This window comes from Pseudomonas sp. A6 (assembly GCF_052367875.1).
Lineage (GTDB): Bacteria > Pseudomonadota > Gammaproteobacteria > Pseudomonadales > Pseudomonadaceae > Pseudomonas > Pseudomonas citronellolis.
The window spans coordinates 1,396,373-1,451,165 of the sequence record NZ_CP198970.1; the positions used below are offsets into that span (position 1 = coordinate 1,396,373).

Genomic DNA, 54,793 nt, shown 5'->3' on the forward strand with positions numbered 1-54,793 from the left:
TGGCGTTCGCCCTGAGCATGGCGTTCAACCATGAGGTGTCGATCCGCCGCCGCGACATGAATGCGGCCATGTACGAGGCGCAGCTGTACTTCAGCCAGCGCGAGTCGCTGCTCGACTACCTCGGCCGCGGCCAGTTGCCGCTGGCCACGCCGGCCGGCGCGGCCACGCGGCTGCCGGCCTGGCCCGGCGAAGGCCCGGCGCCGCTGTTGCTGCCGCTGCCCGGCGCCGCGCGGGCGCTGCTGCTGTTCCCCGGCGACCTGGCCGAGCTGCGCGACAAGCGCCTGGGGCTGATCCACGTGGCGTCCGGCGCTACGCCGCAGGTCAGCCGGCTCAACGAGGCGGGCCACCCCGACGCCGCGCTGCCGGCCGGCGTGCTCGCCGCCCTGGCGGGCAGCTCCGGGGCGGGGCCGGGCACGCGCTGGCTGGCCGACCCCGGCGACCCGCTGGGTCGGCTGTTCCTGTTCAAGCGCCTGGAGGACGGCTGGCTGGGCCTGGAAATCCGCGGCGACGACCTCGACGCGGCGCTGCAGCGGCCCGAGGCCGGCGACTACCTGCTGCTGGACCGCCGGCACCGGGTGGTTTTCTCCAGCCCCGCCGAAAGCCCCGACGGCGAGGTGTTCCGCAACCTGTGGAATGGCGACTGCTTCGACTTCGTCGGCCTGGGGCCGATTCCCCTGCAGGTGGCCCTGCTCAAGCACCTGGGCGCCTCGAACTGGGCGCTGGTCTACCACCAGGGCGTCGGCCAGCTGCTGGTCGCCCTCTGGCTGCCGATCCTGCTGGCCAGCGGCCTGGCGCTGGCCGCCGGCCTGCTGCTGCAGCGCCTGGGGCAGCGCATCGACCAGCGCCTGATCCGCCCGGCGCAGCAGCGCCTGGAGGCGCTCAAGGAAAGCGAAGCCTTCTCCCGCGCGGTCATCCGCGCAGCCCCCGTGGCGCTGTGCGTGCTGCGCCGCGCCGATGCCGCGGTGGTGCTGGAGAACCCCCAGGCCGAGCAGTGGCTGGACGGCGGCCAGGTGATCCCCCGCGACGGCGCGCGCTGGATCGCCCAGGCCTTCGCCAGGGAGGGCGGCGCGGCCTGCGAGGAACTGGCGGTGGGCGGCGGGCGTCACCTGTACCTGAGCTACACGCCGACGCGCTACAACGGCGAGGACGTGCTGTTCTGCGCCTTCAGCGACATCAGCGCGCGCAAGCAGGCCGAGGCCGAGCTGTCCCGCGCCAAGCAGCTGGCCGACGCCGCCAACCAGGCCAAGACGCTGTTCCTGGCCACCATGAGCCACGAGATCCGCACGCCGCTGTACGGTGTGCTGGGCACCCTGGAACTGCTCGGCCGCACCCGCCTGGACCTGCAGCAGACCGGCTACCTGCAGGCCATCCAGCGTTCCTCCTCGACCCTGCTGCAGCTGATCAGCGACGTGCTCGACGTGTCCAAGATCGAGGCCGGGCAACTGGTGCTGGAGCCGGAGGAATTCTCGCCCCTGGAGCTGACCGAGGAAGTGGTCCAGTCCTTCGCCGGCGCGGCGCGGGCCAAGGGCCTGCAACTGTTCAGCTGCATCGACGCGCAGCTGCCCCTGCGCCTGTCCGGCGACGCCACGCGCATCCGCCAGATCCTGGGCAACCTGCTGAGCAACGCGCTGAAGTTCACCGACAGCGGCCGCGTGCTGGTGCGCGTGCGCCAGCGCGGCGAGGAGGGCGGCAAGGCGATCCTGGACTGGCAGGTGATCGACAGCGGCTGCGGCATCGCCGCCGAAGAGCAGGTGCGGCTGTTCGAGCCCTTCTACCAGGTCGGCGGCAGCGCCCGCCAGGTGGGCGGCACCGGCCTGGGCCTGTCGATCTGCAAGCGCCTCACCCGCCTGATGCACGGCCGCCTGCGGGTGGTCAGCGACCTCGGCCTGGGCAGCAGCTTCACCTTGAGCCTGCCGCTGGAGCCGGTCGAGGCCGCGGCGCCGCAACCGATTCTGGAGGACGGCCCGGTGCTGGTGCTCTCGCCCATGCGCGAGCTGGGCGAGGCGCTGTGCGGCTGGATCGCCCGCTGGGGCGCGCGGGCGCGGATGGCCACGCCGCAGCTGCTGGCCGAGGCCGACGACCAGTCGGTGCTGGTGGAGGTCCGCCTGCACGGCCCGGCGGCGGCGCCGCTGGAGGGCTGGCCGGGCTGCCGCGTGGTGCTCAGCGCCGAGGGGCACCTGCAGCCGGCGCGCCTGGGCTGCGACTGGCTGGTCGGCCTGCACAGCCTGGGCGCCCTGGGCCGGGCCATCGGGCTGGCCCAGGGCTGCCTCGGCGGCGGCGCCCAGCGCGAACGCCCGGCGGGCGCCGCGCGCGACCTGCTGGGGCTGCGCGTGCTGGTGGTGGAAGACAACCAGATCAACCAGCTGATCCTGCGTGACCAGCTGAACGCCCTGGGCTGCCGCGTGGAACTGGCCGGCAACGGCCAGGAAGCCCTGCAGCGCGGGCGCGCCGAAGACATCGACGTGGTCCTCACCGACCTCAACATGCCACGCATGGACGGCTACCAGCTGGCCAGCGAACTGCGCCAGCGCGGCTGGCAGCAGCCGATCATCGGGGCCACCGCCAATGCCATGCGCGAGGAGCGCGAGCGCTGCCTCGCCGCCGGCATGGACGACTGCCTGCTCAAGCCGGTGGACCTGGAGACGTTGTACCGCTGCCTGGCGGCAGCGAAGGAGATTTCATGAACCCCCTGCCTTACCGGGTGCTGGTCGTCGAAGACCAGGCCTTCCAGCGCGAGTACCTGCTGGAGCAACTGCGCACCCAGGGCGTGTGCTACCTCGAGGCGGCCGCCGACGGCGCCGAGGCCATCGAGCGCCTGGAGCGCCAGCGCTTCGACCTGGTGCTCAGCGACCTGCTGATGCCGGGGATGGACGGCGTGCAGCTGATCCAGCACCTGTCCACCCTGGAGTGGCGCCCGCAGCTGGCGCTGATGAGCTCGGCGCCGCAGCGGGTGCTCGGCGGCGCCTGCCAGGCGGCCAGGGCGCTGGGCCTGTCGGTGCTCGACCTGATCGCCAAGCCGGCGCCGCCGGCGGCCATCGCGCGGCTGCTGGAGCGCCTCGGCCAGCGCCAGGGCGCCGCGCGCGAACCGGGCCGGCAGGCGACCTGCTTCAGCCGCTCGCAACTGCTGCTGGCCCTGGCGCGGGGCGAGCTGCAGGCCTGGTTCCAGCCGAAGAAGTCGCTGCGCGACGGGCGCATCGTCGCCGCCGAGGCCCTGGTGCGCTGGCTGCACCCGGAGCACGGCCTGCTGCTGCCCGGCGCCTTCATCGACGACCTGGCCCGCCACGGCCTGGAGCAGGTGCTGCTGTGGACCATGATCGAGCAGTCGCTGCGCGCCCAGGCCGGCTGGCGCCAGCAGGGCTACCGCATACCGGTGTCGGTGAACCTGCCGACGCACCTGCTGGACGACCCCGGCCTGCCCGACCGCCTGGCCGACTTCGTCGTGCTGCAGGGCGGCGAGCCGGCCTCGCTGTGCTTCGAGTTGACCGAAAGCAGCACCACGCGCCGGCCCGGCAACTACCATGCCGGGGCCTGCCGCCTGCGCATGAAGGGCTTCGGCCTGGCCCAGGACGACTTCGGCCAGGGCTACAGCTCGCTGTACAACCTGGTGTCGACGCCCTTCACCGAGCTGAAGATCGACCGCGCCCTGGTGCACGGCAGCGTCGAGGACGAATCCCTCGCCGCGGCCCTGGAGAGCACCGTGGCCCTGGGCCACCGGCTGGGCCTGGAAGTGGTCGCCGAAGGCGTGGAGAGCACCGCCGAGCTGAGCCTGCTGCGGCGCCTGGCCTGCGACCGGGTACAGGGCTTCCTGATCTCCGAGGCGGTGTGCGCCGAGGCCTTCGACCGCCTGCTGCACGAAGACGGGCCGGCGGGGGCTCCCTGAGCCTCGTCCGGCGCCGCGCCGGCGGCGCAGCCTCGCGGGCTCGCCCGGGGCCATCTACAGTCAGCGAATCATGTTCTGCATGTTTCATGCGCGGAGCCCATTGCACCTTGGAACACAACGAAGGCTCGATCGGCAAGCTGGCCCGCAGCTCGCAGCGCCTGAACTTCTGGCTGTTCGGGCTGCTGGCGCTCAGCCTCGGGCTGGTGGGCGTGAGCTTCTGGGCGATCAAGCGCGTGCTGCAGGAGGAGTACGACAAGATCGACTTCCACTTCTCCCGGCTGATGGGCGACATCCGCGAGCACGAGGCGTTCCTGCTGCGCATCGCCCAGCAGAGCGACGAGGCCACGCGCAAGCGCGACCAGGACGTGGTGCCGCTGCAGCTCTCGCTGCAATGGCGCGAGGGGCCGATGGAGGTCTACGAGGGCCGCGAGTTCTCCTTCGCCATGCCCTTCACCCTGGCCGCCCGCGACCACGCGCCGGCGGACGGCGTCTCCACCGGGCCGTTCTCCCTCGGGGTGATGCTGGCGAACTTCTACTCCAGCGTCTGGAGCACTTCCAGCTACCCGGCGCCGCAGGCGCTGCTGTTCGACCTGGACGGCACCACCAGCATCGCGGTGCCGGCCCTGGCCAGCTCCCCGGGGCGCGGCGGGCTGGCCCGCGACACCTTCCTCGAAGTGGCCGCGCGGGTCGCCGCCGGCGTGCGCGAGCGCCCGCCCCCCGCGCACGACTACCAGGTGCACTGGGGCCGCGCCGACACCTACCACGGCGACAGCCGCGCGCTGCTCGGCTACGTCACCGTCGACCTGCCGGACAGCCTGTGGTGGGAAGGCGAGCGCGAGCGCCAGGTGATCGCCGCCAGCCTGCTCGACCTGGACCGCATCAACGACTACGAGCAGACCCTCCTGCGCCCGCTGTTCGGCCAGCTGACCCTGCTGGCGCCGGACGGCCGCCAACTGATGGGCCCGCCGCGCCCGGCGGAGCTGGACGACGGCCTGAGCCTGGGCAGCCGCGGCATGCTGTTCAAGCTGCGCAGCCAGCCCCACGGCGGCTGGGTTGCCGTCTACGGGGTGGACTACACGCTGTTCTTCCGCAACCTGGAGTGGCTGTTGCTGAGCCTGCCGGCGCTGGTGCTGACGGGCGTGGGCATCGGCCTGTACAGCGTGCGCTGGTACGCGCGGCGGGTGGTGGGGCCGGCCAGCGCGGCGCACCTGCGGGTGGTGGAGAGCGATGCCTTCAGCCGCACGGTGATCGACACCGCGCCGGTGGCCCTGTGCGTGCTGGGCCGCCATGGCCAGCAGCTGATCATCCACAACCAGCTGGCCGCGCAGTGGCTGGGCAGCGAGGCCGACATCCTCGCCCTGGCCCGCGACTGGCGGCTGTTCGACGGCGGCTGGCAGCACGGCGAGCTGTGCATCCGCAACGACGGCCTGTACCTGCAGGCGGCCTTCGCCGCCACCCGCTACCACGGCGAGGAAGCGCTGCTCTGTGTGTTCCGCGACATCACCGCCTACCACCAGGCCCAGGGCGCGCTGGCCGAGGCCAAGCGCGCGGCGGACTCGGCCAACGCCGCCAAGACGCTGTTCCTGGCCAACATGAGCCATGAGATCCGCACGCCGCTGTACGGCGTGCTGGGCACCCTGGAACTGCTCGCCCTCACCAGCCTGGACGTGCAGCAGCGCGGTTACCTGCAGGCCATCCAGGGCTCCTCGACGACCTTGCTGCAACTGATCAGCGACATCCTCGACGTGTCCAAGATCGAGGCCGGGCAGATGCTCCTCACCGAAGAGGACTTCAGCCCGCTGGACCTGGCCGAGGAAGTGATGCGCGGCTTCGCCGTCGGCGCCGCGGCCAAGCACCTGCAGTGGTACGCCTGCATCGACGCCGAGGTGCCGGCGCGCCTGCACGGCGACGCGGCGCGCCTGCGCCAGGTGCTGAACAACCTGCTGAGCAACGCGCTGAAGTTCACCGACGTCGGCCGCGTGGTGCTGCGCCTGAAGGTGCTCGGCCGCAGCGGGCAGCGGGTGCGCCTGCAATGGCAGGTCACCGACACCGGCATCGGCATTCCCGAGCACCTGCAGCCGCGCCTGTTCGAACCCTTCTTCCAGGTCGCCGAGGGCCACGGCAGCCTGGGCGGCACCGGCCTGGGCCTGGCCATCTGCTCGCGGCTCACGCAACTGATGGGCGGCGAGCTGCGCCTGGTCAGCGAGCCGGGCCTGGGCAGCAGCTTCTCGCTGTTCCTCGACCTGCCCGAAAGCGGCGAGGGCGGCAGCGCCCTGGCCGAGGTGCAGCTGCAATCCGGGCCGGTCTACCTGCGCGGTGCCGTGCGCGAGCTGGCCGGCTGCCTGGAGGCCTGGCTGCAGCGCTGGGGCTGCCTGGTGCTGCCCGGCGAGCCGCCGCCCGGCAGCGAGGCGACGACGGTGCTGCTGGAGCTGTTTCCCGATGCCCTGGAGCGCTGCGACTGGTCGGGGCCGCGGGTGCGCGTCCTGGCCGAGGCCGCCGGCCAGCCGCAGTTCGAGCGCGGCGCCTGGTGCGTCAGCCCGCTCAGCCTGCGCGGCATCGCCCGGGCCCTGGCGCTGGCGCAGAACGGCGAGGAGCAGCTGCCGGCGGTGGCCGAGCCGCCGCGCTTCGGCAAGCTCGGCCTGCGGGTGCTGGTGGCCGAGGACAACCCGGTCAACCAGGTGCTGCTGCGCGAGCAACTGGAGGAGCTGGGCTGCCAGGTGCGCCTGGCCGGCGACGGCCGCGAGGCATTGCGGCAGTTCGAGGGCGAGACCTTCGACGTGCTGCTCACCGACGTCAACATGCCGCACTGCAACGGCTACCAGCTGACCCGCGAATTGCGCGAGCGCGGCCTGGCGCTGCCGATCATCGGCGTGACCGCCAACGCCATGCGCGAGGAGGGCGAGCGCTGCCGGGCGGTGGGGATGAACGCCTGGCTGGTCAAGCCGCTGAGCCTGCAGGTGCTGCACGACACCCTGCGCGCGCTGGCGGCGCCCGGCGTGGCGGCCGAGGCGACGGCCGGCGCGGCGGCTGGCACTGCGCAGGCGCCGCAGGCCGCGGCGGGGCTGCAGGTGCCGGCGCACATGCTGCGGCTGTTCGTCGACACCATGCGCCAGGACCTGGAAAGCGCCGCCCAGGCCCGCCAGGCGGGCGACGCGGCGGCGCTGTGCCAGGCCCTGCACCGCATGGCCGGAGCCCTGGCGGTGGTGCGCGGGCAGGCCCTGGTGCGCAGCTGCCGGCTGCTGGAGGAGGGCCTCGGGGAAGGCCGCGTGGACTGCGACGATCCGCGGGTGGCGCGCCTGCTGGCGCGGATCGACGAGGCTCTGTGCAGCCTCTGAGGGCTAAGCTGAGAAGGACGGCCCGTCGCTGCGGCGGGCAACAGGCATGACCAAGAGACCGTTATGGAAAAACTCAGAATCGTGGTGGCCGATGATCATTCGATCGTACGGATGGGCGTGCGCGAAGTGGTGCAGGGGGACCCGCGCTTCTCCATCGTCGGCATGGCCGCCAACTCCAGCGAACTGGTGCGCCTGTACGGCGAGCTGGCGCCGGACATCGTCATCGCCGACTACAACATGCCCGGCGACGAGCAGTACGGCGACGGCCTCAAGCTGGTCGGCTACCTGCTGCGGCAGTTCCCGGGCACCCGCGTGCTGATCTACACCATGCTCAGCAACAACCTGATCTTCTCCAGCCTCTACGATCTGGGCGTGGCCGGGGTGGTGCCCAAGAGCAGCGACCCGGAGGAAATCCTCGCGGCGCTCGACGCCATCGCCGGCGGGCGCATCTACCGCGGCGCCTGCATGCAGGACCCGAACAGCGTGCTGCCCGGCGGCGACGACATCGAGGGGCGCATCGCCAGCCTCTCGACCAAGGAGTACGAAGTGCTGCGCCACTTCGTCTCGGGCCTGAGCGTGCGCGACATCGCCCGGGTGCTCAACCGCAGCGTGAAGACCGTCAGCGCGCAGAAGATCGCCGCCATGCGCAAGCTGGAGGTGGACAGCGACCAGGCGCTGCTGACCTTCTGCATCAAGGCCGAGCTCTTCCAGTGAGAGGCTGTAGGAATCTTCTCGTTACATCCATAGGAAGAGTTTGAAATTCCTTTGAGATTTGTCTGATTAAAGCCTTCCTACGCACTCCCTAAAGTATGCGGCGTCGAGGCTGCCGGCCCTCCATCGCCACTGCGCTGGAAGGCGGTGGCGAGGAACCTTCGAGTGGCTCGGGTTCCTCGGGCGGGCCATTGCCGCTCGGCAGGCAGCCAGCGCAACCGCATTCAATTGGAGTTCGATCATGCACAAGAACCTGCTCGCCGCCCTGATCGTGGCCGGCGCCGGCCTGTCGCTAAACGCCCAGGCGGCCCAGACCGGGCAGATCCAGATCACCGGCAAGGTGGTGGACACCACCTGCTCGGTGGACGCCGGCTCGGGCAATGTCCAGGTGACCCTGCCCAACGTCGACAAGTCGCTGCTGCAGAACCCGGGCAGCAACACCGGCATCACCCCGTTCTCGGTCAAGGTCTCCGGCTGCACCGGCAGCTCCGGCACCGGCGCCGATACCGTGTCCATCGCCTTCGTCCCGGACGCCAACGTCGACATGAACGGCAACCTGGTCAACACCGGCGGCGCCAGCGCCGTGGCGGTGCAGCTGCTGGACAAGAACCAGCAGCCGATCAACATCCACAACGACAGCTACAGCGCCCAGGTGGCCCGCGGCGAGTCCACCGACGTGTCCGGCGGCGACATCAACCTGAACTACTACGCCCGCTACTTCTCCGCGGCCGGCGGGGCTGGCGCGGGTGACGTCGCGACCCAGGCGAACTTCCAGCTGATCTATCAGTGATCCACCCGTGATCGACCTGCCCGAGGCTCCGCCCCGGGCATCGAGGTACCCATGAAACAAGTCTTCCCCTCGCTGCGGCCGGCCTGGCTGCTGGCCGGCTTCCTGCTGCTCGCCTTCGGCGCGCCCCTGGCCCGCGCCGGGGTGGTCATCGACGGCACGCGGGTGATCTACCCGGCGAAGGAACGCGAGGTCACCCTGCGCCTGACCAACCAGGGCAAACAGCCGGTGCTGATGCAGGTCTGGGCCGACCGCGGCGACGAACGCTCCACGCCGCAGACCGCCAACGCGCCCTTCCTCATCACGCCGCCGATCTTCCGCCTGGACCCGCAGAAGGGCCAGAGCGTGCGCCTGATGTTCACTGGCGAGAAGCTGCCGCAGGACCGCGAGTCGCTGTTCTGGTTCAACGCCTTGGAAGTGCCGCCCATGCCCCAGGGCGCCGAGGCCAACTACATGCAGATCGCCGTGCGCTCGCGGTTGAAGCTGTTCTACCGGCCGGCCGGGCTGCCCGGCGACGTGGGCAGCGCGGTGGGCCAGGTGCGCTGGCAACTGGTGCGCCAGGGCGCGGGCTATGCCCTGCGCGGCGACAATTCCAGCCCCTACCACCTGTCCTACAGCGGCCTGACCCTGGTCCAGGGCGGCCGCGACTACAAGGCGGCGGGCGGGATGATCGCGCCCTTCGCCAGCCAGACCTTCGCCCTCGACGGCTTCGCCGGCGGCACGGGCGCCGGGCAGGTGCGCTACCGCTGGATGAGCGACTACGGCGCCGCCCCGGAACGAACCGCCAGCCTGCATTGACCCCGGCCGCGCCTGGCGCGCGAGGGCCGATCCGACAAGGTACATCGATGTCTCGTCATTCCCGTCGTATTCCGGCCGCGCGCCGGCGCGCCTGGCCGTGCCCGGGGCCGCTGGCCCTGGCTATCGCCGCGGCCTGGGCCGCCTTCCCGGCGGACGCGCTGCGGGCCGCCGAGGACGCGCTCTACGCCGCCTTCAACCCGGCCTTCCTGCGCGGCCCCGACGGCCGCCCGCTGGACGTCACGCGCTACGAGCACGGCAACCCGGTCACCCCGGGCAGCTACCGGGTGGACGTCTACGTCAACCAGACCTGGACCGGCCGCCAGGAGCTGCGGGTGCGCGGCGGCGAGGGCGACGCCCCGCCCAGCTACTGCTTCAAGCGCAGCCAGTTGCCGGCCCTGGGCCTGGACAGCGCCCGGCTGCCGGACGCCAAGGCCGCTGCGCGCGCCCTGGAGGACGCCGACTGCGTGGACGTGGTGCGCCTGGTGCCCGGCGCCCGCGCGGACTTCGTCCAGGGCGACCTGCGCCTGGACCTGAGCATTCCCCAGGCCTACCTGGGCCGGGTGTCGCGCGGCTACGTCGACCCGCGCGACTGGGACCGCGGCGTCACCGCGGCCTTCGTCGACTACAACGCCAACGCCTACCGCACCGAGGCCGGCGGCACCCAGGACCAGTACTACGCCGGCCTCAACGCCGGGCTCAACCTGGGCGACTGGCGCCTGCGCCACAACGGCAGCTACAGCCAGAGCCAGGGCGACCGGCAGAAGAGCACGCGGCACTACGACGCGATCAGCAGCTACGCCCAGCGCGACGTTACCGCGTTGAAATCGCAGCTGACCCTGGGCGAATACTTCACCCCCGCCGACCTGTTCGACAGCGTGCCCTACAGCGGCGTCCAGCTGGCCTCGGACGACCGCATGCTGCCCGACTCGCAGCGCGGCTTCGCCCCGGCCATCCGCGGCACCGCCGAGACCAACGCCAAGGTCACGGTGCGCCAGGGCGGCAACGTCCTCTACGAAACCAGCGTGGCGCCCGGGCCCTTCGTCATCGACGACCTGTACAACTCCGGCTACGCCGGCGACCTGGAAGTGACGGTGACCGAGGCCGACGGCCGCGTGCGCCAGTTCACCGTGCCCTTCGCCAGCGTCGCGCAGCTGCTGCGCCCGGGCGTGTCGCGCTACAGCGTCACCGCCGGCAAGTACCGCGACGACCGCCTGGACGACACCCCGAACTTCGTCCAGGGCACCTACCAGCGCGGCATCTCCAACCTGTGGACCGGCTACACCGGCAGCATAGTCGCGGAGAACTACCTGGCGCTGCAGGGCGGCCTGGCCCTGAGCACGCCGGTGGGCGCCTTCGCCTTCGACGTCACCCAGTCCCACGCCAGCGGCCTGAAGGCCGGCGACCAGGGCGGCAGCGCCAGTGGCCAGAGCTTCCGCCTGAGCTACAGCAAGCTGCTGGAGTCCACCCGCACCAACTTCGCGGTGGCGGCCTACCGCTTCTCCAGCGACGGCTACCTGAACTTCGCCGACTTCGCCTACGCGCGCTCGCCGGAAGACGCCAACTACATCGCCTGGCGCCAGCGCAACCGCTTCCAGGTCAACCTCAGCCAGCCCCTGGGCGAGCGCCTGGGCAGCCTGTACCTGAGCGGTTCGGCGCAGAACTACTGGAACACCGGCAAGGGCAGCGACATGAGCTACCAGGCCGGCTACTCCAACAGCTTCAGCTGGGGCAGCCTGAGCCTGTCGGCCAACCGCACCCGCGCGCTGTCCGGCGAGACCGACACCCAGTACATGCTCAACCTGTCGCTGCCGCTGGGGCGCTCCAGCCACGCGCCGTACCTGAACAGCACCACCACGCGCAACAGCAACGGCGATATCAACAGCCAGCTGAGCGTGGCCGGCTCGCTGGGCGACTACAACCAGTTCAGCTACGGCGTGTACGGCTCGCGCAGCCGCATCGACGGGCAGAGCAGCAACACCGGTGGCGCCAACGTGCAGTACCGCGCGCCGCAGACCAACCTGTCGGCCAGCTACAGCGAAGGCGAGGGCTACCACCAGTACGGCCTGGGCCTGACCGGCAGCGTGGTGGCGCACCCCGGCGGGATCAACTTCAGCCAGGCCCAGGGCGAGACCCGCGCGGTGATCGAGGCCAGGGGCGCGGCCGGCGCGGCGCTGGTCAACAGCAGCGGCGGCGCGGTCGGCGGCAACGGCTACGGGGTGGTCTCCAGCCTGATGCCCTACCGCGAGAACCAGGTGGCGCTCGACCCCAAGGGCCTGCCCGACGACGTCGAGCTGCAGACCACCGCGCAGAACGTGGCGCCGCGCTACGGCGCGGTGGTGATGCTCAAGTACCCCACCGTCAGCGGCCAGCCGCTGCTGCTGCGCCTGCTGGACGAGCAGGGCAACAACCTGCCGGTGGGCGCCGAGGTGCTCGACGCCCAGGGCAACAGCCTGACCCTGGTGGGCCAGGGCAGCCGGGTGTTCCTGCGCCTGCGCGACACCAGCGGCGAGCTGCAGGTGCGCTGGGGCGAAGGCCCGCAGCGGCAATGCCGGGCGCGCTACCAGGTGCCGGCCGCGACCGGCGACGGCAAACCCTTCCAGCAGGCCGAGGCGGTGTGCGTGCGCCCGTCCGCCGGCGGTGAACTGGCGGCCCGCTAGGCGGCCGCGTTCGACGAGGTATCCATGAAGAAGATTTTCCTGTTCTGCCTGCTGCTGTTGCTCGGCGGCCTGTCGACCACGGCCTGGGCGAGCTGCAGCTTCGACTCCGGCTACATGACCTCGCAGCTGAACATCAGCCTGCCGGCGACCATCAGCGTGCCCGTCGATGCCACGCCGAACACCGAGCTGTGGAGCAGCGGCTGGGTCTCCGCCAGCGGCAACAACATCAGCTGCAACAGCACCGGCGTCGTCTCCGGCGTGCTGGCCGGCGGCATCGGCGCGGCGGTGCCGGGCTTCACCAACAGCAGCGGCTACCCCTCGGTGTTCAAGACCAACATCGACGGCATCGGCATCTCGGTCTACTGGTGCAACAACGCCAACTGCAACCCGAACTACAACAACGTGACGCCCATCGCCAGCCTGGCCTGGCCGGTGAGCGCCACCCAGTACCCGCTGAAGAACTCCTGGTGGGTGCGCCTGGTGAAGACCGGGCCGATCCTCAATGGCGGCCAGCTGCAGGTCAGCGGCACCTCCACGGTGTCGTACCAGAACCTGACGGTGGCGCAGCTGACCTTCACCGGCGCCACCGCGGTCACCTCGCGGGCCTGCGAGATCAACCCCGACAGCCAGGGCATCACCGTGCCGCTGCCGACCGTGCTCAAGAGCGACTTCCCCGCCGGCCTCGGCGTGCTGGCCGACAACGGCAAGGCCCGCGCCTTCCACATCAACCTGCGCTGCGACAGCGGGGTGAAGGTCTGGTACCGCATCGACGGCGCCAGCAGCGGCAACCAGGTCCTCGACAACGCCAGCGGCGCCGGCATGGCCGGCGGCGTCGGCGTCCAGCTGTTCTTGGGCGACGCCAGCAGCATCCTGGTACACCCCCTGGCCACCCGCTCGCTGGCGGCCACCACCACGAACGCTGGCCAGGCGGTGAGCATTCCCCTGGCGGCCAAGTACTACAAGACCGCCAGCACGGTGACGGGCGGGCAGGTGGCGGTCACCGCGACCTTCACCATGACCTACGAATGAGCGACCGCTCGTCCGTTGGCGGGGGATAAAACCGACCTGCTGTCGATCCCCTCCGGCCCGGCGCGACTATAGGTATCTGCGTCCCAACGCCCGGAGGAGCCGAGGATGAAATACCTGTGCCTGATCTACCTGGACGAGAAAGCCGCCGCGCAGCTGCCCGCCCATGACTACCGCGCCGTGGTGGAAGAGTGCCTGGGCTACGAGCAGCAGTTGCGCGAGCGCGGCCAGTTGGTGGCGGTGGAGGCCCTGCAGTCGGTGGAGAACGCCACCACCCTGCGCCACCGCGACGGCCAGCTGTCGGTCACCGACGGGCCCTTCGCCGAGACCCGCGAGCAGCTCGGCGGCTTCTACCTGATCGAGGCGCGCGACCTCAACGAGGCCATCCAGATCGCCGCGAAGATCCCGCCGGGGCGCCTGGGCTGCATCGAGGTGCGGCCGATCCGCGACTGGGAGCAGCACTTCGCCGCCCAGGGCTGAGCCCCGCCACCCGCCGCGGCGGCGAGCCGCGCGAAGAGGAGAGCCAAGCATGAGCATCGACAACTTCACCCTGCCGCCCGTGGTGCCCCGCGAAGACTGGCTGGCCGCGCGCAAGCGCCTGTGGCAGCTGGAGCGCGAGGCCACCCACGCCCGCGACGCCCTCAACGCCGAGCGGCGCAAGCTGCCGCTGGTGCGCATCGACAAGGACTACCGCTTCGAAGGCCCCAGCGGCCCGCTGCGCCTGCTCGACCTGTTCGAGGGGCGGCCGCAACTGATCGTCTACCACTTCATGTTCCACCGCGACCGTGGCGAGGGCTGCGAGGGCTGCTCCTTCCTGGTCGACAACCTCGGCCGCCTGGAGCACCTGCACGCCCGCGGCACCACTCTGGCCCTGGTGTCCCGCGCGCCGCTGGCGGAGATCGCGCCGTTCCGCGCGCGCATGGGCTGGCGGCTGCCCTGGTATTCGTCCTTCGGCAGCGACTTCAACTACGACTTCCACGTCACCCTCGACGAGAAGGTGGCGCCGATCGAATACAACTACCGCGACCTGGACGAACTGCGGCGCCTGGGCCAGGACTACCACATCCAGGGCGAGCAGCCGGGGATGAGCGTGTTCCTGCGCGACGGCGACAGCGTCTACCACAGCTACTCCGCCTACGGCCGCGGGCTGGAGGCGCCGCTGTTCACCTACCACCTGCTCGACCTCTCGCCCCTGGGCCGCGGCGAGGGCTGGGGCGGCATGGCCGACCTCGACGGCAAGGGCATGAACTGGCTGCGCTACCATGACCGCTACGACGACGAGCAACCGCCGCACGGCTGCTGCGCATCCTGAAGAGGAGGAATTGCCATGGGAAGTCCCATCGACCCGGCCATCCAGCGCCTGCTGGACGGCTGGCTGGAAGCGGTACAGGCCGGCGACGTGGCGGCCATCGTCCGCCACTACAGCGACGACGTGCTGGCCTTCGACGCCGTGGCCCAATTGCAGTTCGTCGGCCGCGAGGCCTACGCGCAGCACTGGCGCACCTGCCTGCAGGCCTGCCAGCAGACGCGCTTCGAGCGCCACCACCTGGCGGTGGAGCAGGGCGGCGACGTCGCCTTCGGCCACTACCTGTCGTACTGCGGCGGCAAGGACGAGAAGGGCGAGGAGAAGGCCTCCTGGGCGCGGGCGAGCTTCGGCCTGCGGCGGGTGGACGGGGAATGGAAGATCGTCCACGAGCATTTCTCCATCCCCTTCGACATGCACACCGGGCAGCTGCTGTTCGACGCCCAGCCATGAGCCGGCCGCATGCATGACTACGCGCCGCCTTCGCTGCGGGATACGGTGGATGACATCTACCGCCGCGAATCGCGGCGCGTGCTGGCCACGCTGATTCGCCTGCTGGGCGACTTCGACCGCGCCGAGGAAGCGTTGCACGACGCCTTCGCCGCCGCCGTGGAGCAGTGGGGGCGCGATGGCCTGCCGCACAACCCGCGGGCCTGGCTGGTCTCCGCCGGGCGCTTCAAGGCCATCGACCACCTGCGCCGGCGGGTGCGCTTCGACGCCTCGCTGGAGCAGATCGCCCGCCAGCTGGAGATCGACGCCCAGGGCGAGGACGAGGCCGAGCACGAAGGCCTGGAGGACGACCGCCTGCGCCTGGTGTTCACCTGCTGCCACCCGGCGCTGGCCGCCGACGCCCAGGTGGCGCTGACCCTGCGCGAAGTCTGCGACCTGCGCACCGAGGAGATCGCCCGGGCCTTCCTGGCAGCGCCCGCGACCATCGCCCAGCGCATCGTCCGCGCCAAGCAGAAGATCCGCGACGCGCGCATCCCCTACCAGGTGCCGGAGCCGGCTGAACTGCCGCAGCGCCTGGCCAGCGTGCTGCGGGTGGTGTACCTGGTGTTCAACGAGGGCTACGCGGCTTCCAGCGGCGAATCCCTGACCCGCGCCGAGCTTTCCGCCGAGGCCATCCGTCTCGGTCGGCAACTGCTGGAACTGCTGCCGGAGCCGGAAGTGCTGGGCCTGCTGGCGCTGATGCTGCTGCAGGAGTCGCGGCGCGCCGCGCGCAGCGACGAGCATGGCGAGCTGGTGCTGCTGGAGCATCAGGACCGTTCGCGCTGGGACGCCGGGCTGATCGCCGAGGGCCAGCGCCTGGTCGGCCTGGCCCTGGCCAGCCGCCGCTTCGGCCCCTACAGCCTGCAGGCGGCCCTGGCCGCGGTGCACGCCGAGGCGGCGGACCTGGCCAGCACCGACTGGCCGCGGATGGTGGCGCTGTACGACGCGCTGCTGCAACTGCAGCCCTCGCCGGTGGTGGAACTCAACCGCGCCGTGGCCCTGGCCATGCGCGACGGCCCCGAGGCCGGGCTGGCAGCGGTGGACGCCATCCTCGCCCGCGGCGAACTGGCCGACTACCACCTGGCCCACGCCGCCCGCGCCGACTTCTGCCGACGCCTGGGCCGCCCCGCCGAAGCCCGCGAGGCCTACCAGCGCGCGCTGGCGCTGACGCGCCTGGAACCGGAGCGACGCTTCCTCGAACAGCGCCTGCGGGAGCTGGAAACGTAGGGCACCATCAACTCTGCGCCGCCATCTCCCGCAGCTTCTCCAGCGAGACGATGCGCAGCTGCCGGTAGCCCAGCTCCAGCGCGCCGCCGGCCACCAGCTCGCGCAGTTCCAGGGACAGCGTCTGGCGGCTGATGCCGAGCATCATCGCCAGCTCGTCCTGGCTGATGCGCACCAGCTGGCGCTGCTCGCCGTCGATGCTGCCGTCGCCGCGCGCCAGCTGTTCCAGGCGGCTGGCGATGCGGGCGCGGGTGGAGCGCAGCATGGCGTCTTCCAGCAGGCGGTAGACCAGGCGCGTGTGCTGCGCCTGGAGCACGCAGACGGCGCGGGCGAAGCCGTTGTCGAGCATCAGCCGGTCGAAGGTCGCCTGGTCCACGCCCAGCACCTCGCTGTCGCGGCTGGCGAGCACGTCGTGGGTGCGCGGCAGGCCGTCGAGCATCGACGCCTCGCCGAACCAGTGGCCGGGCTCCAGCACTGCGAGGATCGCCTCCTTGCCGTCCTCGCGCAGGGTCGAGGCCTTCAGCTTGCCGTGCAGCAGGGTGAGGAAGTGCTCGCCGCGGTCGCCCTGGCGGAACACGAACTCGCCGGCGCGCAACGGCTGGCGCCGGCCCTCGGCGGCCAGGGTGCGGCGCACCGTGGGCGCCAGGCGGGCGAACCAGGGGTTGGCGCCCAATTGCTGCAGGAGGTCTTCGGTATCGGGCATGGGGCGGGTTCGGGCAGTGGGTCGAGGCACTTTGACCGCCTTGCCCGGCCGCTGCAAGCCATGGCAATTGTCGGGTTTCCGGCAGTCCTGCGCCACGCGCTGGCCTAGCCTGCCTGGCAACGCGGGCGGCGTGCGCCCGCAGGCCAAGGAGAACAACAAGATGAGTTTCGCAGCCAAGGTAGTGTGGATAACCGGCGCCTCTTCCGGCATCGGCGAGGCGCTGGCGCTGGCATTGCTGGAGCAGGGCGCCGAGGTGATCCTCTCCGGCCGCCGCGTCGAGGCCCTGCAGGCGCTGGCCGGACGCGCCCCGCAGCGGGCCCTGGTGCTGCCCTTCGAAAGCACCGACTACGAGCGCCTGCCGGCCCTGGTGGAGCAGGCCTGGGCCTGGCGCGGGCGCATCGACCTGCTGGTGAACAACGCCGGCGTCAGCCAGCGCAGCCTGGCCCTGGATACCGGCCTTGCGGTCTATCGCCAACTGATGGAAGTGGACTACCTGGCCCCCGTGGCCCTGACCCAGGCCCTGCTGCCGCGCCTGGTGGAACAGCGCGGCGGGCAACTGGCGGTGGTCAGCTCGGTGGCCGGCAAGGTCGGCGCGCCGCTGCGCACCGGCTACTGCGGCGCCAAGCACGCGGTGGTCGGCTACTTCGAGGCGCTGCGCGCGGAAGTGGAGGCAGCCTACGGCATCGGCGTCAGCGTGATCCTGCCGGGCTCGGTGCGCACCGCCATCGCGCTGAACTCCCTGGAAGGCAACGGCACCCAGCGCGGCCGCTCGGACACCAACATCGACAACGGCATCGACCCGGCGGTGGCGGCCCAGACCATCCTCGCCGGCCTGGCTGCGCGGCAGCATGACATCGTGGTGGCCGAGGGGATGGAGAAGCTGGCGTTGCAGTTGCGGCAGGCTGATCCGGAGAAGCTTTTTGCGCTGGTTGCGCAGGAGGGGGCGCGTCTGGCGCAGCAGCGGGAGGAGTTGGGGGCTGGGGCTTCTATCGATCCGGGGGATGTGAGTCGGTTGCAGGGGTGAGCCCGGCGCGGCCTGGGGCCATCGCGGACGGAGTCCGCTCCTACGACCGTGCTTTCCTGGACCCTCTGCGGGCGTCTCCGGGGCACCGGGGCGCTTTTCGTAGGATGGGTTGAGTATTGGCGAAACCCATGCGGCCACGGCGATGGGCATCGCTTCGCTCGACCCATCCTACGGGGCATATTTGCCGGGGGTAGGAGCGGACTCCGTCCGCGATTATTCGTCGTTGGCACGGCGGCGTCTTTGCTAAGCTCCCCGGCGCCGCAATCCATTCGAGGTCCCGCCATGCGCCGTTCCCCCCTGCTAGCCACCCTTGGCCTGCTCGCCATCCTCAACGCCCCCGCCGTCTTCGCCCACGCCCACCTGAAGAGCGAAACCCCCGCCGCCGACAGCACCGCCGCCGCCCCCAAGGAGCTGCGCCTGACCTTCTCCGAGGGCGTCGAGGCGAAGTTCACCAAGGTCACGGTCACCGCCGCCGACGGCAAGGCCGTGAAGGTGGCCGGCATCGCCACCACCGAGGGCGACGCCAAGGTGCTGGTGGTGACCTTCGACCAGCCGCTGCCGGCCGGCGAGTACAAGGTGGAATGGCACGCCGTTTCGGTGGACACCCACAAGAGCAACGGCAGCTATGCTTTCAAGGTCGCGCCCTGAACCATGAGCCGCATCCGCCATGGATGACGCCCTGGTTTTCTGCCGTTTCCTGCATCTCGCCCTGACCCTGACGCTGTTCGGCGTGGCGCTGTTCCGTGCGGTGCTGCGCCGCCAGGAGCCCGCCGTGCTGGCGGCGCTGGACGGCCGCGTGCTCGCTGGGCAACGCATCGCCGCCGCGCTGGCGCTGTTCAGCGGCCTGGCCTGGCTCGGCCTGGTGGCGGCGAGCATGGCCGGCGACTGGTCCGCCGCCCTGGATGGGCCGACGCTGCGGCTGGTGCTGGGGCAGACCTTCTTCGGCCAGGTCTGGGCCTGGCACCTGCTGGCGAACGTCGCGCTGCTGGTTGCGCTGTGCCTGCCTTTGTCGGTGGACAACCCGCTGCGCGTGCTGCTGGCCGGCGCCGTGCTGGCCAGCCTGGCGCCGGTGGGCCATGGCGCCATGCTCGACGGCTGGGCTGGCGTCGGGCTGATGCTCAACCAGGCCCTGCACCTGCTCTGCGCCGGCGCCTGGCTCGGCGGCCTGCTGTTGCTGGCGGCGCTGCTGTACCGCGCGCCGGATTCCACCCATGGCGAGGCGCTGCGGCGCTTCAGTGGCGTGGGCTACCTGCTGGTGGCCGGGGTGGCGGCCAGCGGGCTGGTGAACGTCTGGGCGCTGGTCGGGCAATGGCCGGACCCGCGCACTTCCACCTTCGGGCTGGTGCTGACGATCAAGCTGCTGCTGGTGGCGGGGATGCTCGCCCTGGCCCTGCTCAACCGCGTGGCCCTGGCGTTCCGCGAGAAGCGCCTGCTGGCGCTGCGGCGCAGCGTGGTGCTGGAGTGGGTGTGCGGGCTCGCGGCTGTGGCCGTCGTGTCGCTGTTGGGGACGTTGTCCCCGGCGGGGTAGGGCGTATAACCGTTCGCGGTTATACGCCGTTTCACCGATGCCTCCGCTGACCTCGCAGCCATGCTGGGCGGCTCCTTCAGGCCGACCCCGAACGGGGCATGGCCAAGGCCAGGCGGCGTATAACCCGGAGGGTTATACGCCCTACGCGTAGGGGAACCCTCGTGTTTCAACGCGCCGGCAGGATCACCCCGCGGCACTCGCCGAAGCCGATGCGCGGGTAGCCTTCGCGTTCGCACCAGGCGCGGAAGATCACTTCGTCGCCGTCCTGCAGGAAGGTGCGCTGCTCGCCGCCGGGCAGTTCCAGCGGCTGCTTGCCGCCCAAGGTGCTCTCCAGCAGGCTGCCGAAGGCTTCCGGCGCGGGCCCGGAGAGGGTGCCGGAGCCGAACAGGTCGCCGGCCTGCAGCTTGCAGCCGCCGACGCTGTGGTGGGCGACCATCTGCGCCACCGTCCAGTACATGTTCTGCGTGTTGCTCAGCGCCAGGCGCAGCGGCTCGATGCCTTGCTCGCGCATGGCGGCGGTCTGCAGCAGCACTTCCAGCTGGATGTCGAACGCGCCCTGGGCCTGGTCGTGTTCGTCCAGCAGGTAGGGCAGCGGTTGCGGGTCGCCTTCCGGGCGCGGCGGCTGGGCCTTGCGGAACGGCGCCAGGGCCTCGGCGGTGACCACCCAGGGCGACACGCTGGTGGCGAAGTTCTTCGCCAGGAACGGGCCCAGCGGCTGGTATTCCCAGGCCTGCACGTCGCGCGCCGACCAGTCGTTGAGCAGGCAGTAGCCGGCCACGTGCTGCTCGGCCTGGCCGATGCCGATGGCCTCGCCCATCTCGTTGCCCGGGCCGATCCAGATGCCCAGCTCCAGTTCGTAGTCCAGCCGCTTGCTCGGGCCGAAGCCCGGGGCCTCGGCGCCCGGCGCCAGGGTCTGGCCGTTGGGCCGGCGCACCGCGGCGCCGGAGGCGACCACGGTGGAGGCGCGGCCGTGGTAGCCGATGGGCACGTGCTTGTAGTTGGGCAGCAGCGGGTTGTCCGGGCGGAACAGGCGGCCGACGTTGTTGGCGTGGTGGATGCCGACGTAGAAGTCGGTGTAGTCGCCCACCTGGGCCGGCAGGTGCAGCTGGCAGCCGGCCTGGGCCGGCAGCAGGCTGGCGCCCAGCTCCTGCATCCGCGCCTGCTGCGGGCTGCCTTCGGCCAGCAGCGCCTGCAGTTGCTCGCGCAGCACGCGGCGCGGGCCGGCGCCGAGGGCGAAGAAGGCATTGAGGCTGGCGCCGCTGGCGGCTTCGGCGGCGTGGCGGGCCTCGCCTTCGAACAGGTCGGCGGCCAGCGCCGCCTTCAGGTCGAGGATGTGCTCGCCGATGGCCACGCCGCCGCGCGGCTCGCGGCCGGGGCTGCTGAACACGCCCAGCGGCAGGTTCTGCAGGGGGAAGTCGGGGTGGCCGTTGGCGGAGTCGAGCCAGCTGCGGCGGGTGTCTGCCTGGTTCATGGGGTTCAGTTCCTCTGGAAGGTCTTGGCCATGCCGCTCCAGCAGGCGTCGTAGTCGCGCTGCAGTTGCGGGCATTCGAGAGCGTAGCGGCTCGGGCGCAGCACGCGGCCGGTCTCGAACATGAAGGCCATGGTGTTTTCGATCTTGTGCGGTTTCAGCTCGGCGGCGATGGCCTGCACGGTGCTGGCGTTGTCCGGGCCGTGGGCGCTCATGCAGTTGTGCAGCGAGGCGCCGCCGGGGGCGAAGCCGTCGGCCTTGGCGTCGTAGGCGCCGAGGAGCAGGCCCATGAATTCGTTCATCAGGTTGCGGTGGAACCACGGCGGGCGGAAGGTGTTCTCGGCCACCATCCAGCGCGGCGGGAAGATCACGAAGTCGACGTTGGCCATGCCGTGGGTGTCGCTGGGCGAGGTGAGCACGGTGAAGATCGACGGGTCCGGGTGGTCGTAGCTGACCGTGCCGAGGGTGTTGAACAGGCGCAGGTCGTATTTGTAGGGCACGTTGTTGCCGTGCCAGGCGACCACGTCCAGCGGCGAGTGGTCCAGCTCGCAGGCCCACAGCTCGCCGAGGAATTTCTGCACCAGCTGCACCGGCGCGTCGACGTCTTCGTAGTGGGCCACCGGGGCGAGGAAGTCGCGCGGGTTGGCCAGGCCGTTGCTGCCGATGGGGCCCAGGTCGGGGATGCGCAGGGCGGCGCCGTGGTTCTCGCAGATGTAGCCGCTGGCGCTGGCGTCGAGCAGTTCGACGCGGAACTTCATGCCGCGCGGGATCACCGCGATCTCCAGCGGCTCGATGTCCAGCCGGCCCAGCTCGGTGGCCAGGCGCAGGCGGCCCTGTTGCGGGACGATCAGCAGCTCGCCGTCGGCGTCGTAGAACACCCGGTCCATGGAGCGGTTGGCGCGGTACAGGTGCACGCTGACGCCGCTGGCCTGCTCGGCGTCGGCGGTGGCGGCGAGGGTCAGCAGGCCGTCGAGGAAGTCGGTGGGCTCGCCGGGGATGTCCTGGGGGTTCCAGCGCAGGCGGTTGGGGTTCACCTGGCCCAGCTCGCGGCCGGGAATCTGCCGCGCCAGGCGCTCGAAGCGCGGGTGGCTGGCCGAGGGCTTGATGCGGTACAGCCAGGTGCGCCGGGCCTCGCTGCGCGGCACGGTGAAGGCGGTGCCGGAAAGCTGCTCGGCGTAGAGCCCGAAGGGCACCTGCTGCGGCGAGTTCTGCCCGTGGGGCAGGGCGCCGGGCAGGGCTTCGCTGCTGAACTGGTTGTTGAAACCCGACAGGTAGGTGAGCGATTCGGCGGACGACATGGCGACCTCGTTGTTTTTGTAATCGAATTACGAATAACGTAATTTGAACGCCGGAAGGGGTCAAGCTATAACAGCGCCTCCATCGACGAACGAGTCATTGCATGGCCATTCCCAGGGACACCGGCGACGCGCCGAAACGCCAGAAAGTGCAGGCCGCCGAAGTCGGCACCGACATCCTCAAGGGCCTGGCCGACCTGGCCCCGGCCACTTCGCTGTCGCGCCTGGCCGAGCACGTGGGCATGCCCGCGGCCAAGGTCCACCGCTACCTGCAGGCACTGATCGCCAGCGGCTTCGCCGAGCAGGACGCGGCCACCAACCACTACGCCCTGGGCCCGGAGGCGCTGTTCGTCGGCCTGGCCGCCATCGGCCGGCTGGACGTGGTGCGCGCCGCCACGGCGCACCTGAGCGCCCTGCGCGACGAGCTGAACGAAACCTGCTTCCTCGCCGTGTGGGGCAACAAGGGCCCGACCGTGGTGCAGGTGGAGCAGCCGCTGCGCGCGGTGACCCTGGTCACCCGCGTGGGCTCGGTGCTGCCCTTATTGGGCTCGTCCACCGGGCTGGTATTCAACGCCTACCTGCCCGACGGCGAGACTGCGCCATTGCGCGAGGAGGAGAAGGGCATGCCTGGTGCGCTGGACGATGCGGAGTTGCACAAGCAGACGGCGGAGATCCGTGCCACGGGCCTGCACCATGTGCACGGGTTGTTGATGCCGGGGGTGAATGCGCTGTCGGCGCCGGTGTTTGCGGTGGGTGAGCAACTGGCCGGGGTGGTGACGGTGGTGGGGGCGGCGAGTGCCTTTCGTGCGGAGACTCAGGGGCGGGCGGCGGAGTTGCTGAAGGAGGCTGCGGCGGCGATTACCGCGCGGATGGCGGGGCGCAGGCCGGAGTAGGGGGCTGTTCGTGCCACCGGGGCGTCCGGCGTGGCCGGTGAATCTAATCGCGGACGAAGTCCGCTCCTACGCCCGTGCTTCCCTGGAGTCGTAGGAGCGGACTCTGTCCGCGGTAGGAGCGCGCCCTGCGCGCGAATCGCGGGCACGGCTTCTCGTAGGAGCGAGCTTGCTCGCGAACCGCATGGCACCGCGTTTGTTCGCGAGCAAGAACTAGGCGTCCCCCTCGCTCCTACGAAGAGCACCTCGGCGCGGTTTATTTCGTCTCCAACACCCCACGGCGGATCTGATCCCGCTCGATCGACTCGAACAGCGCCTTGAAGTTGCCTTCGCCGAAGCCGTCGTCGCCCTTGCGCTGGATGAACTCGAAGAACACCGGGCCCATCAGGGTTTCCGAGAAGATCTGCAGCAGCAGACGGCGGTTGCCGCCCTCGGAGGTGCCGTCGAGGAGGATGCCGCGGTTGCGCAGTTCCTCCACCGGCTCGCCGTGGTTGGGCAGGCGCTCTTCGAGCATCTCGTAGTAGGTCGCCGGCGGCGCGGTCATGAAGCGCATGTCCAGGCCCTTGAGGGCGTCCCAGGTCTTCACCAGGTCGTCGGTGAGGAAGGCCACGTGCTGGATGCCCTCGCCGTTGAACTGCATGAGGAATTCCTCGATCTGCCCGGCGCCCTTGGAGGATTCCTCGTTGAGCGGGATGCGGATCATGCCGTCCGGCGCGGTCATGGCCTTGGAGGTCAGGCCGGTGTACTCGCCCTTGATGTCGAAGTAGCGGATCTCGCGGAAGTTGAACAGCTTCTCGTAGAAGTCCGCCCAGTAGGCCATGCGCCCGCGGTACACGTTGTGGGTGAGGTGGTCGATGATCTTCAGGCCGGCGCCTTTGGGGTGGCGGTCCACGCCTTCGATGAACTCGAAGTCGATGTCGTAGATCGACGAGCCCTCGCCGAAGCGGTCGATCAGGTACAGCGGCGCGCCGCCGATGCCCTTGATCGCCGGCAGGCGCAGCTCCATCGGCCCGGTGGGGATTTCCACCGGCTGCGCGCCCAGCTCCAGGGCGCGGGCGTAGGCCTGGTGGGCGTTCTTCACGCGGAAGGCCATGCCGCACACTGAGGGGCCGTGCTCGGCGGCGAAGTAGGCCGCCAGGCTCTTGGGCTCGTTGTTGAGGATCAGGTTGATCTCGCCCTGGCGGTACAGGTGCACGTCCTTGGAGCGGTGGCTGGCCACCTTGGTGAAGCCCAGGCTGGCGAAGATGGGTTCCATCACGCCGGGGGTGGGGGAGGCGAATTCGATGAATTCGAAGCCCATGAGGCCCATGGGGTTGTCGAAGAGGTCTGCCATGTTCGTGTTCCTCGCGGTGGACGCGCTCGGCGGCGCGTCCGGGATTCGGAAAGTCGTGGGGTCAGCTGCGCGGCTGGCGCGGCGGCGAGCAGGGCACGCCGCGTACGCTGCGGGCGAGGAAGTCGCCGATGGTGACTTTGAATCCGAGGCTTTGCATGGCGCGCTCCTCAGGCCGGCTTGTCGGCCTGGACGTCCGGGTGGGCCTGGCGGAAGGCCGGGTGCTCCAGGGCCAGGCGCTCTACCCTGAGTATGCGCGGGAATGGGCTCAGGTCCACCTCGAAGCGGCGGGCGGCGTACAGCTGCGGCAGCAGGTAGACGTCGGCCAGGCCCGGCTGCGGGCCGCAGCAGAAGCCTTGGTCGCCGATCAGCGCTTCCACGGCCTTCAGGCCTTCGCCGATCCAGTGGGCGATCCACTGGTTCACGCCGTCCTCGTCTATGCCCAGGGCGCGCAGGCGGTTGAGCACGGCGACGTTGTGCAGCGGGTGGATGTCGCAACCGATGAGCGCCGCCACGCCGCGCTGGTGGGCGCGCTGCAGGGCGTCGGCCGGCAGCAGGGCGGGCTCGGGGTAGCGTTCTTCCAGGTATTCGATGATCGCCGGCGACTGGATCAGCAGTTCGCCTTCGTCGGTGCGCAGGGCCGGCACGCGGCCTTGCGGGTTCAGCGCCAGGTAAGCGCCTTGGCGGTGCTCGCCCTGCAGCAGGTTGACCGGGACGTGCCGGGGCTGCAGGCCCTTGAGGGCCAGGGCGATGCGCACGCGGTAGCTGGAGGTGGAGCGGTAGTAGGTGTAGAGGTCCATGGACTCTCACTCGCAGGCTGCGTGCGCGTCGTGGCGGGCACTGTTGTTTTCATAATTGCCTTACACTCTGCGTAATTTTTTCGCCGAGGGCAAGCCCCCGCGCTCCTTCGGGGGCTCGCCGCGCTGCCTTCAGTCGATGCGTTCGAAGGGCAGGCCGACGTAGTTCTCGGCGATGCAGGTGCGCCCGGCCTGGGAGTCGAGGAAGTAGGCCAGTTCAGTATCGAGCATCTTCTGGGTGAAGGCGTCGTTGTCGGGGAATTTGTGCAGCATGCTGGTCATCCACCAGCTGAAGCGCTCGGCCTTCCAGATGCGCCGCAGGGCGACTTCCGAGTAGCGTTGCAGCAGCTCGACGCGGCCTTCGCCATAGACCTTCACCAGGATGCGGTACAGGGCATCGACGTCGCTGGCTGCCAGGTTCAGGCCCTTGGCGCCGGTGGGCGGGACTATGTGCCCGGCGTCGCCGACCAGGAACAGCTTGCCGTACTGCAGCGGCTCCACCACGAAGCTGCGCAGCGGGGCGATGCTCTTCTCCAGCGACGGGCCGGTGACCAGGCGCGCGGCGGCGTCGGCCGGCAGGCGGCGCTTGAGTTCGTCCCAGAAGCGCTCGTCGGACCAGTCCTCGACCTTCTCCTCCAGGCCCACCTGCAGGTAGTAGCGGCTGCGGGTGGCCGAACGCATGCTGCTGAGGCTGAAGCCGCGCTCGCTGCTGGCGTAGATGAGTTCGTGGTTGACCGGCGGGGTGTCGCTGAGCAGGCCGAGCCAGCCGAAGGGGTAGACGCGTTCGTAGATCTTGAGCTTGTCCGCCGGGATGGTCTGCCGCGACACGCCGTGGAAGCCGTCGCAGCCGGCGATGTAGTCGCAGTCCAGGCGCGCCGTCTCGCCGTCCTTGGTGAAGGTGACGTAGGGCTTCTCGCCCTGCACCTCGTGCAGTTGCACGTCGCCGGCTTCGTAGATGCTCAGGGCGCCGCTGGCCTGGCGGGCTTCCATGAGGTCGCGGGTGACTTCGGTCTGGCCGTAGACCATCACGTTCTTGCCGCCGGTCAGGCCCTTGAGGTCGATGCGCTCGCGGCGGCCGTCCAGCACCAGCTCGAAGCCGTCGTGGGGCAGGCCCTCGGCGTCCATGCGGGCATTGGCGCCGGCCTCGCGCAGCAGGTCCACGGTGCCCTGTTCCAGCACCCCGGCGCGGATGCGCCCGAGCACGTAGTCCGGGCTCTGGCGTTCGAGGATGACGTTGTCGATGCCGGCACGTTGCAGCAGTTGGCCGAGCAGCAGGCCGGAAGGGCCGGCGCCGATGATGGCAACCTGGGTTTTCATTGTTGTTTTCCTCGTCGTCGCGGGCCGGGGCCTTGTCGTAGGCACGCCCCCTGGCCGCGTAGTTGTTATTGGCACCTGCATTTTTGGTGGATGAATCGCCGCGCAGAAGGCAATATCCAACAGATAACCTGGATTTTTCGTGGATAGCCCCGGCGGCCTATAAATGCACAAGACGCCCGCTTCGAATCCGGTCCCGGTGTTCCAGCTCTACGGCGAGACCCACGCCTGGCCGACACCCGACCCCCTGCACTGCGAGACCATTCCGTCGCGCAGCAGCCTCTACGACTGGGAGATCCGCCCGCACCGCCACGCCGACCTGGTGCAGCTGCTCTACGTGCGCGCCGGCGAGGCCGAGCTGGAAGTGGAGGGCAGCGTCACCCGCGTGCGCGAGGCCACAGTGCAGGTCTCGCCGCCCCTGTGCGTGCACGGTTTCCGCTTCACCGCGCAGATCGACGGCTACGTCCTCAGCCTGGCCCAGCCCTTCGCCGAGGAGCTGCTGCGCCAGTTCGACCGCGCCGTGCTGGAGCAGCCGCAGTGCTACGCGGTGGGCGAGGACGAGCGCTACCTGAGCACCCTGTTCGACTCCATCGAGCGCGAATACGCGCGCCAGGAGCCGGGCCGCGAGCTGATGCTGCGCTCGCTGGTCAGCGCCCTGCTGGTGTGGCTGGGCCGCCGCCACCTGCAGGCCAGCCACGCCGCCAGCGCCGCGCCGGATCGCGGCCGCGAGCACCTGCAGGCGTTCCGCCGGCTGGTGGAGGAGCACTTGCGCGAGCACCTGCCGATCGAGCGCTACGCCGAGCGCCTGGGCATCAGCGCGGCGCACCTCAACGCCCTGTGCCGGCGCCTGGCCGGCGTCTCGGCGCTGCAGCTGATCAGCCAGCGCCTGCTGCTGGAGGCCAAGCGCAACCTGGTGTACACGGACATGACCGTGCAGGAGGTCTCCGACCAGCTGGGCTTCTCGGAGCCGGCGTACTTCTCGCGATTCTTCAAGCGCGGCACCGGGCAGTCGCCCAGGGCCTTCCGGGGTAACCGATGAACATCGACTCACGCATCAAGTTCCGCCACCTGCTGTGCTTCCTCGAAGTGGCCCGCCTGGGCAGCCTGGCGCGCGCCGCCGACCGCCTGGCGGTGAGCCAGCCGGCGGTGTCGAAGACCCTCAAGGAGCTGGAGGAAGTGCTCGACGCCAGCCTGTTCGAACGTGGCAAGGGCGGTGCTGTGCTGACCGAGGCCGGCATCGCCTTCCTGCGTTACGCCGGGCCCTGCGTGCAGGCCCTGCGCGACGGCGTGGAGAGCCTGCGCGGCGGCGAATACGCGGCCAGCAGCGCGCGCTTGGGCGTGCTTTCCACCGTGGAGGGCGCCTTCCTCCCGGAAGTGGTGCGGCGCCTGCACGCGCGCCACGGGGCGCTGGTGGTCAGCGTGGTCACCGGGCCCAGCGCGCACCTGCTCTCGCAACTGCGCGTCGGCGAACTGGACCTGGTGGTCGGGCGCATGACCGACAGCCCGCAGATCCAGGGCCTGACCTTCGAACACCTGTACAACGAGCCGCTGACCCTGGTGGTGCGCGCCGGCCACCCGCTGCTGGGCCGGCCGTTGGACGCGGCGGAGCTGGAGGAATACCCGCTGGTGCTGCCCACCGCCGGCACCACCATCCGCAAGCGCGTCGACAGCCTGTTCGTCGAGCACGGCCTGCGCCAGTCGTCGCGGCGCCTGGAAACCCTCTCGCTGAGCCTGAGCCGGCGCTACGTCGACGACAGCGACGCGGTCTGGATGGCGCCGCTGGACGCGGTGCGCGCGGCCCTGGGCAAGGGCGAGCTGGCCGAGCTGGCGCCGCAGCTGCAGGAGGCCGGCGGCTCGGTGGGCATCTGCAGCAACGCCTCGCTGCCGCTGTCCCTCGGTGCGCACTGGTGCCAGGAGGTGCTGCGCGAGGTGGGCCAGGAGTACCGCGAGGGGGTTTATCCATAACCATTTGGTTATGGGTTGCGGGCAGCTTTTCAATTTTCCTGCGCGCCGAGCTGGCGGAAACTGCGGAGCACATGCCTGATGCTCTACAGGCTCCTATAACTCCAACAACAGGAGACCGCCATGTCCGAAGTGGACAACAGCCGGTTCGTCATCCGTGACCGCAACTGGCACCCCAAAGCCCTCACCCCCGACTACAAGACCTCCGTCGCCCGCTCCCCGCGCCAGGCGCTGGTGAGCATCCCGCAGTCGATCTCCGAGACCACCGGCCCGGACTTCTCGCACCTGAAGTTCGGCGAGCACGACAATGACCTGCTGCTCAACTTCAACACCGGCGCGCTGCCCATCGGCGAGCGCATCGTCGTCCACGGCCGCGTCGTCGACCAGTACGGCAAGCCGGTGTCCAACACCCTGGTGGAAATGTGGCAGGCCAACGCCGGCGGCCGCTACCGGCACAAGAACGACCGCTACCTGGCGCCGCTGGACCCGAACTTCGGCGGCGTCGGCCGCGCCATCACCGACAGCGACGGCCGCTACATCTTCCGCACCATCAAGCCCGGCCCCTACCCGTGGCGCAACGGCCCCAACGACTGGCGCCCGGCGCACATCCACTTCTCCATCAGCGGCCCGTCGATCGCCACCCGGCTGATCACCCAGCTGTACTTCGAGGGCGACCCGCTGATCCCGATGTGCCCCATCGTCAAGTCGATCGCCAACCCCGAGGCGGTGCAGAGCCTGATCGCGCGCCTGGACATGGGCATGGCCAACCCCATGGATTGCCTGGCCTACCGCTTCGACATCGTCCTGCGCGGCCAGCGCCAGACCCACTTCGAGAATCGCTGAGGAGGTTCGCCATGCCCGTTCAACTGCTCCCCGAAACCCCCTCGCAGACCGCCGGCCCCTACGTGCACATCGGCCTGGCCCTGGAAGCGGCCGGCAACCCGACCCGCGACCTGGAAATCTGGAACCAGATGGCCAAGCCCGGCGCCGCCGGCGAGCACATCCTGCTGCTGGGCCACGTCTATGACGGCAACGGCCACCTGGTGCGCGACTCCTTCCTGGAGTTCTGGCAGGCCGACCACGAAGGCAACTACGACAGCCGCTACGATGCCGAGAAGGCGTTCAACGGCTTCGGCCGCACCGCCACCACCTTCGATGCCGGCGAGTGGACGCTGAAGACCATCAAGCCCGGCGTGACCAAGGCCGCCGATGGCCGCCCGCAGGCGCCGCACATCAACGTGTCGCTGTTCGCCCGCGGCATCAACATCCACCTGCAGACGCGCCTGTACTTCGAGGACGAGGCCGAGGCCAACGCCAAGGACCCGGTGCTCAACCTGATCGAACAGGCGCCGCGCCGCGAGACCCTGGTGGCCCGCCGCTGCGAAGTGAACGGCCAACTGGCCTATCGTTTCGACATCCGCATCCAGGGCGAAGGCGAGACGGTGTTCTTCGATTTCTGATGCGTTCCGACGCCTGAACGGGCGGGCCGCGCGAGCGGTCCGCCCGTCGGCGTTCACGGCATGGCGTAGGCTGTGCCTGATGACGAAGAAAACTGGAGCCCTTGCGTGAGCAACCGACTTTTCGACGCCTACTTCACCCAGCCGGCGATGCGCGAGCTGTTCTGCGACCGCGCGCGCCTGCAGGGCATGCTCGACTTCGAGGCCGCCCTGGCCCGCGCCGAGGCGCGCTGCGGGGTGATCCCGGCCAGCGCGGTGGCGCCCATCGAGGCCGCCTGCCGCGCCGAGCTGTACGACTTCGACGCCCTGGCCACGGCCATCTGCAGCGCCGGCAACTCGGCCATCCCCATGGCCAAGGCGCTGGGCCGCCAGGTCGCCGCGGCGGACGTGGAGGCCGAGCGCTACGTGCACTTCGGCGCCACCAGCCAGGACGCCATGGACAGCGGCCTGGTGCTGCAACTGCGCGCCGCCGTCGGCCTGCTGGAAGACGACCTGGCGCGCCTGGGCGCGGCCCTGGCCGAGCAGGCGCGCCAGCACGCCGACGTGCCCATGGCCGGGCGCACCTGGCTGCAGCACGCCACCCCGGTGACGCTGGGTATGAAGATCGCCGGCTGGCTCGGCGCGGTCACCCGCCACCGCGAGCGCCTGGCCGAACTCAAGCCACGCCTGCTCAGCCTGCAGTTCGGCGGCGCCTCCGGCAGCCTGGCGGCGCTGGGCGACGACGGCTTCGCCGTAGCCGAGGCGCTGGCCGAGGAACTGCGCCTGCAACTGCCGGAACAGCCCTGGCACACCCAGCGCGACCGCCTCGTCGAATTCGCCGCCTGGCTCGGCCTGGTGGCCGGCAGCCTGGGCAAGCTCGGCCGCGACCTCAGCCTGCTGATGCAGACCGAGGCCGGCGAAGTCTTCGAACCTTCCGCGCCGGGCAAGGGCGGCTCCTCGACCATGCCGCACAAGCGCAACCCGGTGGGCGCCGCCGTGCTGATCGGCGCCGCCACCCGCGCGCCGGGCCTGGTGGCGACGATGCTGAGCGCGATGCCCCAGGAGCACGAGCGCAGCCTCGGCCTGTGGCACGCCGAATGGGAAAGCCTGCCGGAACTCTGCTGCCTGGTCTCCGGCGCGCTGCAGCAGGCGCTGCTGGTGGTGCCGGGCCTGGAAGTGGACGCCCAGCGCATGGCCCGCAACCTCGACCTGACCCGCGGCCTGGTGCTGGCCGAGGCGGTGAGCATCGCCCTGGCCCGGCGCATCGGCCGCGACGCCGCGCACCACCTGGTGGAGCAATGCTGCCGCCAGGCCGTGGCCGAAGGCGCGCACCTGCGCCAGGTGCTGGGCGGCAACGCCGAGGTCCGCGCGCAATTGAGCGAAGCCGAGCTGGATCGACTGCTCGACCCGGCCCATTACCTGGGCCAGTGCCGCCGCTGGGTGGAACGCGCCCTGGAAGAACACGCGCGCCTCGGCTGAGGCGCGACAGACAAGCGAGAGAGAACCCGATGGACGAGAAACAACGCTACGAAGCCGGCATGCAAGTCCGCCGCGCGGTGCTGGGCGACGCCCACGTCGACCGCAGCCTGCAGAACCGCACCGCCTTCAACGAAGAATTCCAGGAAATGATCACCCGCCACGCCTGGGGCGACATCTGGACCCGCCCCGGCCTGCCGCGGCACACCCGCAGCCTGGTGACCATCGCCATGCTCATCGGCATGAACCGCGAGGGCGAACTGAAACTGCACCTGCGCGCCGCCCGCAACAACGGCGTGAGCCGCGAGGAGATCAAGGAAGTGCTGCTGCAGAGCGCGATCTACTGCGGCATCCCGGCGGCCAACGCCACCTTCCACCTGGCGGAGGAAGTGTGGAACGAGCTGGGGACGGAGTCGCTGGAGGGGGGAGCCTGATCTAACGGCGTATAACCGCGAACGGTTATACGCCCTACGTCATGGCGCTTTTCGTAGGAGCGAGCTTGCTCGCGAATGGAGTTTGTCGGTGGCTGCGGTGTTGGGTTCAAGAGCCCCCTCTCCCCAGCCCTCTCCCTGAAGGGAGAGGGGGCTTGTCCGTGCCGGCGGAGGCTATGGCGTTCGCCGGCTATTTCCGCAACTGCCGGCTAACTCCAGCGTTCCCGTTTCTGCCCAACGGTCCCCTCTCCCCTCAGGGAGAGGGTTAGGGAGAGGGCGTTCTTGAGGATGCGCTCCGGACCTCCCGGTAGAACTCCATTCGCGAGCAAGCTCGCTCCTACAACCACCAATCCCCCTCACGGCATCCGATCCGCCACGAAATCCGCCTTCGAACGCGCCTCCAACTCCACAACTGCCGGCTAACTCCAGCGTTCCCGTTTCTGCCCAACGGTCCCCTCTCCCTTCAGGGAGAGGGTTAGGGAGAGGGCGTTCTTGAGGATGCGCTCCGGACCTCCCGGTAGAACTCCATTCGCGAGCAAGCTCGCTCCTACAACCACCAATCCCCCTCACGGCATCCGATCCGCCACGAAATCCGCCTCCGAACGCGCCTCCAGCTGCCCCTTGCGGCAAGCGCGCTGGAACCGCTCGAAGTCCCGCTCGTTCTGCAACGCATAAGCCTTGGCGTAATGCACCAGCGCATCGTTCAGCGCATCGCTCTTGCCGATGTAGCCGGCGATCCGCGCCGCCTGGCCGCCGGACTTGGCGTGGGCGCAGGCCAGGGCCCGGCCGCAGACGCGGGCGTAGGCGAGGAAGGCGTTTTCGTCGAAGGTCTCCAGTTCCGCCGAAACCTTCATGTCACGCAGCTGGCGCACGTAGAAATGGCGGCCGCCGGGGCCGGTGGTCCAGCCGAGGAAGAGGTCGCTGGCCGACTGCATCAGGCGCTGGCCGTCCACCACCCGCTGGCCCTGGTGGCGGGTGCGCAGCTTGCTGCGCACGTAGCCGGCCAGCACCGAGGGGCGGGCTTCCTTGAACTGCAGGAACAGCGGCTGCTCCTGGGGATCGGTGAGCAGCGCCACCAGGCAGCGGGTGCCGACGCTGCCCACGCCCACCACCTTGAACACCAGGTCCTGCGCCTCGAAGCGGTCGAGCAGGTCGCGGCGGTCGGCCTGCAGGGTGGAGCGGTAGTCGCGCATGAAGGTGTCGTGCAGGTCCTGCCAGTGCTCCAGGTCCATCCAGTCGTCGTCCTTGTCCAGCAGCGAGGTCGAGGCGTGCAGGTGGAAGATTTCCGGCAGGTCGTCGCGGATCTGCAGGCGGCCCTTGGCGTCGCGCTCGGCGATCTTCGGCAGCAGCTCGGCGTGGGTGCGCCGGTTGGCCTTCTCGATGGCGCGCTGCACGTGCTCGCGCAGGTCCTTTTCCCTCTCCTGCTCCAGCGCCACCTCGTAGTCGATGCGCCCGTACCAAAGCTCCAGGGCGCCCATCTCGGCGCACTCGGCCATGTTCTGCTGGTAGGAGGCGATCAGTTCGTGGCAGGCGTTCTCCTCCACGGTCTCGCCGTGGCGCAGGTCGCGGGCGGCGATCAGGAAGCTCGCCACCAGGCGCTTGAGGTCCCACTCCCAGGGGCCGGGGTGGACCTCGTCGAAGTCGTTGACGTTGAACAGCAGGTTGCGCTCGGGGGAGGCGAAGCCGCCGAAGTTCATCAGGTGGCAGTCGCCGCAGATCGGCAGCTCCATGCCCATGTCCGGGGTGCCCGAGAGGTCGTGGGCCTGGAGCAGGGCGCTGCCGCGGAAGAAGGTGAAGGGCGACACCAGCATGCGCCCGTAGCGCAGCGCCACCAGGGATTGCACGCGGCCGGCGCTGGAGGCCTCGATCAGCGGCAGCGGGTCGCGATCGATCTTCCCGGGTTCGGAGTGGCTGCTGCGCGGGCACTTGTCGCGGGCGTCCTTGCCCTGCTTGCGGAGTTCCTTGATGTCCATCGTTCACCTCGAATCCGGGGGCCATGAATTCGAGCTTAGAGGCTGGCCAGGGGCCTGCAAGTCGGCGCCTTGGGCTGGCCTGGAAAGGGCATTTCTGCGATGGTCGCGGCGTCTCGTCGTCAGGAAGCGTCCATGTCCGCCATCGCCATTCCGCTCGCCCGTCCCGCCAGCCTGCCCTGGCGCGCCCTGGGCATCGCCCTCGGCCTGCTGGCCCTGGCCGGCTGCAGTTCGCAGTCCGCCCGCCAGGCGCCGGAGCCGACGCCGGCGCAGGTGCGCGCCACCCTGGCGCAACTGCTGCCGGCCAAGGTGAGCGACCGCAGCGGCTGGGCCACGGACATCCAGGCGGCCTTCGCCGCCCAGCGCATCCGCCCGAGCACCGAGAACCTCTGCTCGGTGCTGGCGATCACCGAGCAGGAATCCAACTTCCAGGCCGACCCGCAGGTGCCGGGCCTGGGCCGCATCGCCCGCGGCGAGATGCAGAAGCGCGCCGCGCGCCTGCACGTCCCCAACTTCCTGCTCGACGCCGCGCTGGCGCTGAAGTCGCCCACCGGCAAGAGCTACAGCCAGCGCCTGGATGCGGTGCGCAGCGAGCGCGAGCTGAGCGTCATCTTCGACGACTTCATCGGCATGGTGCCGCTCGGCCAGCAGCTGTTCGGCCGCTTCAACCCGGTGCGCACCGGCGGGCCCATGCAGGTCAGCGTGGCTTTCGCCGAGCAGCACGCCGAGGGCTACCCGTACCCGATGAAGGGCAGCGTGCGCCAGGAAGTGTTCAGCCGCCGCGGCGGCATGTACTTCGGCATCGCCCACCTGCTGGGCTACCCGGCGGACTACCCGCGGCCGCTGTACCGCTTCGCCGACTTCAACGCCGGCTGGTACGCCAGCCGCAACGCCGCCTTCCAGCGCGCGGTGAGCCTGGCCACCGGCATCCCGCTGGCGCTGGACGGCGACCTGATCCGCTACGACTCCAGCGCCGCCGGCGCCACTGAGCTTGCGGTGCGCACCCTGGGCCCGCGCCTGGGCCTGAGCGACAGCCAGGTCCGCCGCGACCTGGAGCAGGGCGAGCGCGCCGAATTCGGCGAGACGAAGCTCTACGCCAAGGTCTTCGCCCTGGCCGAGAAGAACGAAGGCAAGCCCCTGGCCCGGGCGGTGCTGCCGGGCATCACCCTGCACAGCCCGAAGATCACCCGCAACCTCACCACCGCCTGGTTCGCCCAGCGTGTGGACGAGCGCTACCAGAGCTGCCTGGCGCGGGCCGGCAAGCGCTGACCGCCGCGGGCCGCCTTGCGCTGCTCGCCCGGCGCCGCGAATAATCCCGGGCCCACTCCCGACGAGTCGCCCGGCATGCCCGCATCCTCCCCTCCCGTCCTGCTCGATGCCCTGCGTCAGGCACGGCACCTGGTGGTGTTCACCGGCGCCGGGGTTTCCGCAGAGAGTGGCATCCCCACCTTCCGCGATGCCCTGAGTGGCCTGTGGCAGCGCTTCGATCCCGCCCAGTTGGCCACCCCCGAAGCCTTCGCCGAAGACCCGGCGCTGGTCTGGGGCTGGTACGAATGGCGGCGCATGAAGGTGCTGGCCGCGCAGCCCAACCCGGCGCACCGGGCCATCGCCGAACTGGCCGCGCGGGTACCGCGCCTGAGCCTGGTGACGCAGAACGTCGACGACCTCCACGAACGCGCCGGCAGCCCGGCGGCGATCCACCTGCACGGCAGCCTGCACCAGCCGCGCTGCGTGGCCTGCGGCCGGGCCCACGACGGCCTTTCGACGAGCCTGCGGGAACCGGAAGAGGGCCGCCGTCTGGAACCACCACGCTGCGTCCATTGCGGCGAGCGGGTGCGCCCCGGCGTGGTGTGGTTCGGTGAAATGCTCCCGGAAGCCGCATTGGAGGAAGCCTTCGCCGCCGCCAGGGCTTGTGACTGCCTGCTCTCCATCGGCACCTCCGGCGTGGTCCAGCCCGCCGCGATGATTCCGCAACTGGCCGCGGAAAGCGGCGCCGTGGTCGCCCACGTCAACCCGCAGCCGGTGAGCGTGCGCGGGCCGCGGCAGTTCAGCCTGGAAGGGCCTGCCGGGGTGGTGTTGCCGGCGTTGAGCGAGGCGGCTTTTGGTTATCGGGGGCAGGTCTGAAGGAGGGGGGCTTCGGGTAGCTACCAGGAGCCATAAGGAATGCCGTGATCTTTGACATACGCTTCGGCTTTCTCGGAAAGGTAATAATACTTGCCGCCCGAGAGACCTTCGTATGGTCCACGCTTGTCGATAACGGCCTTGTATCGGCCGATTTCCTTTTCCTCCAGGCAGGGACCGCCGATCCATGCCTTGGCGATGCCGCCAGGGGCCATGCCAATGGAGATCATCTTGCGGTAGTCAGTTACCCAACTCCTGTCGCCCAGGCAGTAGGTCCACTGGGGTTTGAGCATCTCATCGCGGACCCACTGCGGGATGTTGATGCGCACGTTGTAGGTCTGGGGTTCCACGAGGGACTGCCAGCGGACGAAGATGATTTCCGGCAGATCGACGCCTGTCACGGGCTTCAATTTGCCCATGCCGTTCTTGGGCCAGCCGACAGGGCTTCCGCTGTAGCCGACTACACCGGCATGAACGCGTTCATAGGCCAGCCCACGTCTGTCCACCACATCGACGCTTTCGACCCAGACTTCCATGTATTTCGGCGCACCTATGCCGACGGACCAGGCGTTGTAGGGCAGCTTGGGGCGACCTTGGCTTGTGCTGCAGCCCGTAAGCGTGGCTGCTGTAATGCAGAGCAGGAGCGCGTTCGTGATGGGCAGTCGCCTTTGTCGCCGATTACCAGGAGTCATAGGGAATGCCGTGGTCTTTGACATACGCCTCGGCTTTCTCGGAAAGGTAGTAATACTTGCCGCCCGAGAGACCTTCGTATGGTCCACGCTTGTCGATAACGGCCTTGTATCGGCCGATTTCCTTTTCCTCCAGGCAAGGTCCGCCGATCCAGGCCTTGGCGATGCCGCCAGGGGCCATGCCAATGGAGATCATCTTTCGGTAGTCGGTTTCCCAACTCTTGGTGCCCAGGCAGTAGGCCTGCTGAGGTTTGAGCATCTCATCGCGGACCCACTGCGGGATGTTGATGCGCACGTTATAGGTCTGGGGCTCCACAAGGGACTGCCAACGGACAAAGATAATTTCCGGTAGGTCGACGCCTGTCACGGGCTTCATCTTGCCGCCGCCGCTCCACCAGCCAGCGGTCTTGTTGTTGTAGGCCACGACGCCGGCATGAACGCGTTCATAGGCTAGCCCGCGCCTGTCCACCACATCGACGCTTTCGACCCAGACTTCCATGTATTTCGGCGCACCTATGCCGATGGACCAGGCGTTGTAGGGCAACTTGGGGCGACCTTGGCTTGTGCTGCAGCCCGTAAGCGTGGCTGCGAGGGCAATACATAAAAGCTTTTTCATTGTGGCTGGCCTTCCTCTGGCTTGTTGCTATAGGTCAGGCGCCGATTCGGCGCGGGCTTGTTGACCATTGCTCCGTAGCTGGGCGACCAGTGGGCAGACAAGTGGATATAGCGAGCCTTGAGCAGGCGATTTTCTGCTTTGCTCAATCGAAAGGGCGCGCCTTGGGCATAGGCGAGAAGGCTGGCGGATATGGTCTGTAACTCCATGGGTAACCTGAGATTCGGATCATCTTCGAGAATCCGGCCAAATGGCACGTCATGTAGCAGGGCCAATTCACGCATCACCCGAAGCGCCACCCGCGACAGTTCACCTCGTACCCGACGCTGAATGGCTATGGCAACCAACGCCCTTTGCGACACGTCGTGTTCATTGGCGTTGGGGAAATGCCAGCCGACCGGCTCCATCTGGCCATCACCGGGCAGTCCGTCCAGTTCCAGCCGGGCGACTTCAAGCTGGGCCTCCCGCCACACCGAACTGCGTTCCAGGGGCATGTTGGGGCTGACCCGGGTGGCGCGTGGCCGGCTCAGCAGCAGTTTCTCCTGCATCAGAGCCGGGTAGCCGCCGCCGATGTCCGAATGTGCGCCGGGCAGGGAAATCTCCTGGTGGTGCGGGGCTACGCTGGTCAGGGGAAAGTTCCAGCGGTGTTCGTCGGCCGCGGTCAATTGCACGACCTTGCGCGCGCAACCGGGGGGCAGGTAGAGGTTGATGCCGGGGTTGAGGTCGTTGGCTGGGCTCCAGTCGCCGCGCAGTGGGTCGACGATGGCGGCCACGGTATCGAACAGGCCGATGAAGTTGATGCAAACGTCGGTGCTCCAGTCGAAATCCGCCTGCAGGCCGAACTGCCCGGGCTTTAATACTTCGCCCAGGATGCCGCCATCGGGCTTGAGCACTTCGTTGGCGAAGTGGCGGGCTGCTGCCGCGCCGCGGCTGAAACCGAAGAGGTCGAATTCGAGACGGGCTACATGGATGCCTGGGTTGGTTCTTATGAATAGCAGCAGTTGGTCTTTGATCGCCGCAGGGCTTTGTATTACGCGTTGCAGTACGCCGGTTTCCCCCCGCCCCGTCGCCTGGCTGACACGCGAATCCGGCGCGCCGCTGGTGGTGCCTATGCCTTCGATGTATATCGGCACGTAACCGATAGTCGCATCTGGCTCCAGGGGAATGCTGGTGTTGTCCAAGTAGAGTTCGGATAGCAGGGCCACATTGCTCGGTGCATTCCCGTAGCTGTCGTTCGGATGGCTCTGGAAGACGCCATGCTCGTCCGGGGCGCTGAAGCCGAAGCGTTCGCAGATGGCGATGGTGTCCAGCAGGGTTTCCTCGCCGAGCTGCTGACGGTCGTCTTGGCGGCAGCGCTCGGTCAGTGCTGCGTTGGCCAGGTTGTTGCCGGTGCCGTCGAAGAAGGCTGCCAGGCGCAGGGTCAGGCCTGGCGTCTCGTCCAGCTCTTCTTCTTCGTCTTCTTCTTCCGGTTCTTCCTGGTCAACGGCTACTCGCACGGCCTGGCCGTCGAGCTCGAGTTGCTGGAATGCCTGCAAGGCCTCCAGGCTGGGGAAGCGCAGGTGTACGCCGCTGGCCATTTCGCCTGGCGGCTGCCAGTCCAGGCCGACGCTTTCCTCGGCCATCAGGGTGTGGGTCTGGCTGGCGATCAGTCGATGGCTGCCGGGCGGGCAGCCGCAGTTGACCACATGGTCATGGCCGGCCACCGGTTCACCGTTGGCCAGCCAGGTCGGGTTGCCTTCTGCGATCAGCCCGACGCTGCCACATCTCGGACAGCGCACCGGGTCGTTGCGCCTCGCCGCGAGGCGATGGCCGATGATCAGGTCGGGGGAGCCGGCGAGCACCTGGCCGCCGGTGGTAGTGCTGTCGTCCTTGCGAACGACGAAACGCTGGCCCATGTTGCAGCTCCTGCAAGCATTCGGATGAGTCCGGCTGGCAGGAAATGCCTTTGTCGAGGGTTTGGCTGTCGGTGGTTTCTTGGCTGGGTGAGAGGCTTTTCCGGTTGTTTGCAGATTCGATCACAGTGCTCAGGCAATGCCGTCCGGCCGGGCGATTTCCAACTCCGGCAACGGCTTGCCCAGCAGCACCCCGACCAGCACGGCGAACGCCAGCGCTGCAATGCCGGCCACCTGCAGCAGCGTCTCGAAACCACCGACGAAGGCCTGCCGCGCCAGCGGCGCCAGGGCCTCGCGCAGGGCCGGGTCGATCAGCGCCAGGGCCGCCGGCAGGTCACCGGCTGCTACGCGGGTGGCCATGTCCGCAGCCTTGTCTAGTTGCGCCGGCGCCACGTTGGCGAGGGCTTCGCGCAGCAGTTGGGCGCTGCGCGCGGCGAGCACACCGCCGAGGATGCCGATGGCCAGGACGATGGCGCCGAAGCGCGTGGTGGTGCTCAGGCCCGAGGCCATGCCGGTGCGTTCGCGGGGCACGCAGGCCATGATGTTCTTCTGGGTGTCGCCGTTGAGCAGCCCGGCGCCGGCGCCCAGCACCAGGCTGGCCAGGGCGAAGGCCGGGTAGCCGCCGTGGCCCGCCGCCACGGCGCAGAGCAGGTTGCCCGTGCCGACCAGGGCCAGGCCCAGGGCGAACAGCTGCGCCGGACTCAGGTGCGCGGCCAGGCGCAGGCCCAGGCGCGGGGCCAGCAGCATGGCCAGGGCGAAGGGCAGCATGCCGGCGCCCGCGGCCACCGCCGTCAGTTGCAGGCCGTTCTGCAGGTACAGCGGCAGCAGCGTCATCATCACCTGGGCGCAGGCGGCGTAGGCGAACATGCCCAGCAGCGCGCCGATGAAGCGGGCATTGCGCAGCAGGCGCAGGTCGACCATGGGCCGCGCCTGGCTGCGCTCCACCAGCACGAACAGGCTGAGCAGGAAGCCGCCCAGCAGCAGGCGCGCGAGGGTCGGGGCGCTGTCCCAGCCGGCGCGGTTGGCGTCGATCAGCGCCCAGATCAGGTAGCCCAGGCCGCCGGCGAAGGTCAGGCTGCCCAGTGGGTCGAGGCGCGCGGCGGCGCTGTCGCGGGATTCCTCGATGCTGCGCAGGGCCATGGCGCCCAGCAGCGCCACCAGTGGCAGGTTGAGGTAGAAGATCCAGCGCCAGCCCAGGCTGGCGGCGATCAGCCCGCCCAGCAGCGGGGCGAAGGTGATGGTGGCGCCCATGCAGGCGCCCCAGAAGGCCCAGGCGCGCAGGCGCTCCCGTGGCTCGTGGAAGCGGTGGCCGATGGCGGCCAGGGCGGAGGTCAGCAACAGCGCTGCGCCGATGCCCTTGGCCGCCCGCGCCAGGTCGAGGAACGCCAGGTTGGGCGCGGCGCCGCAGGCCAGGGAGGCGGCGCCGAACAGCGCCAGGCCGAGCAGCAGCATGCGCCGGCGGCCGAAGCGGTCGGCCAGGCTGCCGGCCGGCAGCAGGCAGGCGGCGAAGGCCAGCAGATAGGCGCTGACCACCCATTCGATGTCGGCGAAGGCGCCGGACAGGTCGCGGGCGATGCTCGGCAGGGCGACGGCGACTATGTTGGTGTCGAGGATGATCAGCGCGCACACCGCCGAGGCGGTCAGCAGGGTGAAGCGCGCGGAAGGGCGGCTGGACATGGCGAGGCTCCGGAGCGGTGCCGGCGCCGGACTTTGCCGTGCGGCACCGGCCTTGTAGTGTTGCTGCCACGGTAACGCCAGCGCGCGCCGGGCTTGTTAGGCGCGGCGGCCTGCGTCATTAGCCCGCAGCTAACGAGGCCCCATGGAAATCCGCCATTTCCGCTATTTCATCAGCGTCGCCCGCCACGGCCACTTCACCCGCGCCGCCGAGCAGCTGGGCATCGCCCCGCCGACCCTGAGCCGGCAGATCCAGGACATGGAGAAGGAACTGGGCGTGCGCCTGTTCCAGCGCAGCCAGCGCGAGGTGCGCCTGACCGCCGCCGGCGAGGCGCTGCTGGCCGAGGCCGAGCAGGCGGTGCGCCAGTTCGATGCGGCGCAGCTGGGCGCGCAGCGCGCCGGGCGCGGCGAGGCCGGACACATCGAACTGGGCTACGTGGCCTCGGCGGCCTATTCCGGGGTGCTGCAGCGCCAGGTGAGCGACTTCGCCGCAGCGTGCCCGGCGGTGCTGCTGAACATCCGCGAGGCGCCCATGGCCGAGCTGCCGGCGCTGGTGCGCGACGGCCAGCTGGACCTGGCCTACGTGCGCTCGCCCATGGAGCTGCCGGCGGAGCTGGAGGCCATCCGCCTGCACGACGAGGGTTTCGTCCTGGCGTTGCCGGAGGCCTCGCGGCTCAACGAGCTGGCGGAGATTCCCGCGGCGCGCCTGGCGGGCGAGACCTTCATCCTCCCCGAGCAGATTTCCGGCACCCTGGAGGTGGCCGCCCAGGGCGGCTTCGTGCCGCGCCTGGGGCCGCAGCCGGGCAGCCTGGTGGCGGTGATCGCCCTGGTGTCCCTGGGCCAGGGCGTGGCCCTGGTGCCGGAGTCGGTGCTGCGGCGCATCAGCCTGCCGCAGGTGAACTACCGGCGCGTCGCCGGCAGCCGGGCCAGTTCCTGGCTGTCGCTGCTGCACCGGCGCTTCGAGAAGGCGCCGGCGGTGGCGCGCTACATCGAGCGGGTGCGCCTAGCCGCGGCCCAGGCGCGCCAGTAGCGCGGCCTTCACCACCGGCCACTCGTCGTCGATGATGCTGAAGCGCACCGAGTCGCGCTTGCGCCCGTCGGACATGATCCGTTCGTGGCGGACGATGCCTTCCTGCGCCGCGCCCAGGGGCAGGCGCTTGCCGGTTTCGCCCGCGCCTGGAAAGCCGGGGCGGTGGTTGCGAATCGCGCGCAGGAGGGGGCTGACCAGTCGGCTGCGCCGAGGTGCTCTTCGTAGGAGCGAGCTTGCTCGCGAATGAACCCCGCTGCGGAGTCTGTTCGCGAGCAAGCTCGCTCCTACGAGAAGCCATGCGAGCGGACTTTGTCCGCGAATCGCGCGCAGGGCGCGCTCCTACAGGAGGCGTCGAGGTGGTTTTCGTAGGATGGGTTGAGTTTGCGAAACCCATGCGGTTGCGGCGATGGGTATCGCTGCGCTCCACCCATCCTACGAGAGGCTATGCTCGCCTGCTCAGCGCCCGCCCAACTGGCCGCGGCGGTACTCGCCCTGGCGTTCGAGCATCCAGCCGGGGTACTCGGCCGGCAGGGCGCTGACCTGGTCGAGGGTGGCCAGTTCTTCGGCATTCAGCTCGACCTGGGTGGCGGCTATGTTGTCCTCGAGCTGCTCCAGGCGCTTGGCGCCGATGATCACGCTGGTCACCGCTTCCTGGTGCAGCAGCCAGGCCAGGGCCACCTGCGCCACCGATACGCCCTTGGCTTCGGCGATGCCGCGCATGGCGTCGATGCAGTCGTAGGCGCGTTCGCGGTTCACCGGCGGGAAGTCGAACTGGGTGCGCCGGCTGCCGGCCTCGGCCTCGCCGCCGCGGCCGTACTTGCCGCTGAGCAGGCCGCCGGCCAGGGGGCTCCAGACCATCAGACCGACCTTCTCGCTGCGTAGCAGCGGCACCAGTTCGCGCTCCAGGTCGCGGCCGGCGATGCTGTAGTACGCCTGCAGCGACTCGAAGCGGGCCAGGCCGAGGCGCTCGGCGGTGCCCAGGGCCTTCATGATCTGCCAGGCCGCCCAGTTGGAGACGCCGACGTAGCGCACCAGGCCCTGGCGCACCAGGTCGTCGAGGGCGCGCAGGGTTTCCTCGATCGGCGTGGCCGGGTCGAAGCCGTGCACCTGGTAGAGGTCGATGTGGTCCAGTTGCAGGCGCTCCAGGCTGGCCTGCACGCCGCCGGCGATGTGGTAGCGCGACAGGCCGCGGGAGTTGGCGCCGCGGGTGCCGGTCTCGCCGAACACCTTGGTGGCGACCACCACGTCCTCGCGGGGCACGCCGAGGTTCTTCAGGGCCTGGCCGGTGATGACCTCGGAGCGGCCCTCGGAATAGACGTCGGCGGTATCGATGAAGTTGATGCCGGCCGCCAGGGCCGCGCCGACCAGCTGCTCGGCCTCGGCCTGCTGCAGCTTGCCGATCTGGCTCCACAGCTGGCCTTCGCCGCCGAAGGTCATGGTGCCCAGGCAGAGTTCCGAGACGAACAGACCGGTGTTGCCGAACTTTCTGTAGCGCATGGCGAGCAATCCTCGGGAGGGGGCAGGGAAGGCGCCGCTGCCTCGCGCAGCGGCGGACGCCACCAGTATGGGCGCCGCGCCCAGGAAGGACGGCGCTCGATGCTGCCGCATTCTTGCCTATTGCTGCCGGCGCCCGCCTCAGGCCATGGGCGGCAGGCGGCGCTTGACCGGGGTCTTCTTGACGATGGCGGTGCTGGTCTCGGCGTAGGCGTTGAGGCGGTCGAGCAGGGTGTCCAGTTGCTCCATGTCGCGCACGCACAGGCGGGCGACGAAGCAGTCGTCGCCGGTGATCTTGTCGCACTCGGTGAACTCGGGGATGGCCTGGATCTGCCGTTCCACCTCGTGCAGCCGGCCGGGCAGCGGGCGCACGCGGACGATGGCCTGCAGCAGGTAGCCGAAGGCCTTCGGGTCCACCTCCAGGGTGTAGCCGCGGATCACCCCGCGTTCCTCCAGTTTGCGCAGGCGCTCGCCGACGCTGGGCGCGGAGAGGCCGCTGACCTGGGCCAGGGCCTTGAGCGACAGGCGCGAGTCTTCCATCAGGGCGGCGATCAGCAATTGGTCGATTTCGTCGGTCATTTTTTTGCTCGTTAGGCGATTGCGGGTGGATGCCTTGATAGTAAAGGCGATATTTGGTGGATGCCTTCCGTTTGCGATGGAAGGACGGGGTGACGCCTTGTCATGCTGTAGGCACACCTTGCAGGAGGAAGCCCCATGGACAAGTCCCTTCAACGCGGCACTCTGGAGATGACCGCGGCCATGCTGATCTGCGGCACCATCGGTTGGCTGGTGCTGGTGTCCGGCCAGCCGGTGCTGGACGTGGTGTTCTGGCGCTGCGTGTTCGGCGCCGCCACCTTGCTGGTCGCCTGCGCCCTGCTCGGGATGCTGCGCCCTGGCGTGCTGAGCCTTTCCGCCTTCGGCCTGGCGCTGCTCAGCGGGGTGGCCATCGTCGGCAACTGGGTGCTGCTGTTCGCCTCCTATTCGCGGGCGTCCATCGCCATCGGCACTGCGGTCTACAACACCCAGCCCTTCATGCTGGTGCTGCTGGCCGCGGTGTTCCTCGGCGAGAAGCTCAGCGCGCGCAAGCTCGGCTGGCTGGGGTTGTCCTTCGCCGGCATGCTGGCCATCGTCAGCGCCCACGGCAGCGGCGGGCCGGGCAGCGACTACCTGGGCGGCATCGCCCTGGCCCTGGGCGCGGCACTGCTGTATGCCTTCGCGGCGCTGATCGTCAAGCGCCTGCAGGCGGTGCCGCCGCATGTGATCGCGCTGGTGCAGGTTTGCAGCGGCGTGCTACTGCTGGCGCCCCTGGCCAACCTCTCGGCGCTGCCGCAGCAGCCCTCGGCCTGGGCCTGCCTGGCCACCCTCGGCATCGTCCACACCGGGCTGATGTACGTGCTGCTCTACGGCGCGATCCAGAAGCTGCCGACGGCGCTGACCGGCGCGCTGTCGTTCATCTACCCAGTGGCGGCGATCCTGGTGGACTGGGTGGTGTTCGGCCACCGCCTGGGCCTGGTGCAGTGGCTGGGCGTGGCGGCCATCCTCCTGGCCGCGGCCGGCATGCAGCGCGACTGGGGGCTGCCGCGGTGGCTGGCCGCGCGCTTCGCGTTGCGTGGGACGGATTACGGAAAGCGCTGAGGGGTGGGAATTTTTCCCCTGGCGGCGACTCCAACTCCCACCAAGTCACGCCATGGGTGAATGATGAACTACAAGCTGTTGCCAATGATCGGTGTCGCGGTGCTGCTCGGCGCCTGCGGCGGCAAGGAGGCGGAGGTGTGCGCCAGCAAGGACATGCGCGACCAGTTGGTGAAGGTGTTCACCGACGGCCCGCTGTCCGGCCGCGGCGACCTGCTCAAGGACGTGGAGCTGCGCGACGCGGCCATCCTCGAGAAGGACCCGGACAGCGGCGTGCTCGAATGCGTGGCCACCTTCCGCGTGCCGGTGGGTCAGCAGGTGGTGCAGGGGCCGCTGGAGTACCGCATCGCCCCGGCGGCCAAGTCCGATCATGACTATCTGTTGCTGTTCACCAAGAGCGAGCGGGCGTTGGCGCTGGCCGATCGGATTCAGCGGGTGTTTCCGGCGGCGGGGACGTCGCAGTGATGATGAGGGTGTAGGAGCGAGCTTGCTCGCGAACCTCCTGGCGGCTGCGGTGTATTCGGTTGACTCCGTTCCCTCACCCCAGCCCTCTCCCGGAGGGAGAGGGGGCCGTTCGGCGTGAGTGGTGAATCCAGAGTCAGCCTGAAATGCCTATCTGTCCCTGCGTTCGCGGGAATGGTGAGGGTAGGAGCGAGCTTGCTCGCGAAGGGGGCTTCCTTGCGACTGCGGTGTATTCGGTTGACTCCGTTCCCTCACCCCAACCCTCTCCCGGAGGGAGAGGGGGCCGTTCGGCGTGAGTGGTGAATCCAGAGTCAGCCTGAAACGCCTGTCTATCCCAGCGTTCGCGAGAGTGGCGAAGGGGAAGGATGGTGCCTGACCTCCAGGCCGCTCAGGACAGCCCCCTCTCCCGCTTGCGGGAGAGGGTTGGGGTGAGGGCGCTCTTGAGCCAGGCACCTGCGCCACCGGCAGCTTCCATTCGCGAGCAAGCTCGCTCCTACAAAAAGCCGCACTCGCCTGCAACGTAGGAGCGGACTCCGTCCGCGATTGGCCAGCCTCTGCAGTGGCCCGAACGCCGCACAAACGAAAAAGCCGCTCCCCCATGAGGAGGAGCGGCTTTTTCATCAGCGCCTTTCGGCGCCCGCTCAGGCAGCGTTGCCGTAGCGGGCCTGCTTCTTCTTGACCTGCTGGCGGCACGCGTCGCCGAAGGCCTGGAAGATCTTCACCGAGTCGGGGTTCTTCAGCGCCTGCCATTCCGGGTGCCACTGCACCGCGAAGAGGAAGGGCGACAGGCTCGGCGCGTGGACCGCCTCGACCAGGCCGTCTTCGGCGTGGGCGATGGGCTCCAGGCCCTTGCCGAGGTTCTTCAGGCCCTGGCCGTGCAGCGAGTTGACCTGGATCGAGTCGGTCTGCAGCAGCTTGTGCAGCCAGGTGTTCTGCGCCACGCGCACGCTGTGCGCCGGGGCGTACTGCACCTCGACCGGGTCTTCGGGGTTTTCCCGGTGGTCGTTGAAGCCGGGCTCGGCGTAGACCTTCTGGTAAATGTCGCCGCCCAGCGCCACGTTGATTTCCTGCATGCCGCGGCAGATGCCGAAGATCGGCAGGCCACGGGCGATGGCGGCCTTGATCAGGGGCAGGTCGAAGAGGTCGCGCTGCTTGTCCTGGGCCTTGCCGGGGGTTTCGTTTTCCTGGCCGTAGAGGGCCGGGTCGATGTTGCTGCCGGCGCCGGTGAGGTAGACGCCGTCGGCCATGTCGAGGTACTGCTCGAGATCGTCGATGCCGCAGCAGGTCGGCACCAGGACCGGCACGCAACCGGCGATGTCGGTGATCGGGGTGATGTACTTGTGGGTCATCACCTGATAGTCGTGGCCCTTGCGTTCCTGGGCGCCCATGGACATCAGGACGACGGGCTTGCGGAGTTTCTGATTGTTATTGCCAATGTTGCTGTTGGACATATGTCACCTTGGGACAGGCTCGGCCTGTCGTTTATGTGCAGGCGCGGCCGGGAGGGCGCTACCTGGGGCTCCGAGCACTGCCGTAGCGGGGCTGGAAGCGCCCGCAAACGGTCGAAGCCTGCCCACCAGCCTGCCAGAGCCGTAAAATATGTCAAACAATTTCGCTTTCGATCGTTAAAAATAATGGCCGAAATTCACGGCGATTTCATTTTCAAGCCGCTGTATTTAAAGGATTTTTTATTTAATTCGATAAATATCGGTCCATTATTTTTTACGGATCCGGCCTTTTCGTGAAAATTATACTGAACATTTTCACGGGAATCGCCGGGCACGCGCCGGCCGCGCTCTTGAGCGAGCGCCGCGTCTGAAGCTTTCCTGCGGGGGCGCTGGCGCCCCGGCCCGTCAGCCGGGCAGTTCGACCTTGCCGGGCGGCAGCGGCGCCTTGGCCGGGTCGCCGCTGAAGGCTTCCACCCGGTTGCGCCCGCCGTGCTTGGCGGCGTACAGGGCCACGTCGGCGTTGCCCACCAGGGCTTCCTGGCTGGCCACCGGGCCCTGGGCGGTGGAGGCCACGCCGATGCTCACCGTCAGGTGGCCGCGGGCAGCCCAGGCGTGGGGCAGCTGCAGGGCCTCGACGGCGGCGCGGATGCGTTCGCCGATGGCGCAGGCGCTGGCCAGGTCGGCGCCGGGCATGACCACGGTGAACTCCTCGCCGCCGAAGCGCGCGACGAAGTCGCAGTGCTCGCGCACGTTGTCGCGGATGGCCTCGGCCACGCGGCGGATGCCGACGTCGCCGGCGAGGTGGCCGTAGCCGTCGTTGTAGAGCTTGAAGTGGTCGATATCCAGCATCAGCACGCTCAGCGGCTCGGCGTGCCGTGCGCAGCGGTGCCATTCGCGCTTGAGCGTCTCGTCCAGGTGGCGCTTGTTGGCGATGCGGGTGAGGTCGTCGGTGCGGCTGAGCACCGCCAGCTCCTGGTTGGCCAGCGCGTACTTGTGCGCCAGCACCTGGTGTTCCCAGGCCAGCTTGAGCGCCTCGTTGAAGCGGATCTGCAGGCGCCGGCCCATCTCCGCGATGAACGGGCAGACCACCCAGGCGGAGACCGCCAGGAAGGTCGCCTGGGGTTCGGGGTCGCGGAAATAGGCGATGCCCAGGAAGAAGAACATGGGCACGTGGAACGCCAGGTGCGCCGGCCAGTAGGACACGTTGCTCATGGCCACCATCACCGAGGCCAGGGCGATGCAGCCGTAGATCACGTCCTCGTAGGGCGTGCCGTAGCTCATCAGCCAGATGGCGCCGATGCCCCAGGCCAGCCCCACGGCGCCGCACTGCAGCATGGTCAGGCGCGCCCAGGTCTGCGGCGCCAGGCGCTGCGGGTTGCGCCGCCAGGCGTACACCAGGCCCAGGCGCACGCTCATCAGCAGCACCAGCACGGCGAGCCACAGGCAGCGCCCGAGCAGGGGCGCGCTGGCATGGTAGACGCCGAACACCATGGTGCCGGAGAACACGTTGCCCACCGCGGTGGACGGGCTGGTGGAGAACAGCGTGGCGACGCGCTCGGCCAGGTAGTCCTCGGCGGGGCGCTCGGGCAGCGGTGGCGGGTTGGTGTCGGGGTAGGCGGTCATGCCTGGGCTCCTGGGTTCGCCCCGGGACGGTGCGGCGGGGGCGGGCGCAGGCACGCGCCGGCCCGGCGCGCTGGCGCCTCGGTCCATGGCGGTGCGGTTGCCCGGCCCGACCGATGGCTTCCGTTGCGCGGGAAAATGCAGTGATGTCTCAGTGCCATCATGCCTGGAGTACGATGGGAATTCGAGCCCGCGGACGACGGAAGGCAGCGCCGCCGGGCGGGAAGCGGAAAGCGAGACGCCCCCTCTCGCTGGGCGAAAAGGGGGCGTTTTTCTTGCCGTGGCACCATCCTGGTGCGTTATCTCCCGGGGCGGCTTACTTGCCGGTCTTGATGGTGGTCCAGCTGCGGGTCATCAGGCGCTGGGTGTTGGCCGGCAGGTCCGGGAAGGCGTACAGCTTCTTCATCACCTCTTCCTTCGGATAGATGCCCGGGTCGTTGCGGATTTCCTCGTTCACCAGCGCGGTGGCGGCAGCGTTGCCGTTGGGGAAGGAGGTGACGTTGCTGATCTCGGCGATCACCTGCGGCTCGAGCAGGAAGTTGAGCCACTGCAGCGCGCCTTCGGGGTTCTCGGCGTCCTTCGGAATGGCCACGGTGTCGAAGAAGGCGCCGGCGCCTTCCTTCGGAATGTTGTAGAGCACGTGGACGTTGTTCTTCGCTTCCGCGGCGCGGGCCTTGGCCTGGTAGACGTCGCCCGAGTAGCCGACGGCGACGCAGATGTTGCCGTTGGCCAGGTCCGAGATGTACTTGGAGGAGTGGAAGTAGGTGATGTACGGACGGATCTTCTGGTACAGCGCGGTGGCCGCCTTGATCTCCTTCGGATCATTGCTGTCGGGCTTGTAGCCCAGATAGTGCAGGGCCGCCGGCAGCATCTCGGTGGGCGAGTCGAGGAAGCTCACGCCGCACTGCTTGAGCTTCTGGATGTTCTCGGGCTTGAACACCAGGTCCCAGGAATCCACCGGGGCGTTGTCGCCGAGCACGGCCTTGACCTTGTCCGGGTTGTAGCCCAGGCCGATGGTGCCCCACATGTAGGGGATGGCGAACTTGTTGCCCGGGTCGCTGATCTCGAGGGTCTTCATCAGGTCCGGGTTGAGGTTCTTCCAGTTCGGCAGCTTGGACTTGTCCAGCGGCATGTAGACGCCGGCCTTGATCTGCTTGGCGAGGAAGTTGTTCGACGGCACCACCACGTCATAGCCGGACTTGCCGGCCAGCAGCTTGGCTTCCAGCACTTCGTTGCTGTCGTAGACGTCGTAGACGACCTTGATGCCGGTGGCCTTGGTGAACTTGTCGACCGTGTCAGGGGCGATGTAGTCGGACCAGTTGTAAACGTGCAGCACTTTGTTGTCCGCCTGCGCCATACCAGCCACAGCGCCCGCCAGAGTCACGGCGAGCAGGGTCTTGCCGAAGGTCTTGAACATGCAGGTTGCTCCGATTTTCTTCTATCCGTGCGTAAGTTGGGTCTTCCGCACGGATCGACAGCAAGAACCATTCCCGATAATGGCCCCCGGCCATTTACCGGCGGCCGGCCCCCGGTGGCTCTAGCCTGGCGCTAAGGGGCGGGAGGAGGGCAGGCGGGCGCGGCGACGGAATCCCGGCGCGGGCTGTTACAAGGCGTACCGTCGTACCAGGTGGCTCAATCGAGCCGGTAACGCGCGAGGTCCTGCGCGGAAAGCACGCGCATGCGCCCTGGCTCGATGGCTGCCATGTCGTCCAGCAGGGCGACGGGTACGTCCATCTCGCGCAGGTAGGCGGCCGGGCTGTAGCGGCTGGCGCCGTCGGCCAGCCAGGAATCGCCGCCGGGGAAGTAGGGACGGTGCAGGCCGACATAGCCGCGCACCCGGCGCGCATGCCCGGCGGCCAGCAGGTAGACGCAGGTGCCCTGGCACACGCTGTTGCGCGGCACCCAGGTGTCGAACCCGGCCTCGCGCAGCAGCCGGCCCATCTTGATGGCCTCGCCCAGGCTGCCGCCGATGGAGTCGAGCAGGGCGATCCTGCGGGCGAACTTGCCGGGGTTGTGCTTCAGCCCCTGCAGCAGGCGCTCGTAGTCCCCCGGCGCGATGTCCTCGGTGATGCGCACCGCCAGGGTGAGCCCCAGCGACTTGTTCTGCACCGGCGCAACCTCGACCCGCGCGAGAGCCGCCGTCGAACACAGCACCGAAAGGCCAAGCACGGCCGCGCGCACCAGGGTATTGCCCATGAACCTGCCTCGCCTTGAACCCAGCGGGAAATCGATGGGAGCGGAAGATACCGCCGATGCTGGCATTTGGCATCCCCCGGCACAGCCGAATCGGCGAATGCGCCGAAGTGCAGCACCAAGGCTTCACTCCGCCCGCGCCTTCTGGTAAAAAGGCACCCCCAAGCGGGCGTCGTATAATGGCATTACCTGAGCTTCCCAAGCTCATGACGAGGGTTCGATTCCCTTCGCCCGCTCCAGAACAAACCCAGCCAAGCCCCTGAAATGCCTAGCGTTTCGGGGGTTTTGCTTTTTTGGGGGCGGGAAGGTGTCGAAAAAGTGTCGAGGCACACTTACTCATACGCACTTGGGCGCAGAGGGCCATCACCCGATAGGCCCCACCAAGCAGTAGCGAATCAATTGCTGTTCCACACTCTGCTTCTGGCGTAAGACCAAGATGACCGCGACCTCGCCTTGCTCTTCGTGTAGTTCGTAAAAGACGCGATAAGGGCCGGTATTGAGTTCGCGATAGTTCAACACCCCCAAAAGGCTTGCCTGCTGGCTGATTGGGTAACCTTGGGGTGTAAGAGAAATCTTCTCTTCAATCTCATCCAAAAGGCTCAGCACTGACTGGAGTGCAGCCTGCGAACCTTGGAATTGAACCAAGTGGTGTACTTGGTCTTCGATGCTTTGTTCTGCGGTATCGGTGAGACGGATGACGAGCTTGGACATCGAACCTCCTTATTCTGGTTGATCGAACCTCCTGGAAAGACGAGCTTTCAGATCATCTACAGAGCGATGTTTGCCTTCTGCGTATTGACGAGAGCCAATCGCAAGCAGCTTCACCAACGCAATTGCTTCGTCACGTTGCTTTCGTTCTGCATATGACTCAACCACGTAGGCAGGAACACCGTTCTGTGTGACAACCATTGGCTCGGATAAATCCAGGTCAGCCGCATGGCGTTTCAAATAACTAATTGTCTCGACTCGCATGAGTCGGTACCTCCATTGCTGTGGGAACACTCAAGGCCTGGAACTCAGGTTCTACGGTGTTCGAACTCCACCAAGCTCCATATCCAGGCAACCGATGGGATTCACACGTCGACAGTTGAATCTGCCGATCGGTTTCGTATCGTAGCCTGAATTCGGACCGAATTTGAACCGTCTGCGGACGCTTTTTTCTTTGCCTCTGCCAACACTGCGACGTTCAGCCTATGAGCGGGTTGAATCGAGCATCACTGCCAAAATGGCGATTGCTTCAATGAGCAGCGCGGCTCCGACTGCACTGAATCCTTCGGCTATCCCTCATCCCTAGCTGTGAACTGAGTTCACAGCCCCTATGCCACCAACAGGGATTATCACCCCGCCCCCGGCTCCCTACCCTGCGCAGACCAGGGCCCGTGAGGCCCTGGACAATCACAAGAACAATTCCTGCGTGCCGAGGTGCTGTCGATGAACGCGACGCCTGAGAACCCACCCAAGAACCGCCTGGGCCACGGCCTGAAGAGTCGCCAGGTGACCATGATTTCCATCGGCGGCGTGATCGGCGCCGGGCTTTTCGTTGGTTCCTCCAATGCCATCGCCACTGCCGGGCCGGCGGTGTTGCTGGCTTATCTGCTGGCTGCGGTCATCGTCGTGCTGGTGATGCAGATGCTCGGCGAGATGGCCACCGCGCGGCCGGACACCGGCTCCTTCTCGTCCTATGCCGACCAGGCCATGGGGCGCTGGGCCGGGTTTTCCATCGGCTGGCTGTACTGGTGGTTCTACGTGCTGGTGATCAGCATCGAGGCCATAGTCGCCGGCAACATCCTCGCGCCCTGGCTGAGCGTGGCGCCCTGGGTGGCGGCGCTGGGCATCACCCTGGCGCTGACGCTGTGCAACTGCCTGAGCGTCGGCAACTTCGGCGAGCTGGAGTACTGGCTGGCGTTGTTCAAGGTGGTTTCCATCGTCGGCTTCATCGTCCTCGGCGTGCTGGCGATCTTCGGCTTGCTGCCGGGTTCTTCCACTTCCGGCGTGCAGCATCTGTATGCCGACGGCGGCTTCATGCCCAAGGGGCCGGTGTCGGTGGTGGCGGCCATGCTCACCGCGATGTTCAGCTTCCAGGGCAGCGAGATCGTGACCATCGCCGCCGCCGAGACCAAGGAGCCGCGCGCCAACATCCGCAAGGCGATCCGCGCCGTGGTCTGGCGCCTGGGGCTGTTCTATCTCGGCTCGATGCTGGTGGTGGTGTGCCTGGTGCCGTGGAATGCGCCGGGGCTGGCGCAGGGTTCCTACCAGTCGGTGCTGGCGGCGATGAACATTCCCTACGCGTCGCAGATCATGAGCGTGGTGGTGCTGGTGGCGGTGAGCAGTTGCCTGAACTCGGCGATCTACACCGCCTCGCGTATGGCCTACTCGCTGGCCTGCCGCGGCGATGCGCCGCGCGCCTGGGGCCGCACCAACCGCCGCGGCGTGCCGCTGGGCGCGGTGCTGAGCACCGCCGGCGTGGCCCTGCTGGCGCTGGGCGCGAACTACCTGCTGCCCAAGGAGGTGTTTGACTTCCTGCTCGCCTCCAGCGGCGCCATCGCCCTGCTGATGTACCTGGTGATCGCCGTCACCCAGCTGTGCATGCGCCGCAAGCTGCGCGCCAGCGGCGAGCCCCTGGCGGTGGAGATGTGGGCCTTCCCCTGGCTGACCCTGGCGACCATCGCGCTGATCGTCGGCATCCTGGCGATCATGTCGGTGTTCCCCGGCCACCGCGGCGAGCTGCTCACCACCCTGGGCCTGAGCGCCGTGCTGGTGGGCATCGGCCTGTACCTGCAGAAGCGCCAGCCGCAGCTCTCCGCGCAGCGCGCGCAGGGCGGCTTCGGCGAACTGGCGGTGCTGTGACGCCACTTCACAACGCCTGTGCCGGCGGCCCGGTTTTTCCGCCGCCGGCGCCCACCTAACCTGCCCGTGGCGCGGCTCGCCGAGCCCGCCGTGGCCTTCCCCAACCGCCTGATAGAGAGTGATCGATGAGCATCGCGATGAAGCCGGACGAACTGGCGATTCCCTACCAACTGCCGCAGGTGCCGTTCATGGCGCCGGACATGGTCCTGCCCGGCGTGCTGGACCAGTGGCTGGAAGACGACCGGCTGTGGGTCCCGGTGACCGCCAGCGTCTCCTTCAAGCCGCTGCTGCTGAGCGTGAGCGGCGGCTACTACATCAACCTGCTGCGCGTGCGCCAGAGCGGCGTGCTGTCGCGCCATCGCCACACCGGCGGCGTGCACGCGCTGGTGCTCAAGGGCCGCTGGTGGTACCTGGAGCACGACTGGGTCGCCGAGCAGGGCTCCTTCGCCTTCGAGCCGCCGGGCGAGACCCACACCCTGTTCGTGCCCGAGGACGTCGAGGAAATGATCACCTGGTTCCACGTCCAGGGCGGCTACACCTACGTCGACCCGCAGGGCGTGGCGGTGGGCTACGAGGACGTCTTCACCAAGCTGGAGGCGGCGCGCCGGCACTATGCGTCCATCGGCCTGGGCGAGGACTACGTCGAGCGCTTCATCCGCTGAAGCGGGCCGGCACGGCGGGCGCTATGCTCGCCGCCACGGCGCATCGAGGACCGGACATGGACAACTATTCGCAACTGCTGGCCTTCATCTGGGCGGTCGAGCACGGCAATTTCTCCGCCGCGGCGCGCGCCCACGAGATGACGCCTTCGGCGGTCAGCAAGCTGATCAGCCGCCTGGAGGATCGCCTGCAGGTGCGCCTGTTCCAGCGCGGCACGCGGAGCCTGACGCTGACCGAGGAGGGCGCCGCCTACCTGCGCAGCGCCCGCGCCGTGGTGGAGGCGATGGCCGAGGCGGATTCGCTGGCCGAAGCGCTGCCTACGCGGGTCAGCGGCACCCTGCGCATCCACACCATGACCACCTTCGCCAAGCACCAGATAGCGCCCTGGCTGCCGGAGTTCCTCGACCGCTACCCGGCGCTGCAGGTGGAGATCCAGGTCGGCGCGCAGTACGTCGACCAGTTCGAGCAGGGCCTGGACCTGGCCATCCACAGCGGCGTGCTGCCGGACTCCAGCCGGGTGACCCGGCGCCTGGGCGAGACGCAGTGGATCACCTGCGCCGCCCCGGCCTACCTGGCGCGCTGCG

At 68.9% G+C, this 54,793-nt stretch carries 49 protein-coding genes, 1 tRNA gene and 1 pseudogene (2 of these 51 cut by a window edge); 31 read left to right on the forward strand and 20 right to left on the reverse strand.

All coding sequences use genetic code 11. The features are described from left to right. The 12 genes from ACTWJ5_RS06335 to ACTWJ5_RS06390 all read left to right on the forward strand — a co-directional run. Window positions 1-2,684 carry the 3' portion of an ATP-binding protein gene (locus ACTWJ5_RS06335; protein WP_444437823.1) on the forward strand. Its footprint begins 115 nt before the window's first position, so the window shows 2,684 of its 2,799 coding nt (coding positions 116-2,799); the start codon falls outside the window, past its left edge; its stop codon occupies window positions 2,682-2,684. Continuing rightward, entirely contained in the window at window positions 2,681-3,880 is a 1,200-nt protein-coding gene (locus ACTWJ5_RS06340; protein ID WP_058072747.1) for an EAL domain-containing response regulator, read from the forward strand. Before ACTWJ5_RS06335 ends, ACTWJ5_RS06340 begins: the two co-directional genes overlap by 4 nt. 107 nt (window positions 3,881-3,987) lie before the next feature. Then, window positions 3,988-7,215, forward strand: a complete 3,228-nt coding sequence (locus ACTWJ5_RS06345; RefSeq protein ID WP_253391519.1) for a hybrid sensor histidine kinase/response regulator — start codon at window positions 3,988-3,990, stop codon at window positions 7,213-7,215. 63 nt (window positions 7,216-7,278) lie between these two features. Next, the gene (locus ACTWJ5_RS06350; protein WP_043272408.1) at window positions 7,279-7,929 is read left to right on the forward strand and encodes a response regulator transcription factor; all 651 of its coding nucleotides are present in this window, start codon (window positions 7,279-7,281) and stop codon (window positions 7,927-7,929) included. A gap of 238 nt (window positions 7,930-8,167) precedes the next feature. Then, window positions 8,168-8,716, forward strand: a complete 549-nt coding sequence (locus ACTWJ5_RS06355) for a fimbrial protein (protein ID WP_058072749.1) — start codon at window positions 8,168-8,170, stop codon at window positions 8,714-8,716. A gap of 51 nt (window positions 8,717-8,767) precedes the next feature. Continuing rightward, the gene (locus tag ACTWJ5_RS06360) at window positions 8,768-9,511 is read left to right on the forward strand and encodes a fimbrial biogenesis chaperone (protein ID WP_116422554.1); all 744 of its coding nucleotides are present in this window, start codon (window positions 8,768-8,770) and stop codon (window positions 9,509-9,511) included. 47 nt (window positions 9,512-9,558) lie between these two features. Next, a complete protein-coding gene (locus ACTWJ5_RS06365) occupies window positions 9,559-12,168 on the forward strand; it encodes a fimbria/pilus outer membrane usher protein (RefSeq protein ID WP_444437827.1) in 2,610 nt (869 codons plus the stop codon). Window positions 12,169-12,192: 24 nt separating this feature from the next. Continuing rightward, window positions 12,193-13,197, forward strand: a complete 1,005-nt coding sequence (locus ACTWJ5_RS06370) for a fimbrial protein (RefSeq protein ID WP_116422553.1) — start codon at window positions 12,193-12,195, stop codon at window positions 13,195-13,197. Window positions 13,198-13,302: 105 nt separating this feature from the next. Further along, on the forward strand, window positions 13,303-13,674 hold the full coding sequence (locus ACTWJ5_RS06375; protein ID WP_116422552.1) for a YciI family protein: 372 nt from the start codon (window positions 13,303-13,305) through the stop codon (window positions 13,672-13,674). 49 nt (window positions 13,675-13,723) lie between these two features. Beyond that, window positions 13,724-14,506, forward strand: coding sequence for a DUF899 domain-containing protein (locus ACTWJ5_RS06380; protein ID WP_444437830.1), 783 nt, complete (start codon window positions 13,724-13,726; stop codon window positions 14,504-14,506). 15 nt (window positions 14,507-14,521) lie between these two features. After that, the gene (locus ACTWJ5_RS06385; protein ID WP_058488642.1) at window positions 14,522-14,950 is read left to right on the forward strand and encodes a YybH family protein; all 429 of its coding nucleotides are present in this window, start codon (window positions 14,522-14,524) and stop codon (window positions 14,948-14,950) included. Between the two features lie 9 nt (window positions 14,951-14,959). Continuing rightward, window positions 14,960-16,213 carry an RNA polymerase sigma factor gene (locus ACTWJ5_RS06390; RefSeq protein ID WP_444437832.1) on the forward strand — a complete coding sequence of 418 codons (1,254 nt, stop codon included), beginning with the start codon at window positions 14,960-14,962 and terminating at the stop codon, window positions 16,211-16,213. Window positions 16,214-16,220: 7 nt separating this feature from the next. Here ACTWJ5_RS06390 and ACTWJ5_RS06395 read toward each other — a convergent pair whose 3' ends face one another. Next, window positions 16,221-16,913, reverse strand: a complete 693-nt coding sequence (locus tag ACTWJ5_RS06395; protein ID WP_444437834.1) for a Crp/Fnr family transcriptional regulator — start codon at window positions 16,911-16,913, stop codon at window positions 16,221-16,223. Window positions 16,914-17,073: 160 nt separating this feature from the next. Here ACTWJ5_RS06395 and ACTWJ5_RS06400 point away from each other — a divergent pair, with 160 nt between their 5' ends. The 3 genes from ACTWJ5_RS06400 (at window position 17,074) to copD (ending at window position 19,465) form a co-directional block, all read left to right on the forward strand. Continuing rightward, window positions 17,074-17,937 (forward strand): SDR family NAD(P)-dependent oxidoreductase, encoded by an 864-nt coding sequence (locus ACTWJ5_RS06400; protein ID WP_043272414.1) that lies wholly within the window; start codon window positions 17,074-17,076, stop codon window positions 17,935-17,937. A gap of 282 nt (window positions 17,938-18,219) precedes the next feature. Then, window positions 18,220-18,585 carry a copper homeostasis periplasmic binding protein CopC gene (gene copC / locus ACTWJ5_RS06405; protein WP_444437837.1) on the forward strand — a complete coding sequence of 122 codons (366 nt, stop codon included), beginning with the start codon at window positions 18,220-18,222 and terminating at the stop codon, window positions 18,583-18,585. Window positions 18,586-18,604: 19 nt separating this feature from the next. Continuing rightward, on the forward strand, window positions 18,605-19,465 hold the full coding sequence (gene copD, locus ACTWJ5_RS06410) for a copper homeostasis membrane protein CopD (protein ID WP_444437839.1): 861 nt from the start codon (window positions 18,605-18,607) through the stop codon (window positions 19,463-19,465). Between the two features lie 166 nt (window positions 19,466-19,631). On the opposite strand, the gene fahA is transcribed toward copD, so the two are convergent. Together fahA and hmgA are read right to left on the reverse strand one after the other, a co-directional pair. Next, complete coding sequence (gene fahA, locus ACTWJ5_RS06415; RefSeq protein WP_444437841.1) at window positions 19,632-20,936, reverse strand: fumarylacetoacetase; 1,305 nt, start codon at window positions 20,934-20,936, stop codon at window positions 19,632-19,634. Window positions 20,937-20,941: 5 nt separating this feature from the next. Next, on the reverse strand, window positions 20,942-22,231 hold the full coding sequence (hmgA, locus tag ACTWJ5_RS06420) for a homogentisate 1,2-dioxygenase (protein WP_444437843.1): 1,290 nt from the start codon (window positions 22,229-22,231) through the stop codon (window positions 20,942-20,944). Window positions 22,232-22,332: 101 nt separating this feature from the next. Between hmgA and ACTWJ5_RS06425 the strand changes: the two genes are divergently transcribed. Then, window positions 22,333-23,121: an IclR family transcriptional regulator gene (locus ACTWJ5_RS06425; RefSeq protein ID WP_253408403.1), complete on the forward strand. Its 789-nt coding sequence runs from the start codon at window positions 22,333-22,335 to the stop codon at window positions 23,119-23,121. 253 nt (window positions 23,122-23,374) lie between these two features. Here the strand turns inward: ACTWJ5_RS06425 and hppD are convergent, their stop codons facing one another. From hppD to pobA, 3 genes are all read right to left on the reverse strand, one after another. Continuing rightward, a complete protein-coding gene (hppD, locus tag ACTWJ5_RS06430; protein WP_444437845.1) occupies window positions 23,375-24,451 on the reverse strand; it encodes a 4-hydroxyphenylpyruvate dioxygenase in 1,077 nt (358 codons plus the stop codon). Window positions 24,452-24,618: 167 nt separating this feature from the next. After that, window positions 24,619-25,248, reverse strand: coding sequence for a maleylacetoacetate isomerase (gene maiA / locus ACTWJ5_RS06435; RefSeq protein WP_009618041.1), 630 nt, complete (start codon window positions 25,246-25,248; stop codon window positions 24,619-24,621). Between the two features lie 129 nt (window positions 25,249-25,377). Further along, window positions 25,378-26,562, reverse strand: coding sequence for a 4-hydroxybenzoate 3-monooxygenase (pobA, locus tag ACTWJ5_RS06440; RefSeq protein WP_253391530.1), 1,185 nt, complete (start codon window positions 26,560-26,562; stop codon window positions 25,378-25,380). Between the two features lie 163 nt (window positions 26,563-26,725). Between pobA and ACTWJ5_RS06445 the strand changes: the two genes are divergently transcribed. The 6 genes from ACTWJ5_RS06445 (at window position 26,726) to pcaC (ending at window position 31,867) form a co-directional block, all read left to right on the forward strand. Beyond that, window positions 26,726-27,598 (forward strand): helix-turn-helix domain-containing protein, encoded by an 873-nt coding sequence (locus ACTWJ5_RS06445; protein WP_249917696.1) that lies wholly within the window; start codon window positions 26,726-26,728, stop codon window positions 27,596-27,598. Next, the gene (gene pcaQ / locus ACTWJ5_RS06450) at window positions 27,595-28,524 is read left to right on the forward strand and encodes a pca operon transcription factor PcaQ (RefSeq protein WP_043272424.1); all 930 of its coding nucleotides are present in this window, start codon (window positions 27,595-27,597) and stop codon (window positions 28,522-28,524) included. The genes ACTWJ5_RS06445 and pcaQ overlap by 4 nt, the downstream gene beginning before the upstream one ends. A 120-nt stretch (window positions 28,525-28,644) precedes the next feature. Further along, the gene (gene pcaH, locus ACTWJ5_RS06455) at window positions 28,645-29,364 is read left to right on the forward strand and encodes a protocatechuate 3,4-dioxygenase subunit beta (RefSeq protein ID WP_444437848.1); all 720 of its coding nucleotides are present in this window, start codon (window positions 28,645-28,647) and stop codon (window positions 29,362-29,364) included. A gap of 11 nt (window positions 29,365-29,375) precedes the next feature. Beyond that, window positions 29,376-29,981 carry a protocatechuate 3,4-dioxygenase subunit alpha gene (gene pcaG, locus ACTWJ5_RS06460; protein WP_009618058.1) on the forward strand — a complete coding sequence of 202 codons (606 nt, stop codon included), beginning with the start codon at window positions 29,376-29,378 and terminating at the stop codon, window positions 29,979-29,981. A 147-nt stretch (window positions 29,982-30,128) separates the two neighbouring features. Then, the gene (locus ACTWJ5_RS06465; RefSeq protein WP_444439545.1) at window positions 30,129-31,436 is read left to right on the forward strand and encodes a 3-carboxy-cis,cis-muconate cycloisomerase; all 1,308 of its coding nucleotides are present in this window, start codon (window positions 30,129-30,131) and stop codon (window positions 31,434-31,436) included. A 29-nt stretch (window positions 31,437-31,465) separates the two neighbouring features. Further along, complete coding sequence (gene pcaC, locus ACTWJ5_RS06470) at window positions 31,466-31,867, forward strand: 4-carboxymuconolactone decarboxylase (RefSeq protein WP_009618062.1); 402 nt, start codon at window positions 31,466-31,468, stop codon at window positions 31,865-31,867. 563 nt (window positions 31,868-32,430) lie between these two features. Here the strand turns inward: pcaC and ACTWJ5_RS06475 are convergent. Then, on the reverse strand, window positions 32,431-33,837 hold the full coding sequence (locus tag ACTWJ5_RS06475; protein WP_444437851.1) for a DUF2252 domain-containing protein: 1,407 nt from the start codon (window positions 33,835-33,837) through the stop codon (window positions 32,431-32,433). Window positions 33,838-33,969: 132 nt separating this feature from the next. Here ACTWJ5_RS06475 and ACTWJ5_RS06480 point away from each other — a divergent pair, with 132 nt between their 5' ends. Together ACTWJ5_RS06480 and ACTWJ5_RS06485 are read left to right on the forward strand one after the other, a co-directional pair. Further along, window positions 33,970-35,103, forward strand: a complete 1,134-nt coding sequence (locus ACTWJ5_RS06480; protein ID WP_444437853.1) for a DUF1615 domain-containing protein — start codon at window positions 33,970-33,972, stop codon at window positions 35,101-35,103. A gap of 75 nt (window positions 35,104-35,178) precedes the next feature. Next, entirely contained in the window at window positions 35,179-35,958 is a 780-nt protein-coding gene (locus ACTWJ5_RS06485) for an SIR2 family NAD-dependent protein deacylase (RefSeq protein ID WP_444437855.1), read from the forward strand. Between the two features lie 20 nt (window positions 35,959-35,978). Here the strand turns inward: ACTWJ5_RS06485 and ACTWJ5_RS06490 are convergent, their stop codons facing one another. The 4 genes from ACTWJ5_RS06490 to ACTWJ5_RS06505 all read right to left on the reverse strand — a co-directional run bounded on the left by ACTWJ5_RS06490 (window position 35,979) and on the right by ACTWJ5_RS06505 (window position 40,826). Next, on the reverse strand, window positions 35,979-36,647 hold the full coding sequence (locus ACTWJ5_RS06490) for a DUF2931 family protein (RefSeq protein WP_444439547.1): 669 nt from the start codon (window positions 36,645-36,647) through the stop codon (window positions 35,979-35,981). Continuing rightward, a complete protein-coding gene (locus tag ACTWJ5_RS06495) occupies window positions 36,634-37,260 on the reverse strand; it encodes a DUF2931 family protein (protein WP_074983024.1) in 627 nt (208 codons plus the stop codon). The genes ACTWJ5_RS06490 and ACTWJ5_RS06495 overlap by 14 nt, the downstream gene beginning before the upstream one ends. Further along, complete coding sequence (locus ACTWJ5_RS06500) at window positions 37,257-39,152, reverse strand: PAAR domain-containing protein (RefSeq protein ID WP_444437857.1); 1,896 nt, start codon at window positions 39,150-39,152, stop codon at window positions 37,257-37,259. The genes ACTWJ5_RS06495 and ACTWJ5_RS06500 overlap by 4 nt, the downstream gene beginning before the upstream one ends. A gap of 129 nt (window positions 39,153-39,281) precedes the next feature. After that, window positions 39,282-40,826 carry an MFS transporter gene (locus ACTWJ5_RS06505; protein WP_444437859.1) on the reverse strand — a complete coding sequence of 515 codons (1,545 nt, stop codon included), beginning with the start codon at window positions 40,824-40,826 and terminating at the stop codon, window positions 39,282-39,284. Window positions 40,827-40,968: 142 nt separating this feature from the next. On the opposite strand from ACTWJ5_RS06505, the gene ACTWJ5_RS06510 reads away from it, so the two are divergent. Next, on the forward strand, window positions 40,969-41,853 hold the full coding sequence (locus ACTWJ5_RS06510; protein WP_253408408.1) for a LysR family transcriptional regulator: 885 nt from the start codon (window positions 40,969-40,971) through the stop codon (window positions 41,851-41,853). Here the strand turns inward: ACTWJ5_RS06510 and ACTWJ5_RS06515 are convergent. The 3 genes and pseudogenes from ACTWJ5_RS06515 to ACTWJ5_RS06525 form a co-directional block, all read right to left on the reverse strand. Then, window positions 41,827-41,976, reverse strand: a pseudogene (locus tag ACTWJ5_RS06515) (GNAT family N-acetyltransferase); the annotation flags it as partial. The gene ACTWJ5_RS06510 and the pseudogene ACTWJ5_RS06515 sit on opposite strands and share 27 nt — an antisense overlap. Window positions 41,977-42,309: 333 nt before the next feature. Beyond that, entirely contained in the window at window positions 42,310-43,350 is a 1,041-nt protein-coding gene (locus ACTWJ5_RS06520; RefSeq protein ID WP_074983035.1) for an aldo/keto reductase, read from the reverse strand. 138 nt (window positions 43,351-43,488) lie between these two features. Next, window positions 43,489-43,926 (reverse strand): Lrp/AsnC family transcriptional regulator, encoded by a 438-nt coding sequence (locus tag ACTWJ5_RS06525; RefSeq protein WP_043315156.1) that lies wholly within the window; start codon window positions 43,924-43,926, stop codon window positions 43,489-43,491. Window positions 43,927-44,061: 135 nt separating this feature from the next. Here ACTWJ5_RS06525 and ACTWJ5_RS06530 point away from each other — a divergent pair, with 135 nt between their 5' ends. Next, window positions 44,062-44,982: a DMT family transporter gene (locus ACTWJ5_RS06530; RefSeq protein ID WP_253391537.1), complete on the forward strand. Its 921-nt coding sequence runs from the start codon at window positions 44,062-44,064 to the stop codon at window positions 44,980-44,982. A gap of 60 nt (window positions 44,983-45,042) precedes the next feature. Then, on the forward strand, window positions 45,043-45,444 hold the full coding sequence (locus ACTWJ5_RS06535) for a hypothetical protein (RefSeq protein ID WP_009618073.1): 402 nt from the start codon (window positions 45,043-45,045) through the stop codon (window positions 45,442-45,444). Between the two features lie 638 nt (window positions 45,445-46,082). Here ACTWJ5_RS06535 and ACTWJ5_RS06540 read toward each other — a convergent pair. The 4 genes from ACTWJ5_RS06540 to ACTWJ5_RS06555 all read right to left on the reverse strand — a co-directional run bounded on the left by ACTWJ5_RS06540 (window position 46,083) and on the right by ACTWJ5_RS06555 (window position 50,705). After that, window positions 46,083-46,892: a gamma-glutamyl-gamma-aminobutyrate hydrolase family protein gene (locus ACTWJ5_RS06540; RefSeq protein WP_116422530.1), complete on the reverse strand. Its 810-nt coding sequence runs from the start codon at window positions 46,890-46,892 to the stop codon at window positions 46,083-46,085. Between the two features lie 402 nt (window positions 46,893-47,294). After that, a complete protein-coding gene (locus tag ACTWJ5_RS06545; RefSeq protein ID WP_009618077.1) occupies window positions 47,295-48,512 on the reverse strand; it encodes a GGDEF domain-containing protein in 1,218 nt (405 codons plus the stop codon). 313 nt (window positions 48,513-48,825) lie between these two features. Then, complete coding sequence (locus tag ACTWJ5_RS06550; RefSeq protein ID WP_074983041.1) at window positions 48,826-49,926, reverse strand: polyamine ABC transporter substrate-binding protein; 1,101 nt, start codon at window positions 49,924-49,926, stop codon at window positions 48,826-48,828. A 215-nt stretch (window positions 49,927-50,141) separates the two neighbouring features. Further along, window positions 50,142-50,705 carry a hypothetical protein gene (locus ACTWJ5_RS06555; protein ID WP_444437864.1) on the reverse strand — a complete coding sequence of 188 codons (564 nt, stop codon included), beginning with the start codon at window positions 50,703-50,705 and terminating at the stop codon, window positions 50,142-50,144. A gap of 162 nt (window positions 50,706-50,867) precedes the next feature. Here ACTWJ5_RS06555 and ACTWJ5_RS06560 point away from each other — a divergent pair. Further along, window positions 50,868-50,941 (forward strand) — tRNA-Gly (locus ACTWJ5_RS06560). 124 nt (window positions 50,942-51,065) lie between these two features. Here the strand turns inward: ACTWJ5_RS06560 and ACTWJ5_RS06565 are convergent. Next, complete coding sequence (locus ACTWJ5_RS06565) at window positions 51,066-51,413, reverse strand: type II toxin-antitoxin system RelE/ParE family toxin (protein WP_253391583.1); 348 nt, start codon at window positions 51,411-51,413, stop codon at window positions 51,066-51,068. 9 nt (window positions 51,414-51,422) lie between these two features. Further along, the gene (locus ACTWJ5_RS06570) at window positions 51,423-51,674 is read right to left on the reverse strand and encodes a type II toxin-antitoxin system Phd/YefM family antitoxin (protein WP_253391584.1); all 252 of its coding nucleotides are present in this window, start codon (window positions 51,672-51,674) and stop codon (window positions 51,423-51,425) included. A 459-nt stretch (window positions 51,675-52,133) separates the two neighbouring features. On the opposite strand from ACTWJ5_RS06570, the gene ACTWJ5_RS06575 reads away from it, so the two are divergent. The 3 genes from ACTWJ5_RS06575 to ACTWJ5_RS06585 form a co-directional block, all read left to right on the forward strand. Beyond that, complete coding sequence (locus ACTWJ5_RS06575; RefSeq protein ID WP_444437866.1) at window positions 52,134-53,549, forward strand: amino acid permease; 1,416 nt, start codon at window positions 52,134-52,136, stop codon at window positions 53,547-53,549. 125 nt (window positions 53,550-53,674) lie between these two features. Next, window positions 53,675-54,211 (forward strand): 2,4'-dihydroxyacetophenone dioxygenase family protein, encoded by a 537-nt coding sequence (locus ACTWJ5_RS06580; protein WP_061560836.1) that lies wholly within the window; start codon window positions 53,675-53,677, stop codon window positions 54,209-54,211. Between the two features lie 56 nt (window positions 54,212-54,267). After that, on the forward strand, window positions 54,268-54,793 hold the 5' portion of the coding sequence (locus ACTWJ5_RS06585; protein ID WP_301499845.1) for a LysR family transcriptional regulator. It continues 380 nt past the right edge of the window; the window shows 526 of its 906 coding nt (coding positions 1-526); it begins with the start codon at window positions 54,268-54,270; its stop codon lies off the right edge, out of view.

Excerpts from the sequence above, each read along its gene's own strand:
- ACTWJ5_RS06340 (WP_058072747.1), top strand. The coding sequence starts at position 2,681 with ATGAACCCCCTGCCTTACCGGGTGCTGGTCGTCGAAGACCAGGCCTTC.
- ACTWJ5_RS06350 (WP_043272408.1), top strand. The coding sequence starts at position 7,279 with ATGGAAAAACTCAGAATCGTGGTGGCCGATGATCATTCGATCGTACGG.
- ACTWJ5_RS06355 (WP_058072749.1), top strand. The coding sequence starts at position 8,168 with ATGCACAAGAACCTGCTCGCCGCCCTGATCGTGGCCGGCGCCGGCCTG.
- ACTWJ5_RS06360 (WP_116422554.1), top strand. The coding sequence starts at position 8,768 with ATGAAACAAGTCTTCCCCTCGCTGCGGCCGGCCTGGCTGCTGGCCGGC.
- ACTWJ5_RS06365 (WP_444437827.1), top strand. The coding sequence starts at position 9,559 with ATGTCTCGTCATTCCCGTCGTATTCCGGCCGCGCGCCGGCGCGCCTGG.
- ACTWJ5_RS06370 (WP_116422553.1), top strand. The coding sequence starts at position 12,193 with ATGAAGAAGATTTTCCTGTTCTGCCTGCTGCTGTTGCTCGGCGGCCTG.
- ACTWJ5_RS06375 (WP_116422552.1), top strand. The coding sequence starts at position 13,303 with ATGAAATACCTGTGCCTGATCTACCTGGACGAGAAAGCCGCCGCGCAG.
- ACTWJ5_RS06380 (WP_444437830.1), top strand. The coding sequence starts at position 13,724 with ATGAGCATCGACAACTTCACCCTGCCGCCCGTGGTGCCCCGCGAAGAC.
- ACTWJ5_RS06385 (WP_058488642.1), top strand. The coding sequence starts at position 14,522 with ATGGGAAGTCCCATCGACCCGGCCATCCAGCGCCTGCTGGACGGCTGG.
- ACTWJ5_RS06390 (WP_444437832.1), top strand. The coding sequence starts at position 14,960 with ATGCATGACTACGCGCCGCCTTCGCTGCGGGATACGGTGGATGACATC.
- ACTWJ5_RS06395 (WP_444437834.1), bottom strand. The coding sequence starts at position 16,913 with ATGCCCGATACCGAAGACCTCCTGCAGCAATTGGGCGCCAACCCCTGG.
- ACTWJ5_RS06400 (WP_043272414.1), top strand. The coding sequence starts at position 17,074 with ATGAGTTTCGCAGCCAAGGTAGTGTGGATAACCGGCGCCTCTTCCGGC.
- copC (WP_444437837.1), top strand. The coding sequence starts at position 18,220 with ATGCGCCGTTCCCCCCTGCTAGCCACCCTTGGCCTGCTCGCCATCCTC.
- copD (WP_444437839.1), top strand. The coding sequence starts at position 18,605 with ATGGATGACGCCCTGGTTTTCTGCCGTTTCCTGCATCTCGCCCTGACC.
- fahA (WP_444437841.1), bottom strand. The coding sequence starts at position 20,936 with ATGAACCAGGCAGACACCCGCCGCAGCTGGCTCGACTCCGCCAACGGC.
- hmgA (WP_444437843.1), bottom strand. The coding sequence starts at position 22,231 with ATGTCGTCCGCCGAATCGCTCACCTACCTGTCGGGTTTCAACAACCAG.
- ACTWJ5_RS06425 (WP_253408403.1), top strand. The coding sequence starts at position 22,333 with ATGGCCATTCCCAGGGACACCGGCGACGCGCCGAAACGCCAGAAAGTG.
- hppD (WP_444437845.1), bottom strand. The coding sequence starts at position 24,451 with ATGGCAGACCTCTTCGACAACCCCATGGGCCTCATGGGCTTCGAATTC.
- maiA (WP_009618041.1), bottom strand. The coding sequence starts at position 25,248 with ATGGACCTCTACACCTACTACCGCTCCACCTCCAGCTACCGCGTGCGC.
- pobA (WP_253391530.1), bottom strand. The coding sequence starts at position 26,562 with ATGAAAACCCAGGTTGCCATCATCGGCGCCGGCCCTTCCGGCCTGCTG.
- ACTWJ5_RS06445 (WP_249917696.1), top strand. The coding sequence starts at position 26,726 with ATGCACAAGACGCCCGCTTCGAATCCGGTCCCGGTGTTCCAGCTCTAC.
- pcaQ (WP_043272424.1), top strand. The coding sequence starts at position 27,595 with ATGAACATCGACTCACGCATCAAGTTCCGCCACCTGCTGTGCTTCCTC.
- pcaH (WP_444437848.1), top strand. The coding sequence starts at position 28,645 with ATGTCCGAAGTGGACAACAGCCGGTTCGTCATCCGTGACCGCAACTGG.
- pcaG (WP_009618058.1), top strand. The coding sequence starts at position 29,376 with ATGCCCGTTCAACTGCTCCCCGAAACCCCCTCGCAGACCGCCGGCCCC.
- ACTWJ5_RS06465 (WP_444439545.1), top strand. The coding sequence starts at position 30,129 with ATGCGCGAGCTGTTCTGCGACCGCGCGCGCCTGCAGGGCATGCTCGAC.
- pcaC (WP_009618062.1), top strand. The coding sequence starts at position 31,466 with ATGGACGAGAAACAACGCTACGAAGCCGGCATGCAAGTCCGCCGCGCG.
- ACTWJ5_RS06475 (WP_444437851.1), bottom strand. The coding sequence starts at position 33,837 with ATGGACATCAAGGAACTCCGCAAGCAGGGCAAGGACGCCCGCGACAAG.
- ACTWJ5_RS06480 (WP_444437853.1), top strand. The coding sequence starts at position 33,970 with ATGTCCGCCATCGCCATTCCGCTCGCCCGTCCCGCCAGCCTGCCCTGG.
- ACTWJ5_RS06485 (WP_444437855.1), top strand. The coding sequence starts at position 35,179 with ATGCCCGCATCCTCCCCTCCCGTCCTGCTCGATGCCCTGCGTCAGGCA.
- ACTWJ5_RS06490 (WP_444439547.1), bottom strand. The coding sequence starts at position 36,647 with ATGACTCCTGGTAATCGGCGACAAAGGCGACTGCCCATCACGAACGCG.
- ACTWJ5_RS06495 (WP_074983024.1), bottom strand. The coding sequence starts at position 37,260 with ATGAAAAAGCTTTTATGTATTGCCCTCGCAGCCACGCTTACGGGCTGC.
- ACTWJ5_RS06500 (WP_444437857.1), bottom strand. The coding sequence starts at position 39,152 with ATGGGCCAGCGTTTCGTCGTTCGCAAGGACGACAGCACTACCACCGGC.
- ACTWJ5_RS06505 (WP_444437859.1), bottom strand. The coding sequence starts at position 40,826 with ATGTCCAGCCGCCCTTCCGCGCGCTTCACCCTGCTGACCGCCTCGGCG.
- ACTWJ5_RS06510 (WP_253408408.1), top strand. The coding sequence starts at position 40,969 with ATGGAAATCCGCCATTTCCGCTATTTCATCAGCGTCGCCCGCCACGGC.
- ACTWJ5_RS06520 (WP_074983035.1), bottom strand. The coding sequence starts at position 43,350 with ATGCGCTACAGAAAGTTCGGCAACACCGGTCTGTTCGTCTCGGAACTC.
- ACTWJ5_RS06525 (WP_043315156.1), bottom strand. The coding sequence starts at position 43,926 with ATGACCGACGAAATCGACCAATTGCTGATCGCCGCCCTGATGGAAGAC.
- ACTWJ5_RS06530 (WP_253391537.1), top strand. The coding sequence starts at position 44,062 with ATGGACAAGTCCCTTCAACGCGGCACTCTGGAGATGACCGCGGCCATG.
- ACTWJ5_RS06535 (WP_009618073.1), top strand. The coding sequence starts at position 45,043 with ATGATGAACTACAAGCTGTTGCCAATGATCGGTGTCGCGGTGCTGCTC.
- ACTWJ5_RS06540 (WP_116422530.1), bottom strand. The coding sequence starts at position 46,892 with ATGTCCAACAGCAACATTGGCAATAACAATCAGAAACTCCGCAAGCCC.
- ACTWJ5_RS06545 (WP_009618077.1), bottom strand. The coding sequence starts at position 48,512 with ATGACCGCCTACCCCGACACCAACCCGCCACCGCTGCCCGAGCGCCCC.
- ACTWJ5_RS06550 (WP_074983041.1), bottom strand. The coding sequence starts at position 49,926 with ATGTTCAAGACCTTCGGCAAGACCCTGCTCGCCGTGACTCTGGCGGGC.
- ACTWJ5_RS06555 (WP_444437864.1), bottom strand. The coding sequence starts at position 50,705 with ATGGGCAATACCCTGGTGCGCGCGGCCGTGCTTGGCCTTTCGGTGCTG.
- ACTWJ5_RS06565 (WP_253391583.1), bottom strand. The coding sequence starts at position 51,413 with ATGTCCAAGCTCGTCATCCGTCTCACCGATACCGCAGAACAAAGCATC.
- ACTWJ5_RS06570 (WP_253391584.1), bottom strand. The coding sequence starts at position 51,674 with ATGCGAGTCGAGACAATTAGTTATTTGAAACGCCATGCGGCTGACCTG.
- ACTWJ5_RS06575 (WP_444437866.1), top strand. The coding sequence starts at position 52,134 with ATGAACGCGACGCCTGAGAACCCACCCAAGAACCGCCTGGGCCACGGC.
- ACTWJ5_RS06580 (WP_061560836.1), top strand. The coding sequence starts at position 53,675 with ATGAGCATCGCGATGAAGCCGGACGAACTGGCGATTCCCTACCAACTG.